The organism is Limnohabitans sp. JirII-31 (assembly GCF_002778315.1).
Lineage (GTDB): Bacteria > Pseudomonadota > Gammaproteobacteria > Burkholderiales > Burkholderiaceae_C > Limnohabitans.
Window position 1 is genome coordinate 447293 of sequence record NZ_NESA01000001.1, and the last position, 57671, is coordinate 504963.

Genomic DNA, 57671 nt, shown 5'->3' on the forward strand with positions numbered 1-57671 from the left:
CATGCCGTGCGGCAGTCTCTCGAAGATGGGGGTGCCCAGCTCTTCTTCAAAGTCGAGCAAGCGCCGGTTCACGCTGGAGGCCACCACATGCAAACGTTCGGCCGCTTGCCGGATCGAGCCAGCACGGGCAATCTCGTCGATGTAGTTCAAAAAGCGCAAGTGGTTCATGGCAGGTGTGGGCTTGGGTTGTTGTGTCATGCAATAACAAGGCCATGTGCGTTGCTTTTTAAGCACCGGGTAAGACGTTAAAAAACATTTATAGGCAACGTCTTCTGGCACGTCACGTGCGTACACACAGGGCATGAAACGCACCAACGCCTCCACAACCCAGGCCTCGCCGCCCAGTGCCAGCACCTCCTATGGACCCTCCGCCTTGCATCGGTGGGATGTCAACGCCGAGCGCGTCAGCTTTGTTCGTCCACAGCTGCGCGCTAAAAGCGTGCGCTTAGACGCACAGCCACAGTGCATTGAGATCGATGTGGTGCGAACCGTGTTGATCGTGGTGGACATGCAAAACGACTTTTGCCATCCCAAAGGTTGGTTTGGTCAAAGGGGCTTGAGCCTGAAAGCGCTGCATCGCCCGGTGGCCCCGCTCAACGCGCTGCTGGGGCCGTGGCGCGAAGCAGGCGGCAAGGTGTTGTGGCTGAACTGGGGCGTACGCCCCGACCGCCTGAACCTCGGCCCCACCATGCAGTTCAAAGCCAAGCGCACACCAGACGGTGTGGGCTATGCCGAACATTCACCCGAAGACCATGGGCCTTCGTTGGTGCCCGGCACCTGGGGGGCCGCAGTGATTGATGCCTTGCCCGTGTTGCCCGAAGACATGGTGGTGTTCAAACACCGCTTGTCGGGGTTTTGGGATTCCGAACTCGACAGCGTGCTGCGCTTGCAAGGGGCCACCACCTTGCTGTTTGCTGGCGTCAACACCGACCGCTGTGTGTTCTCGACCTTGCAAGACGCCAATTTTTTGGGCTACGACTGCGTGTTGCTCGAAGACGTGTGCAGCACCGTCTCGCCCAGCTATGTGAGCCGCGCCATTCTTTACGTGGTCCAACAGCTGCATGGCTTTGTCTCCAATACCACCACCTTGCTGGAAGGGTTGGCCAAGCTCAAGCCTTCTTCTGCCTCGGCCAAATCTAAACGCCGTAAATCTGTCTGACTTTTAACCTGAAGGAGTTGTTGATGACTTTGACTTTCAAACCCAAATTGGCCACCGTGCTGTCGGGCCTGCTGGCTGTGATGGCCCTGAGCGTGACGCCTGCGGCCTTGGCGCAAACCAAAATTAAGATGGTGCTCAACTGGAAGTACCAAGGCCCACAAGCCTGGTTTTTTTTGGCGCAAGACAAAGGCTATTTCAAAGCCGAAGGTTTGGATGTGGAGATCGACCAAGGCGAGGGCTCGTCTGCGCCAGTGGCCAAGATCGCTGCCGGTGCCTACAACGCAGGCTTTGGCGACATGAATGCTTTGATCGACTTTGCTGCCAAGCGTCCCGCCGAAGCCCCAGTGGCCGTTTACATGATTTACAACACGCCGCCTTTCACCATCGCGGTCAAAAAAGACAGCCCCATCAAAACGCCGAAAGACTTTGAGGGCAAGAACATTGGTGGTCCTGCCAACGACGGCGCTTTGAAGTTGTTCCCCGCCTTGGCCAAAGCCGCTAAGTTTGATGCGAGCAAAGTCACCATTTCCAACATGGCGCCCAACCTGCGCGAACAAATGCTGGTGCGTGGTCAGGTAGACGGTATTTTTGGCTACATCAACACCATTTGGTTCAGTGCCAAGTTGGTCGGCTTAGACCCCGACAAAGACCTGCGCTTCATCAACTACGGCAACCACGGCATTGACCTGTACTCCAACGCGATTCTGTTCTCTCGCGGTTTTGTGCGCGACAACCCCAAGGCCGTGCAAGGCTTTGTCAAAGCGCTCAACCGCGCCATCAAAGAGGTGGTGGCCAACCCTGAAGCGGGCATGGATGCGCTGATGGCCCGTGAGCCTTTGCTCAAGCGTGATCTAGAGAAAGAACGTTTGATGGCCACCATCAAAGAAGAGATGAACCACCCCGAGATCGCACGCATCGGCTTGGGTGACATCGACACCGAGCGCATGAAGCGTTCGATTGGCGTGGTGGTCGAGGCCAACCAACTGCCCCGCACGCCCACGGTGGAAGAGGTGTTTGACCGCCGCTACCTGCCAGCACGTGCTGACTTGATCAGCAAATTCTGAAAGCACGCGATGGATTTGCAACTCAAGAACAAGGTGACCGTGATCACCGGGCCCGCCAAGGGCATGGGCCGTGCCATCAGTTTGGCGTTTGCCAAAGAGGGCGCACAGCTGGTCTTGGCGGGGCGAGACCTCGCCGCCATCGAGCCCGTGGCACAAGAGGCCCGTGCGCTCGGTGTGGCCGTGCACGTGGAGCCCTGCGACATGACCGACTCCGCGCAAACCGAAGCCTTGGCCCAACAGACCTTGGCTGCGTTGGGTCGCATCGACATCTTGGTCAACGTGGCCGGTGGCTCAGGGCCCATTGGCAAGACCGGTTGGGAAACCAGCACCGATGAGTTCAACCAAATTGTGGCGCTCAACATGACCGGCTGCTTCAACACCATGCACGCGGTGTTGCCCAGCATGGTGGCGCAGCGCTACGGCAAAGTGGTCAATGTGGGCGGCACCTTTGGCATGCGAGGGCGCGCTGGTCGCATGGCCTATTCGGCCTCGAAGTGGGGCTTGCGTGGCATCACCAAAAGCTTTGCGCTGGAAGCTGGGCCGCACAACATCAACGTCAACTGCGTGGCGCCCGGCATGGTGGATGGCCCGCGTTTTCGCGACAAGGTGTGCGCCAACATGGCCGACAAACTGGGCATCAGCCTGGAAGAGGCCATGACGCGCCATGCCGCTGACTACGCCATGAAGCGTGTGTCGACCGACGAAGACATTGCGCATGCGTGTCTGTTTTTAGCCAGTGACTTGGCCCGTCAGATCACCGGCGTGGACTTGCCGGTCGATGGCGGCTGGGCCATGTTGTGAGGAGATGCCATGAGCTTGAGACCCGACGTTGACCTGGTGATCCGTGGTGCCAAAGTGGTGTCACCTGACCACATCTTCGAAGCCTCGGTGGCGATTGCCGGTGAGCACATCGTGGCTGTGGGCCACGACGACACCATGCCGCCTGCACGCCAAGAGCTGTCGGCCAAGGGCTTGTACCTGCTGCCCGGTGCCATCGACAGCCATGTGCACTTTCGCGACCCCGGCTACCCCAACAAAGAAACCTGGAAGAGCGGTTCTGCGGCGGCTGCCTGCGGCGGCGTGACCACCGTGTTTGAGATGCCCAACACCAAACCGGCCACCGGCACGGTAGAAGCGCTCAACCTCAAGCTCAAAGCCGCCGAGTCGTCGTATGTGGACTTTGGCATCCACGGCTTGCTGGGTGACGACACCCTGGACCGTTTGGACGAATTGCTCGAAGCCGGTGTCACCAGCTTCAAGGCCTTTGTGGGCAACACCTTTGGCAATTTGCCTGCACCCACCGATGGCGCATTGCTGGAGGGGTTTGAAAAACTCGCACCCTTGGGCATTCGCACGGTGGTGCATGCCGAGAACTCGTCCATCATGGCGCGCCGACAAGACCACTTGGTCAAGGCCGGGCGCATTGACGCGCTGGCCCATTTGGCCGCACGCCCGGCGGTGTGTGAAATCGAAGCCATTGGCCGCGTGTTGACGCTGGCCGAATGGACCGGCGCACGCCTGCACATTGCGCACCACAGTGCTGCTGATTCGCTGTATTTGTTGCGCGACGCCAAACGTCGCGGGGTGGATGTGACGGTGGAAACCTGCCCGCAATATTTGTTGCTCAACACCCAAGACATGCTGCGCTTGGGCGGCATCTTGCGGCTCAATCCCCCCATTCGCGAGCAGCGCCACAACCAGCCGCTGTGGGACGCCTTGATGGAAGGCGTGATCGACATGATTGCCACCGACCACGCACCCCACACGCCCGAAGAAAAAACCCGGCCCAACATTTGGGACTGCGACTGCGGTTTTCCGGGTGTGGAAACCCAAATGCCTTTGATGCTGACCGAGGTCAACCGCCAGCGTGCCAGCTTGATGGACTATGTGCGCTGGAGCTCGGTCAACCCCGCCAAGGCTTGGGGCTTGTACGGCACCAAGGGCGTCATTGCAGCGGGTGCGCATGCCGACATCGCTGTGGTCGACATGGACCGCACGGGCGTGCTCTCGCAAGGCAAGTTGCAAAGCATCAGCAAAATTTCGCCATGGAACGGACGTGCGGTGCAGGGCTATCCCTTGCACACCCTGGTGCGTGGCCGCTTTGTGATGCGCGATGGTCACTTGGTGAGCGAGGCGGCGGGTTGGGGCAAATCGGTCAAGAGCGTGCAACGCATGCCCAAGCCGCAGCCTAAAAACACCGAGCATTACACCCAAGCCATCCTCACCACGCCCGAGGGCTTGCCCACCAATGCTTTGCCAACGGGGACCTGAGATGTCGCTGATTCAACTCTCCGATGTGAGCTTGCAATACGGTGCCGGCACCGTGGCGCTGGACCACACCGACTTGCACATTCAGCCTTCCGAGTTCGTGGCTCTGGTGGGGCCCAGCGGTTGCGGCAAATCCACGATTTTGAAATTGGTCGCGGGTTTGTTGGCCCCGAGTTCTGGCGGTGTGATCGTGGGCGGGCGCGAGGTGGGTGTGCTGGGGCGCAGTGGCCAAGCGGCCAGCGGGGTGCGCATTGGCATGGCGTTTCAAAACCCCACCATGCTGCCTTGGCTGACGATTCGCGAGAACGTGTTGATCCCCTTGAAGATCGTGCAGCCGTTTCGCCAAGACTATGCCAAGAAGAAACACACCGAGTTCGCTGAGCGCGCCGATGCACTGCTGGCGCAAGTGGGCTTGAAAGGCTTTGGCGACAAGCGGCCTTGGCAGTTATCGGGGGGCATGTTGCAGCGCGCCTCGCTGTGCCGTGCGCTCATCCATGAGCCACAACTGCTCTTGCTGGACGAGCCCTTTGGTGCCCTTGATCAGTTCACCCGCGAAGAGCTGTGGTCGATCATGCAAAACCTGTGGATGACCCACCAGCCCACCGTGTTGTTGGTGACCCACGACCTGCGTGAGGCCGCCTATTTGGCCACCCGCATTTGTGTGATGACCTCGCGCCCGGGCCGCATTTTGCAAGACAGCCCGGTGCCCTTTGAGCGCCCAAGAACACTAGAAAAAAGCTACTCACCCGAGTTCGCCAGCCTGGTGCAACAACTGCGCATGTGCATTGCCCAAGCCCGCACCGAAGACGACCCATCCGCCCACCCCGCGACTTCGGCCAAGGCCTCTACCCCTGAAAGCGTGTCATGAGCCAGTTGTCTAAAAACATCCAACACAACGTGCTGTCAGCGTTTGTGCTGATTGGTTTTTTTGTGCTTTGGGAAATGGCCTGTGTGGCCTTGGGTGTTTCCGATTTGGTCTTGCCCAAACCCAGTCAAATTGCGGTGGTGCTATGGCAAAAAATGCCGCTGTTGTGGCCGCATACCGTGCAGACCCTGTACACCACCGTGGTCGGCTTTGCCATCGGCGTGTTGGTGGGCGTGCTGTTGGGCGCGGTGATTGGCTCGTCCAAGCTGGCGTATGACGTGGCCTATCCGCTGTTGGTGGGGTTTTCCAGCATCCCGAAGGTGGCGGTGGTGCCGATTTTTGTGGTCTGGTTTGGCTCGGGCACGGTGCCCGCCATCTTGACCTCGGCGGTGATCTGCATCTTTCCTGTGGTGGTGAACGTGGCCACGGGTCTGGCCACCACCGAGCCCGAGCTGGAAGACGTGTTTCGGGTGCTCGGTGCGTCCAAGCTCGACATCTTGTGGAACGTGGGTTTGCCACGCGCGCTGCCGTATTTGTTTGCCTCACTCAAGATCGCCATCACCTTGGCGTTTGTCGGCACCGTCTTGTCTGAGACCGTGGCGGCCAACAAAGGCATTGGCAACGTGATGATCATTGCCAGTGGCAACTTTGATGTGCCGATGGTGTTTGCGGGCTTGTTCATCCTGGCGGTGTTGGGCATCGCCTTGTACGCCGTGTCGGCATTTTTTGAACTGCGCATGACCGGTTGGACCCAGCGCAAAAATGATTTTTCTTTGAGTTGAAAGCGTCTATGCCGCACCAAGCCTTGCGCAGTATTGCCGTGTTTTGTGGTTCCAATTTTGGGTTTTCTGATGCCTACCGCGAAGCCGCGGTGAGTCTGGGCCAAGAGATCGCCCAACGTGGCTTGATCTTGGTTTACGGCGGCACCAACAAAGGCTTGATGGGGGTATTGGCCGACACCGTGCTGGAATGTGGGGGCTCGGTCTCGGGTGTGATCAACCGGCGTTTGTTTGAACGTGGCCATTTGCACCCGCACCTGACTCACCACGACGTGGTGGACAACATGCGCGAGCGCAAAGCGCGCATGGCCAGTTTGGCCGACGCCTTCGTGGCTTTGCCCGGCGGTTTGGGCACTTTGGAAGAGTTGTTTGAAGCGGCGACCTTGACCCAATTGGGCGATCACCACAAAGCTTGTGGCGCACTGAATGTCCGTGGTTTTTTTGACCCAATGATGGCCATGCTCAACCTGGCGGTGCAAGAAGGTTTCATGAAGGCCGAGCACCGCGATATGTTGGTGTTAGACGCTCAGCCAGGTGAGTTGCTGGATCGACTGACCACTTGGAAAGCACCCAACGTGACCAAATGGATTGACCAACCGCAGGCCTGAACAGGTCTTGCGATCACACACACCAAGGCCTTATCCATGATTGAAAAAATTCGCATCACTGCCGCTGGCTTTACTTTTGTGGCGCACACCCATCCCGATGCGCCGCAGACCGTGGCGGCTTTTAAAAAATTGCTGCCCTACAAACAGCAACTCATCCATGTGCGTTGGAGTGGTGAGGGCGTGTGGGTGCCGCTGGGCGACTGGTCGCCCGGTCTCGCTTATGAGAACCACACCAGCCACCCCTCAGTGGGCGACATCTTGTTTTATCCCGGGGGCTACAGCGAGACCGAAATCATCTTGGCTTATGGGGGATGCAGCTTTTCCAGCAAGATGGGGCAACTGGCGGGCAACCACTTTTTGACAGTGGTGGAAGGGCGCGAGCACTTGGCGGCCATGGGCAAAAAAATTCTCTGGCAGGGTGCACAAGACGTGTTGTTTGAAGTCATAGATTGAGTCACTGAGCCATGCTGTTGATGGAATGAACGTGGCGACTTGTGAGCAACGGATGGATTCTTCCGGATGAATGACTAGTCTAATAAACTGGTCTACAATCTTGTTTCATCCGAACCCACTGAATATCAGCCATTCACTATGCCCATTCAATCTGTTGGCTCTTACGAAGCAAAAACCCACCTCCCTCGATTGCTCCGCGAGGTGCAAGCTGGCAAGGTGTTTGAGATTTCTGTTCGCGGTCAGGTGGTCGCTCGTCTCGCGCCCGCCACCTTTGACGGTCAATCTCAAGCTGCCGTGGCCAAGATGCGTGAGTTCATGCAGGCGCAACAGGCCAGTGGTGCGGGTGCCGGACTGGACTTGCGAGAGCTGATTGATGAGGGCCGCGCATGAGTTTGGTGTTAGACAACTCCGTGGCCATGCTATGGCTGTTGCCCCAATCAAATCCGGCTGGCCTTGGCCTGGCAGAGCAAGTCTTGGTGATGTTGCAAAGAGGTGGTGCCAGTGTTCCGTCTCTGTGGCCGCTAGAAGCCGCAAACGTGATCGCGAAGAGCCAGCGACTTGGAAAAATTACCCAAGCGCAAGCATCGGCTTTCGTTTCTTTATTGGATGAATTGAGCATCAGCATCGACGGGAGCACAGCGCAAAGTGCGCTGCACGCGACGCTTGATTTGGCGCGGCAGTTTCGTCTGACAGCTTATGACGCTGCTTATCTGGAGTTGGCTTTGCGCAAAAACCTGCCTTTGGCCACGTTGGATGAGCAACTGCAATCAGCAGCCCGTCAAGCAGGGGTCACATTGATTGCTTGACCCTCAAAGCTTCACGCCCGCCCCTTTGACCGCCGGTGCCAAGGTTTCCACCTGATCCCGCACATAGACGGTGAAGCTGGCGGTTGAGCTTGGGGTGAGGGTGATGCCCAGGTCGAGCATGCGTTTTTTGATGTCTGCTTGCGTCATGATTTCGTTGCAGGCGTCGTGGATGCGTGCCACCACATCGGTGGGCATTTTGGCGGGGCCAGACACGCCAAAGAAGTTGTCCAGCACGAGCTTGCGGTAGTTGCCCAGCTCGGTGATGCTGGGCACATCGGGCACCAGTGGCGAGCGCTTGGCCGAGGTCACGGCCAGAGGCACCAACTGCCCGGTTTTGAAGTACGGCACGTAAGCGGTCAACACATCCATGCCCACGGGGATGACGCCCGAAATCAAGTCAGTGGTCATGGGTGCACCACCACGGTAAGGCACGTGCACCATGTTGAGGCCCAACTCTTTCTTCATCAACTCGCCGTAGATGTGGCCAATGGATGCGGGGCCGCCAGAACCAAAATCGAGTCGGCCTTCTTTGCGAGCGAAAGCTTGCAAGTCATTCATGCTGCGAATGCCCGATGCCGGGTTGGCCATCACCACGCAAGGCGCCGCACCAATCGAGGCGATGTGGGTGAAAGCTTCCACCGGGTCATAGGGTTGTTTTTCCAACGCGAATGGCCCAATGGAAATGGGTGTGGAGTTGGAGAGCATCAGCACATAGCCATCAGCGGGAGACTGCGCCACATAGCTGCCACCCACGCTGCCTCCGGCGCCAGGGCGGTTGTCCACCACCACGGGCTGACCTAACTTGATGCTCAGTTGTTCAGCCATCACGCGCGCCACGATGTCGCTGGCACCTCCCGGTGGAAAGGTCACCACCAACTTGATGGGTTTGTCGGGCCAGGCCGCATGTGCCGGCAGGGCCAAAACGGCCACGCTGGCAGTCAGTGCATGCAAGGCGTTGCGGCGTGTGATGCCAGCAGATGAACGGTGCGTGGACATAGGAACCTTTCAACGTGCACAGCACGTGGTTTTTGACAAGACACAACGGGGACTTCAACAGGGGTTTACATAGCAAAGAGTGTGCCGTAAAGCACCAACTTCTGGGTTAATCTTGATCATGCAAAGGAAACGTCACGATGAAGATCAGAATTTTGGGCGCAGGGCCTGCCGGTTTGTATTTCGCTGCCCTGATGAAGCAACTCGACCCGACGCACGACATTGAAATTTTTGAACGCAACCCGCGTGACGCCACCTGGGGTTTTGGCGTGGTGTTCTCAGACCGCGCACTGGATTTTTTACGCGCCGACGACGATGCGCTGTACCAATACCTCACGCCGCACCTGGAGAACTGGCCTGACATCACGGTGGTGCACAACGACACCACCATTCCGATTGCAGGCAACGGCTTTGCTTCGATTGGTCGCCTGGAGTTGTTGACATTGTTGTTTGACTACGTGGAGAAGCTGGGTGTCACCATCCATTTCGACACCGACATCACCAGCCTGGCGCAACTCGGCGAGGCCGATTTGGTGGTGGGGGCCAACGGCGCATTCTCTTGGTTGCGCACGGAAAACGAAGACAAGTTTGAAACCACCACCGATTGGCGGCCCAATAAATTCATTTGGTACGGCACGACCCAGCCCTTCAACAGCCTGACCCTGACGTTTCGCGAAACCGAGCACGGCGTGTTCTGTGCGCACCATTACCGCTACCGTCCTGACATGAGCACCTTCTTGGTGGAAGTCACGCACGACACCTGGGAGCGTGCGGGCTTTGCCGACATGAGCCCTGAAGACACCATCAAGCTGTGTGAGCAGGTGTTTGCCAAAGACTTGAAGCAGCACCCCATCATCAGCAACCACTCGCATTGGCGTAACTTTCCGGCTATCTGGAATGAACACTGGAGTTTTGACAACGTGGTCTTGATCGGCGACGCGCTGCGCACGGCGCATTTCTCGATTGGCTCGGGCACCCGTTTGGCGATGGAAGACGCGGTGTCTTTGTACAAAGCCTTCAAAGAGCTGGGCACCGATGTGCCCGCCGCCTTGGCGCGTTTTCAGGAAACACGTTTGCCCCCGATGAAAAAGATTTGGGACGCCGCCAACGTGAGCATCCGCTGGTACGAAGAGATGGACCAGTTGGTGCCTGCGCTCACCCCGGTGGAGTTTGCCTACAGTTACATGACGCGCACCGGCCGCGTCAGCCACGCCGAGATGATGCGGCGCGACCCTGCATTGGCCAGGGCCTACGAAGCCTTGCATCCCGAGGTGGCCTCATAAAGCACACAGCCACATCACACACAGACAGCACACAACAAAGAGGCAACGCATGGATGGATTCATTGGATGGCCGCAGGAACTTTCCCAGCGCTACAAACAACAAGGTGTGTGGGAAGGGCTGACCATTTCAGAAATGGTTGAGCGAAGCGCCCGCCAGCGGCCAGACCAAGTGGCCGTGACCCAGGCGGGACAAACGCTCACCTATGCCCAGTTGATAGACTGCTCCAAGCGTTTGGCGGTGGGCTTGCACCGTGCCGGCTTGCAAGCACAAGACCGTGTGGTCATGCAGTTGCCCAACTCGATGGAGTTCGTGGTGACCTACTTGGCCTTGAATTGGATCGGTGCCATTCCTGTGATGGCCTTGCGCGCCCACCGACATGCCGAGGTGCGCCACTTCATCCGCGCCTCCGGTGCCGTGGCCTACATCGTGCCTGCCGTGGTGGGGAACTTTGACTTTCGAACCATGGCGCAAGACGTAGCGCCAGAGTTTGGTGGCTTGAAGCATGTGTGGGTAGCAGGCGAGCCCTTGCCTGGGCAAGCTGCCTTGATGTCGCACTTGGCGCAAGACCTGTCGGCTGCCGAGGTGGACCAGGTGTTGCAAGGTGTGCGGCCCGATCCAGACCAAGTGGCCACCATGTTGTTGTCGGGTGGCACGACGTCGATGTCCAAACTGATTCCGCGCACCCACAACGACTATGTGCTCAACGCCAAGTTGTGCGGCGCGGCCACAGCCTTCAACCCAGACACACGTTTCATGGCCATCTTGCCTTTGGCGCACAACTACAACCTGGCGTCGCCGGGCATCCTGGCCACGTTTTATTACGGCGGCACGGTGGTGTTGTCGGAGGGCACCAGCAGTGAAGAAATTTTCCAACTCATCCAAGACTGGCGCGTCACCGTGGTGGCGGCGGTGGTGCCCTTGATCACCAATTGGTTGAATTCGGACCTGCACCAACAGTACGACCTGTCTTCTTTGCGCGTGGTGCAAAACGGCGGTGCGCGTTTGCCCACTGAGTTGCGCATTCGCTTGCGCGAGCGTTTGCACTGCATCCCACAAGAAATTTATGGCACCGCCGAGGGGCTGATCAACATGACGCGCTTGGACGACAGCGAGGACATGTTGCTCAACAGCTCGGGTGCGCCGGTGTCGGTGCTGGACGAGATCCGGGTGGTCGATGACGACGGCCACGACGTGGCCGATGGGGTGCCCGGCGAGCTGGTCACGCGCGGCCCCTACACCATTCGCGGCTACTACAGGGCCCCTGAGAAAAATGCCGAAGCCTTCATGGAGGGTGGCTGGTACCGCATGGGTGACATCGTGCGTCGCGAGGGGCGCTATGTGTTCACCGAAGGGCGACGCAAAGACCTCATCAACCGAGGCGGCGAGAAGATCAGCTGCGACGAAGTGGAGAACCTCATTCTGACCCACCCCAAAGTCAAATCAGTCGCCTTGGTGGCCATGCCCGACCCCGTGTTCGGCGAAAAAGCCTGCGCCTGTGTCGTGACCAAGACTGGGCAAAACCTGAGCTTTGAAGAACTGATCGCGCATTTGAAGACGCTGCAAATCGCCTCGTTCAAACTGCCCGAGCGCTTGGTGGTGATGGAGGCTTTTCCGGTCAGCCCGGTCGGGAAAATTCTCAAACGTGAGCTGCGCGATCAGGTGGCGGCGCTCTGAAAAAAAAGCCACGGTGTTGACGCCGTGGCTTGTTTGTCAGCGTGATGTGCTCACGCCATGCTGTGCGTCAACTCGCCAATCTCTTCAATCCACAGCTTCACCACGTCCCCCGGTTTGAGAAACAGCTGACGGCCCATGCCCACGCCTGCGGGGGTACCGGTGAGGATCAGATCGCCGGGGTAGAGCGTCACGCGTTCGGACAGTGCCGCAATTTGCTCTGCCGTGTCAAAGATGAGTTTGCTGGTGTTGGAGTCTTGCATCAGCACGTCGTTGACCCACAGCTTGAGGCTCAGGTTGTGTGGGTTTTTGATTTGCTCGCTGGGCACGATCCACGGTCCCACGGGGCAGGCGCCGTCAAAACATTTCTGCCCAATCCAATCGATGTGAAAGGGCGCAGATTGGGGAATCTTGGCCCGCTTCATCATGTCGCGCGCCGACAAGTCGTCGGCAATCGTGTAGCCGGCCACATACGAGAGGGCTTTTTCCACCGACACATTTTTGGCCACTTTGCCGATCACGGCGACCAGTTCAATTTCCCAGTCCATGGCTTTGGAGTAGGGCGGAATTTTGACCTTGGCACCCGGCCCCACGATCGAGGCCCGTGTGCTCTTCATGAAGTGCCAGGGTTTTTCGCCCAGCTCTTTCATGTTGGGGCCAGGGGGCTGGTTCATCACCCGTGCCATCTCTTGCATGTGGTCGGTGTAGTTGGCGCCTGCGCAATACATGTCGCCAGGGTAGAGCACGGGCGAGAGCAGCTTGGTTTTTTTCAGTGGTGTGCCTTGGATGCGGCTTTTTCCCGTACTGATCTTGCGTTCGAACTCTGCCAAGGCTTTCTTGGCTTGCGCCCAATGGGCCAACACACCCATGACGGTGGCGTAGGCCGCCGTGGCGGTGACTTTTTGAACGTCGTAGACGGTGTCGCCCACCAGCACGCCAGCGCGGGCTTGTTTGTTGATTTGGTAGCTGAGGAGTTTGTAGGTAGACATAAATCGCGATGAAAAGAAAAGTGGGTCAGTCGTGTGAGTCGGCGCTGTCGGTGGCGATCACGTCGTCACCAAACTTGTCGCCGCCATGGAAGAAGTGGTTGATGGTGCGTTCTTCGTGTTGAATTTCCCACCAGTTGCAGTCCAGGTCTTGCATGTAAAAGCCGTAGGCTCCGTGGCGTTCGCGCACACTTTGAATTTTGCGAATGCCATAGGTTTCTTGAGACGCCACCGCCGCAGCGTGGGCCGCATCCACCTCTTCACGTGTGGCCACGTTCAGGCCCCAGTGTGTGAGCACGTGTTGGTTGGGCACGTTCTCGCCAATGCACACGCACACGATGTACATGCCCGAGTTCAGGCGCACCATCATGGCGGGCTTGGCGTGGCGCACCACCTCAACGCCTAAAAACTCTTCGTAGAACTTGCGGGTGTTGGCCAAGTTGCGGCACAGCAAGGTGCCATGCGACAGCAGCAAAGGGTGAACGACGGCCATGGCGTCAGGGGGCCATCAGCTTGGTGCCGGGCGCAGCGTATTCACGCGGCCACACCACTTGCCATTTGCCGTTTTGCACTTGCTTGACCCGGTACAAGTCGGTGCCCTTCATGAAGTTGTTGGTGCCGTCCCAACGCACTTTGCCAATCACGGTGTCGACTTGGTTTTTCTTGAGCCAAGCAGCCAATGTTTTGTCGTCCAGGCTCTTGGTGGCATTGACGGCGGCGTCCAGCGCTTGCCAAGTGGCGTAGGCCACGGCGGCAATCAGCTCGACCGAGCTGTCGGGCAGGTTGGCTTTGGCGGCACGTTCGTTGAACTGTTTGACAAACTCAGCCGCCACCGGGTTGCTGGTGAAGGGGGCGTGTTCTTCAAACACGGTCAGGGCCAACACACCTTTGCCATCCGGCGACTTGAGCATGGGGCCTGAGGCCGGGAAAGCAATGAAGAACTGGGGCGGCACGTAGTCGATCTTCTTCATGGCGTCGAGCAGCAAGTTGCCGTCCAGGCCCACACCGCCGACCCACACCATGTCGGGCTTGGCTTCTTTCACACGGGCCGCAATCGCACCAAAGTCGCGGTTGCCAAACTCCCACTCCAGGTAGGTGGCTTCGGTCATGCCGCGTTTTTTCAGCACCTCGCGTGCTCCTTGCGTCACGAAGTGCACCGAGGGAAATTTGCTGGTCAACATGGCCACAGTCTTGGGTGGCTTGTTGCCCGAGCCCACGGCGTCGAATACCAAGTTGGGCCAAACGCTTTCAATCTCATACGACTGGCCTCCCACCGAAAACAACATGTCGTACTTGGCCAAAGCAGGCAAACCAAAGGTGTTGTGCAACAAGAGCTTGTTGTAGCGCTGGGCCACGCCCATGGCCGACAAGATGGAGCCGGTGGCGTAAGGGCCCACGATCAGGTCGACTTTTTCCGTGGTGATGAGTTGTTCGTACAGGGTGCGCGTGACATCGGGTTTGGACTGGTCGTCTTTGAGCACCCATTCCACCGGGCGACCGAGCCAGCCACCGCGTTTGTTGAGTTGCTCGATGTAGATGTCACCGGCGATTTTTTGCATCACTGCGGTGGCGCTCAACGGACCGGTCAAGGCCAGTGTGCTGCCCACGCGAATGGGCGCGGTGTTGGGGGCTTGCGCGTGTGCGCCAGCGGCTATCAATGTCGCAGCTCCGAGCAAAAAAGCCCTGAGCCATTGTTGAATGCGAATTGCCATGTGCTTGTCTCCTAAAAAGGTGAGGGGGCTGCTGCGCTTATGTTTTGAGTTCTTGCAGGTTGGCGGCGTCGCCTTCTTCGTCCATGGTGAAGCGGTCGCCAAAGTCAAAGAAGTCGTCGTGTTGAAAGCCGTTGGCGTAGTGCTGAATCTCCCACCAGTTGTGGTCGAGGTCTTCCAGATAGAAGGAGTACACGCCATGCATTTCTTGCTGTGGCAGCACTTGGCGAATGCCGTATTTCTCTTTGTGCTCGATGGCCTTGGCATGGGCTTGGTCCACTTCTTCCCGGGTGAGCACATCCACGCCCCAGTGGTTGAGCAAGCTGCAAGGATGAATCTGGTCGCCGACTTCCACGCAGACGATGTGAAAGCGCATGCCGCCGCGAATCACCATGGCAGGCTTGCCGTGGCGCACACATTCCAGCCCCAAAAACTCTTCGTAAAAACGACGTGATGCTTTGAGGCTGTAACACTCCAGCGTGCCGTGGCTCATGCAATAGGGCTTGATCACAGAGTTGTGCTGGGGCATGCCAACAGTACAGTTTTCGGGCAGCATGGGAGGTCTCCTTGTGGTGAATTAAGACGCCGCTTTGGCGCCATCGGCTTGGCTTAAAAATGAGTCGGCAAAGAAGGCGTCTTCGGACAAGTGCGCCAACGCCACAAAGTCACGCCTGGCAGACTCCACCATGATGGGTGCACCGCAGGCATAGACCTGGTGTTGACTCAAGTCGGCAAAGTCTTGCAGCACCGCTTGGTGCACCAAACCCGTTCGGCCTTGCCACTGGTCATCGGGTGTGGCATCACTCAACACCGGAATGAATTCGATGTGGGCGTGCTCTTGGGCCCACGCTTGCGCTTGTTCCAGCGCATACAAATCGGCCTTGCGGCGTCCGCCCCAATACAGGTGAATGGGCCGAGTCAGGCCAAGGCCGAGGCTGTAGAGCAGCAGCGATTGAATGGGCGCAAAGCCCGTGCCCGAGGCCAACAAAATCATCGGGGCCGCGCTGTCTTCGCGCAGGTAAAACGAGCCCAAGGGCATTTCAATCTTCCAGATCTCGCGCGGCTTGAGGGGGCCAAACACATGGTCGGTGAAGACCCCGCCTGGCATGTGTCGCAGATGCAGTTCCAACTGACGCACGCCTTCGGCTTTGGGTGGGTTGGCGATGGAGTAACTGCGACGCAGACCGTCTGGGCGCAGCACGTCGATGAATTGGCCGGCGCGAAACTGCATGGGTTCGTTGGCCGGCAGTCCCAAGGTGATGATGCGCACATCGTCGGCCACTTGCTTGACGTCGAGCACCCGCGCGGGTAGTTGTTGGGGTTTGAGGTGACGGTCGGGGTCAATTTCTTCGACCTCCACCACCACATCACTCAAGGGTTTGGCGCAGCACAGCAAGGCGAAGCCCTGTTCGCGTTCGGCGTCAGAGAGGTATTTGACGTGGGCGCCGCCAAAGTCCACCTGGCCTGAGGTGACCTTGCCTTTGCAGGTGCGGCACATGCCTGAGCGACAACTGAAGGGCATGCGCAAGCCGGCGGCTAGGCCTGCTTTGAGAATTTCTTGTTCTGAATCGCAATCAAACCGACTACCGCTAGGCTGCAAGGTGACAGAGAAAACCATGGAGGAACAACCACTTTTCAAGAGATCAATAACGCTTGTAAGTGTTGTTCACAAAGTGGGCGAGTCGAGCCTAGGACATACCCGTGACCTTCAAGTCGCAGGCGCGACTACGACGACTCTTGCAACACTTGCCTCAAAAAGCGTGTGGGCAAGGTGGGCCCCAGACCTTGGTAGCCCGGCATCACCAAGTTGTTTTGGTTGACCAGCGCGTGTGCACGCAAATTGGCGTACAGCGCGTCGTAGAGGGGAAAGCTGGCTTGCAAAATCGCCTCATCGGTTGTGTGCACCAGCATCATGCCTTCTGAGATGGCCAGCAGCCCGGCGGCAATTTGTCCCCAACGGTCATCGGGCGTCACTTGGGCGTGGTGCAGCACCTGTGCCACGCCCGAATGGATGACGCGTGCGATGTTGTGCAACGAGGGGTCATCAAGCCCGTACTTGCGCAGGATCTTCTCGAAGGTCGTGCCTTGTTCGTCATGCGAGCTCAACGCCACTCCCGGCAGCCCAAAGGGAATGGCGTCGCTGGGTCGCGTGTCTTCTTGCCCCCACGGCACAAACACGAAGTGCGCTTGGGGGTCGACAAAGCGTTGAATCAACCAGGGCGACGCCACGCGGTCGAGGTGGACGAAATCACGGGTGACCCATTTCATAACTGTCCTTGATGCTGAAACTCTAGGACCGCCATTCTGGCGGCACTTGTGGGCTTGCGCGTGGATGCCCGCCTAGGACATACCCGAGAGGTGCACGTCCACCTCGCCATGCGCTGGGTGCGTCAACACGCGGCTCAACCCAGGCAAGCCATCAAGCCTTCTTCGATGGCAGGCCACGAGGGCCGTTGGCGCATGTCGTGTTGAAGGCAACTGTCGACCAGCTGTTGCAGCGCTGTGGCCCGCTGGGGTTGTGCCGCCAGTGCGTCACAACGCGCCACCAACTCTTGCAGCAAACACCCGAACGCACGCACCTCGATGCGCATCAAGGCGTGTGCGCGGTCTGTGTCCTGCGGGTCAAACAGCGAGGCCGCGCCAAAGTCGCCCAGCAAGACCTCACCTTGGCCGTTGTGCAACAGGTTGTGGGCGTACAAGTCGCCATGCAAGATGCCACGCGCGTGCAAGTGTTGGGCGGCACGTGTGACCCCGAGCGCCAGTTGCAACATGGCAGCCACCGAGAAACGTGTGTCACGCGCATACACATCGCGGGTGCAGGAGTCCAAGCTGGGTGGCCCCGCCAGGGTGATGAACGACGGGTCGATCAGCGGCATCACCAAGCCTTGGGTGTGCTCGGGGTGACCTTCAATTTGGCCCATGGCCGCAATCAGGTGCGGGTGCGCGCCGGCATGCAAACAGGCCGCCATTTCGCAGGCGGGCAAACCGTCGCTGGTGAGGGGGCCTTTGAAGAGTTTGACCGCCACCGCTTGCGTGTGTGTGTCTGTGTGCCAACCGGCTTGGTGGATCACCCCCGAGGCGCCTTCACCCAAAACGTGGCTCAGTTGCAACGATGCCCAAGGCACGCTGCGCAAGCTGTGTGTTGGCTGAGCCGCAGCTTCGTGTGCAGCGCTCAAGGGGTTGCCGCCATAGGCCAGCCAGCTCAAAGCGGGCAGCGCCAGCAGCCACGCCGGCAAGGACGTGAGTTGGTTGGCCGACATGCGCAACAACTCCAGTCGGGTGCAGGCTTGCAGTGCAGGCAGGGCACGCAAGCGGTTGCCTGCCAGCATGAGCTTTTGCAGCTGTGTGCATTGGCCCAAAGCGTCGGGCAGTGTCTCGATCTGGTTGTCGGTCAAGATCAACCAGCGCAGCAGTGGGGGCAGCGACTCAGCGGGCACGTGTTGGATTTGGTTGGCCTTGAAGCCCACCATGGTCAACGCCGTGCAACGGCCCAGCACGCGGGGCAACTCGGTGAAGCGGTTGTCCGAGCAAAAAATCACCCGCAGCCGGTGCAAGCGTGGCAAGTCGTCTGGCAAGCGGCTGAGCTGATTACCCGACAAGTCCAGAATTTCCAGCGAGTCGGCCAGTGCGTAAATCTCTTGGGGGAACTCGCGCAGATCGGCGCGCAATTGCAAGCGCGTGATGCCCGCCAATTCCCCTGCGCGAAGCTGCGCCAGCGTGTGCATGGTCAGAGTGGCAAGGTGGTGATGGCCAAGCCAATCAAGGCACTCACGCCAATGACTTGCATCACGCTGCGCTTGTACTTGAACAAGGCCAGGGCAGCGCCCACGGCCAGCACTGCAGAGCGCCAGTCAAAGTGTGCGTTCAGTGCCTCTTGCCAAGAGTGACCCAGGCCTTCAGGCCACAGCAGGTGGTAGCCAAAGAAGAGCGCGAGATTCAAGATGACGCCTACCACCGCCGCCGTGATGGCGGTGAGCGGGGCGGTGAACTTCAAGTCGTTGTGGGTGCTCTCCACCAAAGGGCCACCCGCCAAAATAAAGATGAACGACGGCAAAAAGGTGAACCACGTCACCAAACACGCCGCCAGTGCACCGGCCATGAACAAGCTCTCAGGCCCCAACAGCGCTTTGGCGTAGCCGCCCACAAAGGCTACAAACGCCACCACCATGATCAGTGGGCCCGGTGTGGTTTCACCCAAGGCCAACCCATCCATCATTTGTGTGGGCGTGACCCAGCCATAGTCACCCACCGCGCCTTGGTAGACATAAGGCAGCACGGCATAGGCACCGCCAAACGTCAGCAGTGCAGCCTTGGTGAAAAACCAGCCCATCTGCGTGAAGCCATGGCTCCAGCCGAACACCGCACACAGCACGCCCATGGGCAGTGCCCACAACAGCGCACCGGCCAGCAGCACCTGAGCCAGTCCCTGCCAGCTAAAGCGTGCGTGGTCTGGCGTGGGCGTGTGGTCGTCGATCAGCGCGGGACCATACGAGGCTTTGGCTGCGCCGTGTCCACCGCCCACCTGAAAGTGCGCTGGCGACACACGGCCCCCGATGTAGCCCAGGCAGGCCGCCACGCCCACGATGAGCGGGAAGGGCACATCCAGGGCAAAGATGGCCACAAAAGAGGCGGCTGCAATGGCCCACAACCACGCGTTTTTCAAGGCCCGCGAGCCGATGCGGTGTGCCGCTTGCACCACGATGGCGGTGACGGCGGGCTTGATGCCGTAAAACAACCCAGCCACCAGCGGCAAGTCGCCATACGCCATGTAAATCCAAGACAGTGCGACCAACAGCACCAGCGACGGCAACACAAACAATGCACCGGCCACCACACCGCCCCAACGCTTGTGCATCAGCCAGCCGATGTAGGTCACCAGCTGTTGCGCCTCGGGTCCGGGCAACACCATGCAGTAGTTCAGGGCGTGCAAGAAACGGCGCTCCGAGATCCAGCGGCGCTGCTCCACCAGCTCTTGGTGCATGATGGAAATTTGCCCCGCAGGTCCGCCAAAGCTGATCAGACCCAGCTTGAGCCAAAACCAGAACGCTTGCGCCAGACTCACGGGCGCGGGTGCAGTGTCAGGGGTGGGCGTCGTGTGTGTCATGAGTGGCTTGTGATGTGACGAGTGAGGGGTGAGGGGTGAGGGGTGATGTTAGGCCTGTGCGGCACCCCGGTGCTTGAACCGGTTGGCGTCGAGCGCTTGCGCCAGCTGCGCTTCCAGCGGCAAGGGCTCTCCATGCCAGCGTGCAGCCAACAACTCGCCGCACAACAAGGCCAGGGTCAGCCCACGCGAGCCCATGGCGGCATTGACCCACAGGCCTTCGCTGGCATGCGCCACGGGGCCCACCACGGGCAGTCGGTCGGGCACGCTGCAACGCACGCCCGCCCAGCCACGCACACCGTTGGCAAACACCGGGCCCAAGGCTTGGGCGGTGTCGGGCAGCAGGGCCTGTAGGCGTGCCAAGTTGTCGGCATGGTCGGCGGGCAAGACCACGGGCTGGTCGTTCACCCGGTCAAAGCTGGAGCCCGCAAACCAAGCAGGGCCCAGCTCGGTGGGCACGCTGTGCACAAAGCTGCCATTGCCGTTGACGGGTGTGGCTGGCCAAATGTCTGCCAGCGTGGGGGCTGGGTGTTGCGGTTGCGGTTGCGGTTGTGTTTGGTTTGTGCTTGGCGCGTGCGCTGGCGAGGGTACCTCTGCCATCAACCCCCAAGAAATTTGCCCACGCAAGGGTCGAATGGGTGGTGTGTTGGCGTGGTGTGTGGCACCCGCTGTGGCACTCACCAACAGCGGCGTGCTGCCCGGCCCACAGGCCACCACCACACGCGCCGACTGCGCCAGCACTTGGCCCTGTTGCAGCACCTGCCAGGCCGTACCTTGGGCGGTGTCCACCGCGCGCAGGGCATCGGCGTTGGCCTGACCCTGCCAGCGGATGTTGGGGTGTTGCAGCAGCGCATGCACCAAGCGGGCTGGGCGCAACCAAGCGCCCTTGGCGTGCCACAGCGCATTGGGTGGCGCTGGGGGCGATGCTGCACAGGTCCAGGCCTGTCCTGCATCCGCCAGTGCCAGTGACCAGCTCTGGGGTGCACCACCTTTGCGGGTTTTGCCGGGCAAGCGGCGTTCTTGCACACCAGTGGGGGCCCAGTCCACACCTGCTTGCAGCAGGGTGCACATGGCGTGCTGCATGGTGCGCACGCCTGCACGAGACAGGCGTGAAATCAGGCTGTCGTCAGGCGAGGTGTGCGGTGCCACCAAGCCCACCGGTAAGCCCGAAGCGCCTGCGGCAGGGGCCTCACCCGCGTCGAGCACCGTCACCTGCCAGCCACGCTCAGCCAGTGTGCGCGCTGTGCCCGCTCCGGCCATGCCAGAGCCCAGCACGGTGACCGTGCGCTCGCCCACGGGCGGCAGCGCCGTGCTGGGGGTGCAGGGGCCGGTGGGGTGACGCGCCAGCAGGTCGGCGTAGTCGGCGGGGGAGCCCACACACAGGGTCAGCAGCACCTGCCCACCAACCTGCCCATCACTCAGACGCAAGCGGTGCATACCGGGCAACAAACCCCAGCATTGCGCAACCAGTTGATCGATCAGCGCCGCATGGACGGGCTGGGCGCTGGCGACGTTTTGCAGATCTTGGGGCGTTGGGGCGGTGGCCGCGATGGCCAGCACATGCAGCAGCGTGGGGCGTTCAGGATCACCCAACCACTGTGCCCAGGCGTTCAAAAACGCAGGCAGGTCGAGCGTGGTTTGTGCGATGCACCAGATGCTGTGCCCGTGCCAGGCGTGTGCTGGCGGCTTGGGCATGGGCATCACCTCAGATCAGGCGCTAGGAGGCGGAACGTAGCCTTGCACGGCATCTGCGCCGTCGCCAAAAAAGTGTTTTTCCATTTGGCGCTTGAGGTATTCGCGAGCGCGCTGGTCGGCCAAGTTGAGGCGGTTTTCATTGACCAACATGGTTTGCTGTGTCATCCACTCGGCCCACGCTTTTTTGCTGACGCTCTCCCACAATTTTTTGCCCAACTCACCGGGGTAAGGAGGGAAGTCGAGGCCTTCAGCTTCGGTGCCAAGTTTGATGCAGTGAACGGTGCGTGCCATAAGGAAAATTCTTCTGTGAGGTGAGCGTTGAAATCAGAGCGAGACTTTAGCAGGGGATCAGATCACCCTGAAGCCGTGGGTGCCATCGCGCGCGAGCTGGTCGACCAGACCAAACTCCCAGTCGAGGTAGCCCTGCATGGCTTCCACAGGGTTGTCGGTGCCCTCATACGGGCGGCGGTAGCGGTCCACCCGTTCGGCCCCGAGTTGGCGATCGCCACTTTGCAAGCTATGACCCGCAGCCGCCCAGGCCGCATTGCCGCCTGCCAGCCACACCACGTCCACGCCGGGCTTGACCAAGGCTTTCACCTCCGCCAGGGCGTAGCGTGACACATGGCCGTCTTGGCAGGTCAGCACATAGCGGTTGCCTTTGTGGGCTTTGACCAAACCATCGGCCAGCTGGCTGCGCAGCAACCACCAGGCGCCTGGCACATGGCCTTTGACAAACTGGGCGCTAGAGCTGAAGTCCAGTACCACGGTGTGACTGTTGCGGTCACCGACCCAGGTTTTGAGCTGCGCCACTTGCGCCGTGGGTACCGCGCCCAAGGGTTCGGGCAATGGCGCAGGGGGGGTGCTGGTGTCGTGCAGGTCGGCAGCGCTCAGACCGTCGAGCACAGACACCTGCCAGCCCATTTGGGCCAGCCAAGAGGCCGACATGTTGGCGCGCACGCCGTCGTTGTCGCACAGCACCAAGCGGGCTCCGCGTACCGGGGCTTGGTGGTCGGTCTCTTGCACCAGTTGGCCGCCTGGGGCACTGCGTGCGCCGGGCAGATGGCCTGCGGCATATTCTTCGGGCGTGCGCACATCCAACACATAGGTCGTGCGCGTGGCGTCGGCCAGCCATTCGCCCAACTCGGGCAGGCGCACGCGCTTGACGCCAGCGCGGTAGGCCACCGCCAGGGCCGAGGCGGCGGCTTGGCGTTGGGTGGCTTCGTCCACTTCTGGAAAACGCTGATCGGCGTCATGCGCCAGTTCTTGGCCAGCCAAGGTCCAGCCTATGGTGCCGTTGCGCAATGCGCTCACCGGGTTGGGAATGCCCGAGTTGATGAGTGACTGGGTGCCAATGATGCTGCGGGTACGCCCCGCACAGTTGACGATGATGCGGGTGGTGGCATTGGGGGCCATGGCACGGGCACGCAGCACCAGCTCGGCTCCGGGCACGCTGACACCGCTGGGAATGCTCATGGTGTGGTACTCGTCATAGCGGCGGGCGTCGAGCACCACCACATTGGCTTTGGCGTCGATCAGGGCTTTGACCTCTTGCGCCGACAGCGAGGGTGTGTGGCGCTTGGACTCCACCAATTCGCCAAACGACTTGCTGGGCACATTCACATCACGGAACAACTCGCCACCCCCGTCGTGCCAGCCTTTCAAGCCACCTGCCAGCAGGCTGACTTGGGTGTAGCCCATGCGGCGCAAGGTGCGCGCAGCGGGCAGGGCCATGCCTTCGCCGTTGTCGTACACCACCACGGTGGTGTCTAGGCGCGGAATGCGCCGCCAGGCATCGACTTCGATGCGTCCGATCGGCAGGTTGGCGGCGAACAGGGGGTGAGCTTGGGCGAATGGGTCTTCTTCGCGCACATCGACGATGGCAATTTCTTGACGCTGCAACAGCGCTTGGCGCACCTCCAAAAAGGTGGTGGTTGGAAATTCGCTGGGCACTTCCCGCAAGGCGTTGCTGTAGCCCGAGATGAATTCTTTGGCCGTGCCGTCCTCCGCGAACACGCTGCGACGGATCTTGCCAATGTTGCCGCCGTAGACGTGGATGCTGATGGAGGGCTGGTCGCCCAGCGCGTTCCACACCCGGTGCACATCGCCAATGCGCGGGGACACGGCTTCGACGTGGCCCGCTTCGATGCGTTGTTGTGCGCCGCTGGCCAGCCAGCGGCCTTGCCCGTCCTGCGCAAAAGCTTGTGTCAACTCGGCTCCGCGCAACACGCCCACCAGGCCCCACACCGTGTGGTTGTGGATCGGGGTGGATTGGCCCGGCCCCCACACAAAGCTGACCACCGAGAAGCGGTCGTTGGGATCGGCGTAGAGTAAGTATTGTTGGTAACGCTCGGCGTTGGGCTGTGCAAATTCGTCGGGCAGCCAGTCGTCTTGGGCCAGCAGTTGCGTCAGCAACACCTGACCGCGCTCCAAAATCAGGGCCTCGTTGTCGGTGCGGCGCAGCAAATCGTCCAAGTGGGTGATGAAGTGCAGCAAACGGGGCGTGTGTTCAAGCGCGGGGAGGCGGAGGGTCATGACAAATCTCTGGTCTTTACTTCTGTGCGTGCGTCATCCAATTGTTTCACAGCGACAATGAGGCATTGCTTTGGAGGAAGTGTTGTGAAGTTAGAACTTTTGGATCGAACAAGCCGCGTCTGGGGTTTGATTTGTCTGGCTTGTCTCGGCTTGTTGTCGTTCGGGTTGTACTTGCAACATGTGGTGGGCCTGGAGCCTTGCCCAATGTGCATTGTGCAGCGCTATGTGATGGTCTTGATCGCCTTGGTGGCGGGTGTGGGGGCCCGGTTGTCAGGGCGTCAAACCTGTTTGTTCGTGGGTGGTTTGCTCACGGTGTTGGGTGTGTCGGGCGCATACGTGGCAGCTCGTCAGAGCTGGTTGCAGTGGTACCCACCCGAGGTGGTGTCGTGTGGCCGCGACTTTTACGGAATGATTGAAACCTTCCCGCTCAAACGTGCCATTCCCATGATCTTCAAAGGCGGTGGCGACTGCTCGGTGGTTGACTGGACGTTTTTGGGCGGCTCCATCGCCAATTGGTCCTTCGTGTGTTTTGTGGGCATTGCGCTGTTGGCACTGGTCACCACCGTGCGCTTGTGGCGCAGCACCGACCCGTTGAAAGCGGCCAACGACGCAGCGTTTGACGCTTGAGCGCATTCACGATGCGTGCAGGGCGTGGTCTATTTTGAGTCGCAGTTCCATCAGCAGCGGCGCCATTTCAGTAGCAATCTCTGCCGCATTCCCTTCGCGTGTGACGCTCACGTTCAACACGTAAATTTGTTCCCCTACTTCGAGAGGCGTTGCCAGGGCAACGACCTCCGGCTGCCAGCTCGCCACGCAGTACCCCTGTTGGGTCACTTGCATTTGCGCATGCGAGATCTCATCTCGCAACAGCGGCCATTGCTGTGCGCGTGTTTTCTTAAAGTGCGCAAACAGTTTGTTTTTTTGTGATGGCGGGGCAATGGCCAAGTAAGCCCTTCCCAGAGAGGTCAGCTCGATCGGAACGCGCTGGCCTGACACCACCGTTCGCAATGAGGGGCGTCGGTTGTAGCGTATGGATTCCAAATAGACCATCTCATCACGGTCGGGGGCAGCCAAGCCCACGTTGATTTTGTGTTTCTCGGCCGTGCTTCGCATCAAGGGAGCCGCTATGGCGAGCACATGTGAACCCGTTCGCATGGCATGGGCCAGACTCATGACAAGCGGTGCTAGCCTGTACACGCGCGTCCCGGGTTCAATATGAAGCAAACCACAGGCAACCAAGGTTTGTGTCAAGCGACTCACGGTTGACTTGGACAGCCCGGTTCTCTCGGCGATGTCACCATTGCCCAGCAGCGCAGACCCTGGCCGGAAGGCGCGAAGGATATCGATGCCTCTCTCCAGCGACCTGTTCGAAGGGGAGACACCGGGTTTGCTGGTGATGGGGGGTGGAACCTGAAGTGAATGACGCATTCACAAACTCCTGAAAGTCATGCTTGAAATTTTAGGCGCTCAATTTCCATTCTGTGGAATTCGATGGTGATCGCAACTTGAGCATTTGATTAAGCTCTGTGCATCAAAAAAATTCGGAGACTCCTGCATGAAAAGTTTCTTTGCTTCAGGTATCAAACAGTGTTGTGTCTGGGTCGCAGCTGCCGGTCTTTGCATCTCTACCGCCTTGGCAGCCTATCCTGACAAGCCCGTCAAATTGGTGGTGCCTTTTTCTCCGGGTGGCGGGACGGACAGCATTGCCCGCGCGTTGGCGGTTGGCATGTCTCAGGCCTTGGGGCAATCGGTCATCGTTGAAAACAGGCCTGGGGCTGGGACCATCATTGGCACAGATGCAGTGGCGAAAAGTGCCCCGGATGGCTACATGCTGGTGGTGGCCACGTTTGCGCATGCCGTCAACCCCAGCCTGATGACCAAACTGCCGTTTGACACCGAGAAGTCATTTGCTCCTGTGGTGATGGTTGCACGAGGCCCCAATGTGCTGGTTGTTCGTGCGGACAGCCCTTTGAAAAGCGTGTCCGATTTGCTGGAAACAGCCAAAGCTGAACCCGCCAAACTGTCTTATGCATCCCAAGGCAATGGCACCTCTGCCCACTTGGCCGGCGAGATGTTTGAGAACATTGCGCAAGTCAAACTCACCCACATTCCTTATCGGGGCGCGGGCCCTGCGATGACAGATTTGCTGGGTGGGCAAGTGAGCATGATGTTTGCCACCGCTGCGGCTGTGTCACCGCACATCGCCAGCGGCAAGCTGCGCGCATTGGCCGTGACATCCGCAGAACGGTCTGCTGCCATGAAGTCCATTCCTGCCATTGCTGAGACGGTTCGTGGGTATGCCTTGGAGAGCTGGTACGGACTGTTTGCGCCTGCTGGTACGCCGTCGGATGTGATTGCCAAATTGAATGCTGCCGCCAAGCAAGCGGCGCAATCTTTGGAGTTTCGACAAAGGCTTGAATCGGAGGGCTTGGCGGTTTCGACCGGTACGCCGCAAGAGCTGGAGGCGTATGTCAAACGCGAAGAAGCACGCTGGCGAAAGATCGTCAAAGAAAACAACATCAAACCAGATTGAATCAAAGGAAAAAGTCGTGGATTACACCCTCATCGAACTTCAAATTGACCACGCTGTGGCAACGTTGACACTGAATCGTCCAGATAAACGCAATGCTTTCAGCGATCAGATGCGAAGCGAATTCATTGATGCATTGGAGAGCATCACGGCTGACAAAGCCATCAAGGCCCTGGTGCTGACCGGTGCAGGCAAAGGTTTTTGTGCGGGGGGCGACATCAGTGGCATGCAAAAGCGCATGAACGCGCCTGCGGGTGAAGTGGGCTTTAACGGATGGCACCGTCAGCAACGCGTGCATTACACGCAGTCGTTGTTGCACACATGTCCCAAACCCGTGATTGCCGCAGTGAATGGCGCTGCTTCAGGCTTGGGGGCTGATACCGCTTTGGCGTGTGACTTCATCATCGCCAGTGAGTGGGCGAGCTTTGTATGGTCTTACATCCATCGCGGCATCATCCCGGATGGTGGGGGCATGTATTTCTTGCCCCGTCGGGTGGGTTTGTCCAAGGCCAAGCAGCTCATCTTCAGTGGTCGAAAAGTCGATGTGGATGAGGCCTTGGCTCTGGGCATCGTCGATCGAAAAACATCGGCCGATGCATTGCTGGCCGAGGCGCAAGCCTGGGCGCTTGAGTTGAGCCAAGCTTCGTCAACAGCCTTGGCACTCACCAAAACGATTTTGAACCAGTCGTTTGAGATGAGTTCTCACGATGTGTTTGCCCAGGGCAGTCAGGCACAAGGCATTTGCTACACCAGCGCAGAGCACCGTGCGTCGGTGGAAGCGTTCTTGGCAAAAACTGCGGGCTAGGATCAAAGATGGATGCGATTTCACGACTGATCAAGCCTCGCAGTGTGGCCGTCATTGGGGCGTCGGCTGACCCCACCAAAACTGCGGGTCGGCCCGTGGCCTATTTGAAAAAACTGGGCTTTTCTGGCGATATTTTTCCGGTCAACCCAAAGGTTGAGGCGATTGACGGCCTCAAGTGCTTCCCAAGCATTGCCTCTTTGCCCACCGTGCCAGATGTCGCCATTGTGTTGTTGGGTGCCGAGCGCGCGCAGGGCGCGGTTCGAGATTTGGCCCAGCTCGGCTGTCAGGCTGCCATTGTTTTGGCGAGTGGTTACACAGAAACAGGGCCAGAGGGGGCCGTTCGCCAAAAGCAGCTGATGAATGCTGCTGGCGCGATGCGCATCTTGGGCCCCAACACCATCGGCCTCGTGAATTTGACCGACAACATCATGTTGAGTGCGACGGGTGCATTGGAGATGGACCATTTCCCCGTGGGTTCCATCGGTGTGGTGTCCCAAAGTGGCGGCATCATGGGCTCCTTGCTCTCGCGTGCATCAGCCCGCGGCATCGGCTTGTCCAAATTGATTTCAACCAGCAATGAGGTGGACCTTGAGCTGGCAGACTTCATCGACTATTTGGCTGACGACCCTGCCACCCAGGTCATTGCGCTGTACATCGAAACGGTCAGACATCCTGAGAAATTTCGCGCCGCTTGTTTGAAGGCGGCACGGCTGGGCAAGCCTGTGGTGGCCTTCAAAATTGGCCGCTCTGAAGCCGGTGCGCGGGCTGCCGTGTCGCACACGGGCGCCTTGGCCGGTGCCGACCGCATGTACGACGCGCTCTTCAAACAAGTGGGCGTGATTCGTGCACAAACCTTTGCCGATTTGTTGGACATTCCTGCGGCACTTGCAACGGGAAGAACCTTGTGCGGACAGCGCGTCGCGATCTTGACGTCCACAGGTGGGGCTGGCACCTTGGTCTCCGATGATTTGGGGCTGGCAGGTTTTGAAACGCCTGCCCCCGATGAAGCCACTGCGAGTGCGTTGCGCGCTTTGAACACGGGCACGGAGGCGGTGTTGGATCGCAACCCAATTGACGTGACCTTGGCCGGGCTGCGGCCCGATTTGTTACGTGGTGCCATCCGCACGCTGTTGGCCAGTCCAAGCTACGACGCTTTGGTGATCGTGGTCGGTTCCTCGGGCTTGGCACAGCCAGAGTTGATGGCTGGCGCCATTCAAGATTGTTTGCCAAGTTCCAACAAACCTGTGTTTGCCTATGTGAGCCCGCATGCGCCAGACGTGGGCAAATTGCTCACTGAAAGAGGTGTGCCCGCGTATGCCGCTGCGGAGAGCATCAGTTCTGCGTTTGCTGCCATGCGCCACACATCCAACTTCAAGCCCAGTGCTTCTCTTGCTGTGCTGCCGCGTGTGACCCCGTTAGAAGATTTACCCGTTGGTTCATTGAACGAAGTTCAAGCCAAACAACTGTTTGCACGGTTTGGTGTACCCAGTGTGGCGGAGCGAACAGTACATTCATTGCCGCAAGCGCAAGAGGCTGCCGTGGCCTTGGGCGACCGTGTTGTTTTGAAAATTCTTTCCTCCGAGATCATGCACAAGAGCGATGTGGGTGGCGTTGCTGTGGGTGTGACCTCACAGACCATGGGCGACAGTATGGCGGCCATGACAACGCAGGTCCATGCCAGAACAGGAAAAATCCCCGATGGATTTTTGGTTCAAGAGATGGTCGCCGGTGGCACAGAGTTGATTCTTGGCATGCACCGCGATGCGTTGGGAACAGCCATCTTGTTGGGCATGGGGGGCGTGACCGCTGAGCTGTTCAAGGACACCAGCATTCGGCTGCTTCCCGCTCAATGTGGCTTGTCGCGTGAAGACGCTTTATCGATGGCCAAAGAGCTCAAGACCTGGCCTTTGTTGGATGGCTTCCGAGGACGCCCCAAAGCTGACGTCGACGCGCTGGTCGATGCCATGGTTGCTTTCTCACAGATGGTTGCGCAATTGGGCGATCAATTGGCGGAGGCCGAGATCAATCCGGTGTTTGTGCTGCCTCAGGGGCAAGGCGTCAAAGCCGCGGATGGTGTGGTGGTGCTCAAAGCTGTTTGACCAGCACCAAGCTCTTGCGGTCCCAGTTGTATTTGCGCTTGCGGGCCTCGGGCAACCAGTCGGCGTCGACTTGCACAAAGCCGCGCTTCAAGAACCAGTGCTTGGTGCGGGTGGTCAGCACAAAAATGCTCTTCAAGCCCATGTTGCGCGCCAGTTGCTCAACGCGCTTGAGCACCTTCTCGCCATCGCCTTGGCCCTGCGATTGGGGTGACACGGTGAGGGCTGCCATCTCGGCGGTTTTGGCTTCGGGGTAGGGGTAGAGCGCGGCGCAGGCAAAGATCACGCCGTCGTGCTCGATGACTGTGTACTGGTTCACATCACGTTCAATCTCGGTGCGATCGCGCTTGACCAGGGTGCCGTCTTTCTCGAACGGTTCAATCAGTTGCAAGATGCCACCCACGTCTTCGTGCGTGGCTTCGCGCAGCTCTTCGAGTTTTTCGTCTACCACCATGGTGCCAATGCCGTCGTGCATGTACACCTCCAACAGCAACGCGCCATCCACCGCAAACGGCAAGATGTGGCTGCGCTCCACGCCCGACTTGCAAGCTTTCACACAGTGCTGCAAATAAAACGCAATGTCAGACGGGTTGGACGTGGCTGGCAGCGACGCCAACAGTTTTTCTGCGACGTCCAGCGGCAACTCGGTGTCGATGGGGTTGTCTTCGGCCTCGGGCTCGAGTGGGCGCACGCGCAGCCCTGGGGTTTCGGTCACAAACAACAGTTTGTCGGCCTGCAAGGCGGAGGCCACTGAAGTGGCCACTTCTTCCATGGTCAAGTTGAAAGCTTCGCCGGTGGGCGAAAAGCCAAACGGGGAGATCAACACCATCGAGCCCGCTGCCAGGGTCTGGGTGATGCCCGCCACATCCACCTTGCGCACCAAGCCCGAGTGCTGGAAGTCCACCCCATCCAAGATGCCCACCGGGCGCGCGGTGATGAAGTTGCCCGAAATCACGCGCACCGTGGCGCCTGCCATCGGGGTGTTGGGTAAGCCCTGGCTGAACGCTGCTTCAATTTCGTAACGCAGTTGACCGGCGGCTTCTTGCGCGCAGTCGAGCGACACCTCGTCGGTGATGCGCATGCCGTGTGAATACTGGGGCACATGGCCCTTGGCCGCCAACTGTTCGTTCACCTGCGGGCGAAAGCCGTGTACCAGCACCACGCGCACGCCCATGCTTTGAATGAGTGCCAAGTCTTGCGCCAAGTTGGGCAATTTGCCTGCGGCAATGGCTTCGCCTGCGATACCCACCACAAAGGTTTTGCCTCGGTGCATGTGGATGTAGGGCGCGACAGAGCGAAACCAGGGCACGAAGGTGAAGTTGAAGACAGCGGACATGTAATGTGGCGTGGGGCTTGGCTGGGATAATTGCGGATTGTCTATCAAGATTGCGCCTGCTTGTGTCCACGTCAGCTCCCCTCCAGATTGAATTCCCCGAATCGTTGCCTGTCTCGGCACGACGTGACGACATCATGGCGGCCATGCAGGCGCACCAAGTCATCATCGTGTGCGGTGAGACGGGCTCGGGTAAAACCACCCAGTTGCCCAAAATGGCGTTGGCCTTGGGCCGAGGTTTGGGGCTTGGGCTCAAACCCGGTCAGCGCAAACCCATCATTGGCCACACGCAGCCGCGACGCATTGCGGCCAGCTCGGTGGCCAAGCGCATTGCCGAAGAACTCAAAACTCCCTTGGGCGAGGTGGTGGGTTACAAGGTGCGCTTTCAGGACCGATTGAGCAAAGACGCCTCGGTCAAGTTGATGACCGACGGTATTTTGTTGGCCGAGACGCAAACCGACCCCTTGCTCAAGGCCTACGACACGATCATCATCGACGAAGCCCACGAGCGCAGCCTGAACATCGACTTTTTGCTGGGCTACCTGCGCGAGATCTTGCCGCGTCGGCCAGACCTCAAAATCATCGTCACCTCGGCCACCATCGACGCCGACCGCTTCGCGCAGCACTTTGCGTCGATGAGACCGGCGCAGGGCCGTCCCAAGGCGGGCTCAGCCCCCTCGGGGGGCAGCGAGCCACACGAAGTGGGGGAGCGTGGGGGCATGGTGTTATGGCCTGCACCCGTGCTGATGGTGTCGGGCCGCACCTTCCCGGTAGAAATGCGCTACCGCCCGTTTGAAGAAAAACGCGACTACGACCTCAACAACGCCATTTCCGATGCGGTGGATGAGCTTTGGAGCGGGCCGACTCGGCTGGCGCTGGGCCGCCCCAAGCCAGACGACGCCCCCACGGGGGGCAGCGACGACGCGCAGCGCGTTGCGTGGGGGCCTGATGTTCAGGGGGATATCTTGGTGTTCTTGCCTGGCGAGCGCGAAATTCGTGAAGCCGCTGATCACCTGCGCGTACACCTGAGCCACTCGCCCGTGTTGCGCAATGCCGAGGTGTTGCCGCTGTTTGCCCGTCTGTCGCAAGCCGAGCAAGACCGTGTGTTTGACAACCACAGTGGGCGGCGCATTGTGCTGGCCACCAACGTGGCCGAAACCTCGCTCACCGTGCCTGGCATCCGCTATGTGATTGACGCAGGCATGGCGCGTGTCAAGCGCTACAGCTGGCGCAGCAAGGTCGAACAGCTCATGGTCGAGCCCATCAGCCAAGCGGCGGCCAACCAGCGTGCGGGCCGCTGTGGCCGTGTGGCCAACGGCATTTGCATCCGCTTGTACGACGAGCAAGACTTCAATGGCCGCACGAAATTCACCGACCCCGAAATTTTGCGCTCCTCGCTGGCGGGCGTGATTTTGCGCATGAAGTCGCTGCACCTGGGCGATGTGGAGCAATTTCCCTTCCTCGAAGCGCCGCGTCCCAAAGCCATTGCCGACGGCTACCAGTTGCTCAACGAACTTGGCGCGGTGGACGACATGAACGAGTTGACGCCCACCGGGCGCGAGCTGGCCAAGCTGCCCCTGGACCCGCGTGTGGGGCGCATGATTTTGGAAGCCCGCGAGCGCAACGCCTTGGACGAAGTGCTCATCATTGCCTCGGCCCTGAGCGTGCAAGACGTGCGCGACCGCCCGATGGAAGCCCAAGCCGCCGCTGATCAAGCCCATGCCAAATTCGACGACGACCGCAGCGAATTCAGCGGCTACCTCAACCTGTGGAAGTGGCTCGAAAACTCACGAGGCGGCAAACCCCATGTGCCCGCCAGCGTCAAGCACGCCCTGGCAGCCAAACAAGCCCACAGCAAACCCACTGTGAGCGCGACGGGGCACGCCGAACACAAGCTGAGCAACCGCCAATACGAAGCGCTGCTGCGGCAAAACTTCATCAACGTGCGTCGCGTGCGCGAGTGGCGCGACACCCACACTCAGCTGCTGACGGTGGTGACCGAACACAAGTGGCGTTTGAACACCTTGCCCGCGAGTTACGAGCAACTGCATCTGTCGATGCTGGCGGGCTTGTTGGGCAACGTGGGCTGCAAGCTCGACGACGACGAGGCCTATCTGGGCGCCCGTGGCATTAAGTTTTACCGCCACCCTGGCGCGCACCTGCGCAAAAAGCCCGGACGCTGGCTGGTAGCGGCTGAGTTGGTGGAAACCACGCGCCTGTTTGGCCGTGGCTTGGCAGGCATCGAGCCGCAATGGTTAGAGCAAGTCGGCGGCCATGTGTTGCGAAAACAATTGCTCGATCCGCATTGGGAAAAGAAGGCTGGTGAAGTCAAAGCCCTGGAGCGCGCCACTTTGTATGGCTTGGTGGTCTACAACGGACGACGGGTGAGCTACAGCAAAGTGGACATGGCGGGTGCACGTGAAATTTTCATCCGCGAAGCGCTGGTGGAGGGCGAGCTAGACACCAAGCTGCCGTTCTTGGCCGCCAACCAAAAGCTGATTGCCCAAGTGGAAGAGCTGGAACACAAGTCGCGCCGCCAAGACGTGTTGGTGGACGATGCCTTGATCTACGCCTTCTACGACCAGCAATTGCCCGCCGAGGTGTGCGGCTTGGTCACGCTGGAACACTGGTACCGCGAAGAGGTCAAGCGCCAACCCAAACTGCTGTACCTGAGCCGCGAGGAGCTGATGCGCCACCAAGCGGCGGGCATCACCACGCAGGCGTTTCCCAAAACACTGCGCATGGGCGGTGTGGATTGCCACGCCGACTACCTGCACGAACCGGGCGACGCCAAAGACGGCTTGACCGTGACCGTGCCGCTGTTTGTGTTGAACCAAGTCAGCGATGAACGCGCCGAGTGGTTGGTGCCTGGCATGCTCAACCAAAAAGTGCATGCGCTCTTGAAAACCCTGCACCAAAAACCGCGCTCGCGCTTGGTGCCACTGCCCGACAGCGCGGCCCGTCTGACGGCGGCCTTGTGTGCGCCTGAGGTGTTTGGCGCGGGCTCGTTGACCGATGCCGTGCTCAAGCTGGTGCGGGCTGAGACCCAGTTGGATGTCAAACGGGCCGACTTCAAACTCGACATGCTGCCACCCCACCTGTTCATGAACTTTCGGGTGGTGGACGAACATGGCCGACAGTTGGGGCATGGCCGCAACCTGGGGGCTTTGAAAGCCGAACTGGGCAGCCAAGCGCGTGGCGCGTTTCAGGCCTTGGCCGCGTTGAAAGGTGTGGGGCCTTTGGGGGCTGGCTCTGGTGTTGGCGTAGCGGCCGCGTCAGCCGACGGCGAGCGCAAATTGGGATCAAATCCCGATGTCGCGCAGCGAAATTCGGGCGACGGAAATCGGGCTCTGACCCCAATTGCGCCAATTGCGTCCAAACCAAGGCAGCAACAGACGAGCCCTGCAAAAGCCGATCAACGCTACACCAGCTGGACCTTTGGCGAGTTGCCCGAGCTGATGGAAATCGCCCGAGGTCAGCAAACCCTGATTGGTTTCCCCGCCTTGGTGGACATGGGCGACGCCGTGTGCATCGAGGTCTTTGACGAGCCCGAGGTGGCCGCCACCAAGCACCGCGCAGGTTTGCGCCGTTTGTTTGGTTTGCAAATCAAAGACGCGCTCAAGTACCTGGAGAAAAACCTGCCTGACCTGCAAAAGATGTCGGTGGTTTTCATGATGGTGGGCAAGTCGCCCGATGGCTCGGGCGGGGGCACCAGCGACGAACTCAAACAACAAATTTTGGACGTGGCGCTCGACCGCGCCTTTTTGCTCGACCCGCTGCCCACGAGCGAGGCCGACTTCAAACGCCGCCTCGACGAGGGCCGTGGCCGCCTGACACTGATTGCCAACGAAGTGGCGCGCTTGGGCAACACCGTGTTGACCGAGTTTGCAGCGGCGAGCCGCAAAGTCAAAGACACCAAAATTCAACACGACGCGGTGGCCGACGCCGCGCAGCAACTGCAACGCTTGGTGGGCAAACGCTTTGTGACCGACACGCCTTACAACCAGTTGCAGCACTTTGCCCGCTATCTCAAAGCCGTGGTGCTGCGACTCGACAAACTGCGTGCCGACCCCGCGCGCGATGCTGCCAAACTGGCCGAACTCAAACCGCTGGAGCAAAAGTATTGGCGCTTGGTGGCAGAGCGCAAAGGCGTGAGCGATGCACGCATGCAAGAGTTCCGCTGGCTATTGGAAGAACTGCGCGTGAGCTTCTTCGCGCAAGAGCTGCGCACGCCACAGCCGGTGAGTGTGAAGCGGCTGGACAAGGCTTGGCAGCAGCTGAGTTATTGAAGGATGGTTGAGTCTGGTTGGGGTCGTTTGATCTTGGCTAGGTAACTCGTTGCTTTTGACGTTCTTCAATGAATTCCGCGCGAATTTCATCAAGATGCTTTCTACTTGCATCGAAGTCAGCGAAAGAATATGGCTGTTCGCTCGCAATTTCGGACTTGCAAAGTTTGATTTCCAGTTCAGTGGCTTCGTAGAACCCAAGCCAGCACTCCCTAGCCGTTGCCATCACTGCAAGCTTGATCACATCTTCAGTTTCCTTTTTTCGTTGTGTTTCAAGTTCGGCAACTATCAGAGAACAATTTTTGAGGCGCATTGCACACTCCTCAATGATCAGTAGGAGACTGCCCTCGGACACAAGAAGTGGATCAATAGCAAGTAATCTTGCGCGGACTTCGTGAAGTTCTGCCGCCTGGAAGTTCCAAGTTTGGTGTGGTTTGCCAATCCGTCTTGCGACATCTTCACATGCCCTAGCGGCCGAATAAAAAAGCACTCTTAGTGAACGGGCGCGTCGCAACTGAGTTGTGAGATCGTCTTTCTCTTTTCGCTTCAACTCCAAATTGTGCTGACGCTGAACAACAGAAAGCGCAGCGACAATTGCTGCAATAGAGCCAATAGCTTGAATCCAGGCCGGAGCACTCGATTCAAGAAAATTTGCTACCCAAGACCATCCTGCTAATGCAGTTAAAACGAGCAATAGAAAGATCGAACCCACAACAATTCCGCCAAACGAAGTGGCCCATACATCTGTCAAAGGGTCTGCGTTCGGGGAGGGTTTATGCATTAGTTAAATCCTGGCGTGTTGTGAGGGGCGCAGACACTTTCGCTGAATCAACGGGAGTGCTGCGGTCAGTCAAACTGAATACAAATATTGCTGAAACCCGACAAACGCCTTCCTCACCTGCACCGCATCCCCCAAGTCCGCCATCGCGTCATTGAGCGCATTGTTGTAGCGCAGCTTGAGCAATGGTGTGAGTTTTTCGGCGTCTAGTTCGTCTACGCCTTGGGTCACGTATTGGTCGAGCACAAAGCTTAAGAAGGCTTGTTGCTTTTGGTCATACGTCAGTGCGTTGTGGGCTTTGGCGCGTTCTGCGCGGGTGGCGCGTGTTTCGGTGGGTAGCGCAAAGGCCACGTAGGCCAACACGTCAAACAGATCGCTTTTTTCGGCTTCGATGATGCGTTGCATTTCACGCAAGGGTTCGCGGCCAAAGCCTTGATCGGCCAAACCATTGAGCAGGCCTTTGCGTGTGGCGGGGTCGGCCCACAAGGTGCGCAGCTCGTCTTCGTTTTTGAAGAACTCGGGCAGTGCGCCAAATAGGCTTTCTAAAAACTGTGCGGGCGACAGCGGCTTGCCATCCGGCCCCCAGTAGCTGGTGGACGACATGTGCTGAATGGTGCGTTGCTTGCCATCGGCCAGTTGGATCACCAGTTTTTCTGGGCGCTGCGTGGTGCCGCCTTTGGGCTCGTTCAATTCGCCGGGGGTGCTTGGTGCTTTGGACTTGTAGCTGTCAGGCACGGGCGGGTCATCTGGCTCTACAGGTTCGCCATCCCACTCTGGGTCGCTGAACAGGTGGTGCGCTTTGACGAAGTCGTAAATGGTGAAGTAGTCCTTGTCGTCATACAGGCGCGTGCCACGTCCAATGATTTGTTTGAACTCAATCATCGAGTTCACAGGGCGCATCAGCACGATGTTGCGCACGTTGCGCGCGTCCACACCGGTAGAGAGTTTTTGTGAGGTGGTCAGAATGGTGGGCAGCGTTTTCTCGTTGTCTTGAAATTGGCTGAGGTGCTGCTCGCCCAGCTTGCCATCGTCAGAGGTGACGCGCACGCAGTAGTCGGGCGAGGTGCTGGTTTTCATTTGGTTGATCAGGTCGCGCACCATCAGCGCGTGCGCTTGGGTGGCACAAAACACAATGGTTTTTTCGCGCTGGTTGATGCTGCCCATCAACAGCTTGATGCGGTAGGCCTCGCGGTCTTTGATTTCGATGATGCGGTTGAAGTCTTTTTCTTCAAACCGTTTGCCTTGCTCCACCTCGCCCAGCAGCACCATGTCGTCGGCGGTGTACACGTATTCGTCCAGCGTGGTGGCAATTTGCTTCACGCGAAAGGGCGTCAAGAAGCCATCGTTGATGCCCTCTTTGAGCGAGTAGGTGAACACCGGGTCGCCAAAGTAGGCGTAGGTGTCGGCGTTGAGCGTGCGCTTGGGTGTGGCTGTGAGCCCCAGCTGAACAGCGGGTTTGAAGTACTCAAGAATGGCGCGCCACGAGCCTTCGTCGTTGGCACCGCCACGGTGGCATTCGTCGATGATGATGAAGTCGAAGAAGTCGGCGGGGTAGTCGCCAAAGTAGGGCGATGGTTTTCCGTCTTTGGGAGGCCCGCTCATGAAGGTTTGAAAGATGGTGAAAAACACGCTGCCGTTTTTGGGCACGCGGCCTTTCTTCTTGATCTCGTCGGGCTCAATGCGCACCAGCGCATCGTCGGGGAAAGGCGAGAACGCGTTGTACGCTTGGTTGGCCAAGATGTTGCGATCCGCCAAAAATAAAATGCGCGGGCGGCGGCTGGGCTCTGTGCCATCACGCCAGTCCTTCAAGTTCCAGCGGCTGTGAAACAGCTTCCACGCCAGCTGAAATGCGATGAAGGTCTTGCCTGTGCCCGTAGCCAGTGTGAGCAGCACACGGTCGTTGCCTTGGGCCACCGATTCAAGCACGCGGGTAATGGCGGTTTCTTGGTAGTAGCGGCCCGTCCAAGTGCCGCCTTTGTCTTCTAGCGGCACGGCTGCAAAGCGTTTGCGCCACGCGGCGGCTTGTTGCAAGCTCTCGCCAAAGGCCATGTCCCACAGTTCGTCGGGTGTGGGGTAGCGGGCCACTTCACCCTCGGCCCCCGTGTGCATGTTGATGCCGTAAATGCCTTGGCCGTTGGTGGCGTAGGTGTGGCGAATCGCCAGCTTGGCCGCGTAGCTTTTGGCTTGGCCTACGCCTTCGGTCAGTGGCTTGGCCTACGCCTTCGGTCAGTGGCTTGGCCTACGCCTTCCGTCAGTGGCTTGGCCCAAGCCTTGGCCTCGATCACGGCCAGCTTGGTGTTGCGGTAGACCAGCACATAGTCAGCAACGTCGGCCCGCGCCCGCTTGCCTGCGCCTTGCAGGCGACCTGCGGTGATGTTGTGTTCACGCAAAACCCTACTGCCTTCCACCTGGCCCCAGCCTGCGGCGGCTAAGGCTGGATCGATGTGCTCTGCGCGGGTTTCGGCTTCGTTCATTTGCTTGGTAATTTTGATAACCAAAGCAGTGTAGCTAATTTGAATTCAGTCGCAGTCGGTGACATGTTGTCACCGACTGCGCATCAAAAGACTTTTTGGGATGCTCACCTGAGCCGATTTTTAGTATTTTGTTGACGTCAACAAAATGGTCCTCGACAGCTTCAGTTGGTTACAGCGCGTAATCGACTCAAAGTCATGTCGCAAACGGGCTGCCCTTTTGCAGCCGAAGGCGATGGTTTTGGTGGGGGAATCAAAACCCAATTAAGAAAACTTGGGTGTTTGAAAGTTGTCTAAGTTATTGATTTTTGCGGAAAATAAATTTTTCAGGAGTCAATGGGAGGGGAGTTGATCAAAACTCGATCAAGAAATTTGTGCCTCAAAAAAGCCAGTGGGATGAGACGCAAATTGGTTTATGACTCGCGGGTGAGTCACAAACACTCAAACAAAGTCCGAGCGCCACACATGCGCTGCCCGCTGGGCCATGCGTTCTTGGCGCAGGGCCAGGGCGGCAGGTGACCAATCGGTCTGATCGGTTTGCCCCAATGCTATGGCGGTGGCATAACTGCTTCGCCCGTACTCGGTTCGCTTCTCTTCAAAACTGCCGTTTTGGCATTGGCGGTTGATGGTCGGCTCCAGCAGCATCAGGTTGCCCAAGCGGTAGATGAAGTCTTTCTGGCGATCTGGGTTGAAGAGTTCGTCCCATTGCGCAGAGGGGTTCTCGGGCAGGATGTGCTCAATGGTGCCGGTGTCGCTTTCCCAATCGTGATGCTTGCCAGATGCGTCGCTTTCCAGTGCGCACAACAGGTATTTCGCCACTTTCTTGCGGCGTCCGGTGGTGTCCATTTCTTTATGAGAAAAGTCACGGACAAATTTTTCATCGTCCACGTAGACGCTGCGCAGCTGCACAAACACTTCTGCAGGCGTACGGATAGCGCCATCCAGTAAGGCCTTGGCGGACCGGTGATAGGCAGGCTCCAGCTCGTTGGTGTTCAAGCTGCCAATGACGGTGTAGCGCACCGACAGCACGCACAGCAGTTTGAGTACGCGGGTGAAATCGTCAGCGTTCATTTGCTCCCATGCGGCAAACACCAAAGGCATGTGCTGGCGCACGCCAAATAACTGCAAGTCGCGTACATAGGGCTTGGCAGCTGGGCGGTCCAGCCAAAACTCGTGCGCGGTGTCGTCCATGGCAGCGAACAGGTCTGCGCGTTGCTCCAGTGCGTCCATCAAGGCAAACACATCAGTCGATGTTTTGACCTCTTCGCGCACCTTCTTGAACAGGCGCTGTTTGCGAATCTGCGGGAACCGGCACAGCAGGTGGTAACGTAAAAAGTCCGGAAAGCGCTCGTGCTTGACCTTGCCGATCATCTGACGCCAGCGGCGCTGCAGGGCATCTAAATCGGTGCGCACAGGCACGCGAGAGAATAAGAAGTTCTTGAGCAAATCGGTGGAGGACAGCTCTAGGCCACGTGCATTGAGCGTTTCAAATACGGTGTAGGCGCTGATGTCGTCTTCCACCGTGATCAGAATGAACAGCAGTTGCCGTGCCACCGTGTCAGACAGCAGGCGCGCCAACGCTTCGCCTTCCAGGCCAGAATCCAGAAGTCGTTTTTGAAACCACCCAAAGCATTGCCACAACAAGCGATTGGACTTGGGCAGGCCGCGGGGGTTGCCTGGAGTGCGCACCTGGACCAGGTAGTCTTGATAAAAACCGTCGTCGGTCTCGTTCAGGAAAAGCTTGCTGCTTTGCAACAGAGAGGCGGGGTCTTTCTCGCCAATGAACCTTTTGCGCAGCTCAGATGCACGTTCGGCATTGGCCTCTTTTGTGGCCGCATCACCGGGCAGCTGGCGCAGGCGATCAATGACTGCCAAGGCTAACACGCTCAGTGTTGCAACCCGTTGTTGGCCATCAATGATTTGAAATTCGCGGTCAGAGACAGCCTCGACCACCAAAGCACCCATGTAGTGAAAGCTGCCGGGTGTACTCAGCAACTCCTGAATGTCGTTCCACAGGTCTTCCCACTGTTCTTCTTCCCAAGCGTAGTCGCGTTGAAATGACGGGACGCGGTACTTTTTGCCGTTACCGATCAAGTCCAGAAAGGTAACGTCTTGTGTCTTTAACAAATTGCTTTTGGCCATGTGGAATCTTGGGCGGGGTGTGAAGTACTTATTTTGCCTTGGGTGTCAGTCAGCGCAAATTTTGCACCTACTGCGACAGCTGCCCACTGAAGGCGTGGTGCAGCAGGGATTTTTTGAGGTCGTCTAGGGCGGTGAGTTTTTGGCCTTGTATCTCTGTCAGTCGGTTGGTTTGCTCTTCTGCATCTTGCAGCGCTTTGGCGATGGCTGCTTGTTGCGAAGGGTGGGGGACTGGTATCTGGATTTGGCGCAGGTCGCGGATGTTGATTTGCATGAGCGCGGTTCCGTACGTTTTGGCTCGGATTTGCGCTTGCACGGGGGCTGATCGCATGAGGAAGTAACCCAACTCTTGCGAGACGCTTTGGGGATTGAAACGGATGGGCACGATGCCGCGAGTCACGTTGGCCCCAGCCAAAGCTGATGATGCACACGACAGGGTGCCGGTTGTGCCACGTACGCACAACAGCACCTCTCCGCCTTTGAGTTTGGTGCGCTCGTAGCCTTTGGCCAAAGTGGGGTCGATGCGTTTCAAACCGCCCAACTCAATGAGCGGACGATCCAGGTTGACCGGGCGCACGATGGGCAGACCTGATTCAAATTCGTCGCCAGGCTGCACGATGCCGTACGAAAGACTGCAGTCGGCCTCCACGATTTCCTCCAGGCTTTGTATGGTGCAGTTGGCCGATGGGGCAGACAGTATTTGCGCACTGAGTTCGTTCGCGAGCTCGCGGGCGTTTTGGAGGTTCTTTTCGGCGTTGGCTTTGGCGGTGGCGATGTCGGCAAAGGCTTCGTCGAGGAGGGTGACGATGCGGCGTTGTTCTGGACGTGGCGGGTAACGTAGGCGTTGTGCTCGCACTTCGGCATCGGTCACGGCGGGGTAGCTCGCACCTTTTTGAAGTGCCTCCATGCTGCTCATGAATTCGTCGGTGAACAGCGAATAAAAAAGGTACTGTTCATCTATTTCGGCAGATGGGCGCATGACGAAATAGCCGGTGCTACAAATCTGTCCATCAAGCTCTACGGGTACTCGTGCGATTCGTTTGAGAGTTGGGCGAATCGTTGCAAATATCACATCGCCAGTTTTCACTAGCCGCCGTGCCCGACTAGGGGCATCTCTGCCTTTGAGGCGCTGAGTTTCTTCGACTTCATAGGATTCGTTTGAAACAGACGAAACATCGATGTAGTCGAATTCCTTATCTGGTGTGATTGCCGGATTGAATGTCTCCGTTTTGAGGAGAACTTCACCAAGAGATTTAGCTACCCACCCCGCCTTCACGCCACTCCCTCCCCACGCACATACAAGACCTTGCCCACACGTTCAATGTGTTCGCGCAGCTCGGCGTTGCTCAGTTGGTCGAACACTGACAGGTCAACGGTGTAGGGCAGCAGCAGTTCGTCTATTTCGTCGAGGATGTCGCCCAGCTCGCGGTGGTCAATTTGCGCATCCGCCGCAGCGTGCAAGGTCAGGTCGATGTCGGAGCCTGGGCGGTAGTTGCCTTTGGCACGCGAGCCATAGACGACGGCGCGCTCGACATGGGGGTGTTGCGCCAGGGTGTCACGGATTTTTTGTAGTGTGCTCGGGCTCAGGCCGAATGCGGTGTCAGCGCTCATGCTTGCGGGTCTGGTGCGTTGCGCAGTGCGACCATCGTGGCCGACAGCGCCACAAAGGCGGGGTAAAAGCGTTGCAGGATGTCTTGTGCAATGCGTTCGGCCACATCCAGGTTGTAGGTGTGCGATGTCTGGTTACGGTCTTTGATCATGTCCATCCACACGTCACCATCCGCAACGAGCGCATTTTTGAAAGCCAAGCGGGTGGTATCGCGTGAGCCGATGATGCCTGTGAAGCCTTTGCTTTCCAGGTAGTCCTTGAGCACGTTCCAGCCCAGTTCGTGGGTGAATTCAAAGCCTTGAATCAGGCCTTGTTTTTCAAGCTTGGTCAGGGGGCGTTGTTGTCCCAGCTCCACCGCTTCGGTCAAGGTTTGTAGGGCGTTGGTGTAGTTGTGAAAGCGTTGCTTCCAGCGGATGTCTTCAGTCATGGGGTGCTCCTGCCAGCAGTTGACCAATATTAGCCAGAACTCGCGCCGCCTCGGCATCCAGCGCAGCTATCTCATCCAAGATATCCGCCGGGCTGCGGTGCACCACTGCTTCGCCGCTGTTTGGGTTTTTCACCGACAAATCAAACGTGTCTGTGTTCACGCTGTCGGTGGCCACGCGCCAGCTTTTGGGCGAGTCGGCAAATGTCTTTTGCAGTTGCACAAACTCCACCAAGTCCGCGTCGTTGAGCGGGTTGGTTTTGCCCATGTTGCGGCCTGGGTCGAGTTGGTAAAACCAGGTCTTGCGGGTGGGTTCGCCTTTGGTGAAAAACAGCACCACGGTTTTGACGCCTGCGCCCTGAAAGGTGCCGCCGGGGCAGTCGAGCACGGTGTGCAGGTTGCAGTCGGTCAGCAGTTGTTTGCGCAAGGCCACGCTGGCGTTGTCGGTGTTGCTGAGGAATGTGTTTTTGATGACCACCGCCGCACGGCCTCCGGCACGCAGGCTTTTGATGAAGTGCTGCATGAACAGAAAAGCGGTTTCCCCGGTTTTGATGGGGAAGTTTTGCTGCACCTCTTTGCGCTCTTTGCCGCCAAAGGGCGGGTTGGCCAGAATCACATCAAAGCGGTCGCGCTCTTGAATGTCGTTGATGTTTTCGCCCAGCGTGTTGGTGTGCACGATGTTGGGCGCCTCGATGCCGTGCAGGATCATGTTCATGATGCCAATCACGTAGGCGAGGCTCTTTTTCTCTTTGCCGTAGAAGGTGCGCTTTTGCAGTATGTCCAGGTCGTCGGCCTTGGTGGCTTTGGGGCTGAGGTAGGCGAAGGCTTCGCACAAAAAGCCCGCTGAGCCACAGGCCGCGTCGTAAATGCGTTCGCCAATTTGGGGGTGCACCACCTCGATCATCGCGCGAATGAGCGGGCGCGGTGTGTAGTACTCGCCGCCGTTGCGCCCGGCGTTGCCCATGTTTTTGATCTTGGCTTCGTACAGGTGCGACAGCTCGTGCTTTTGGGCTTGGCTGCCAAAGCGCAGCTCGTCAATGCGGTCAATCACATCGCGCAGGTTGTAGCCGCTTTGAATTTTGTTGGTGATCTCGCTGAACACTTCGCCAATTTTGTATTCGATGGTCTGCGGCCCACTGGCGCGTCGCTTGAAGCCTGCGAGGTACGGAAACAGTTGGGTGTTGACGAAGGTTTTGAGATCGTCGCCAGTGAGTGCGCTGTTGTGGTCAAGCTTGCCGTCTGTGCCTTTGGGTGCGGCCCAGGCCGACCAGCGGAAAGCCTCGCCCAAGATGAACTGGTAGTCACGCCCTTGCAGCACCGCCTCGGTGGCTTTGTCGGCTTCAAGTGCGTCGAGGTACTTTAAAAACAGCAGCCAGGAGGATTGCTCGGTGTAGTCCAACTCGCTGGTGCAGCCCGCGTCTTTGTGCAGGATGTCATCGATATTTTTAAAGGTTTGTTCAAACATAGTTTTGCATTCTATTTGCCGGTATTCATAGAAAACGGCGCCTTAGGCGCCGTTGATGATGCATAAAAATAGGTGGTGGGCAGCTTAGTTCAAAAGCGTGGCACCCGATGAGCCGTCGAAGGTAAAAGGCTAGACCAAGCTCAACCCCACCTCAATGTTGCCGCGTGTGGCGTTGGAGTAGGGGCATACCTGGTGTGCGGTGTCGATCAGGTCTTGTGCCACGGCACGCTCTAGCCCCGGCAATTTGATGGCCAAGCGCACGGCAATGCCAAACCCGGCAGGGATGGGGCCAATGTCCACGCTGGCATCGATGCTGGCATCGGCTGGCACGGTCACCTTTTTCATGCTGGCCACGTGTTTCAAGGCGCCCATGAAGCAGGCGGAATAACCCGCTGCAAACAACTGTTCCGGGTTGGTGGCGTTGCCCGAACCCCCCATCACTTTGGGCGGTGACAGTTTGACGTCCAACAGGCCGTCGTCGGTGACCGAACGGCCTTCGCGTCCGCCGGTGGTGTGGGCATGGGCGGTGTAGACAACTTTGTCGAGTTTGGTGGTCATGGTGTTTTCCTTTCAGGGTGAAGTCCATGGTTTGCCTGTGAGGCCTGATGTGCCCAGTCAGCATGGCGAAATACCTCGCTCTGGTCAAGGCATTTCCCGTGCAGTTGTGAGGTGAAATGCGTGAAGGTCCGTTGGTATTTGGTGGATTTAACTCATAAATTCTTTGTCTTAGACTAGGTCAATTCCTGACCACAGTGAAAGCCAAAACGATGAGTGAATTTGCCACCGACATTTACACCGAGCCCAAAGACATCGACGTTCACACACTGCGCAACTTAGGGCCCTTAAGGGCTATGGCCGGGGTGTGGGAAGGTCATCGTGGTCTGGACGTCAAGCCCAAAGCCGAGGGGCCCAAAAAGCAGGCCTATGTTGAACACATTGCGTTGCAACCGATCGATCCGCAGACCAACGGGCCGCAGCTGTTGTATGGCTTGCGCTATCACACCTTCATCACCAAGCCCGATCAGGTCAAGACCTACCATGACCAAGTGGGTTACTGGCTGTGGGAGCCTGCCACCGAGACCATCATTCACACGCTGACGATTCCGCGTGGGCAGGTGGTGATGGCCTCTGGCAAAGCCAAACCAGATGCCAAAGAGTTCGAGGTGGTGGCCACGCACGTGGACCCGCACTTTGGCATTCGTTCGTCGCCTTTCTTGGACCATGCATTCAAGACCGTGTCGTTCACCATCAAAGTCAAGATCAACGACGACGGCACCTGGGGCTATGAAGAAGACACCGTGCTCATGATTCGTGGCAAGTCCGAACCGTTTCACCACACCGACCGGAATTTGCTGAACAAACTGGCGGAGCCCACGCCCAACCCACTGGCTGCTTGAAGATTTTTAAAGGATTCATGGATCGACCCGAATCTAGAACACGAAAGAGATTTTTGTGAGAGCCAGATTCATTCAAACGTTTTCCCCATTTCGCAGCCTCAGGGCACGCTTTGCCGTGGCGATGGGTATTTTTGGCATCACATTGGGCATGGTGATGACGGGGCTGATCGAGTGGCGTTTGGAGGAAGGTCTGAGCGCTTCTGCCCGCGACAGCTTGCAGTCGACCGCTGGTGAGATTGCCCACACGCTGTCAGACAGCCTGGAAACCCGCCAGCACGAGGTGGCCTTGATTGGCTCTTTGGTGGGGGCCAGCCAAATCAAAGACTTCATCGCCTTGCAAGAAGTGCTGGATAGTCTCAAGCAACGCCAGCCGACCTACGCTTGGATTGGACTGAGCAGCCCTGATGGGGTGGTGTTTGCCGCGACCGATGGGTTGCTCAAAGGGGTGAATGTGTCTGAACGTCCCTGGTTCATCCAGGGTGCGCAAGGTCCATTTTTGGGGGACCCACACGACGCCAAGCTGTTGGCCAAGTACCTGAAGCCCGGTGCAGATGGCTCGCTCTCGCGGTTTTTGGATGTGGCCATCCCTGTCAGGAACAACAGCGGCCGCACGATTGGCGTGCTGGGTGCGCATCTGTATTGGGATTGGGTGCATGAGGTGGTGTTGTCTTCGCTGGCACACCGGGTGCAAAAAACACCCGTGGAGGTGTTGATTGCCAACCAGCGCGGTGACTGGTTGCTGAGCCCCCACACCGAGACGTCCAAAAACCTGACTGAATGGCGTCAGACCGTCGATGACGATCGGTTCTTGTCGGTGGTGCAGACCACCTCGACGCCAACGTCGCCCAGTGATTTGAAATGGACGGTGGTGGTGCGCGAGAAAACGACGGATGCGCTCTCGCCGATTGACGAAAACCGCCGCTTGATGCTGTTGCTGACCGCCTTGTTGGGCACGGCCTTTGGCGTGGGCACATGGCAGATTGCTGGGCGTGTGGTGCGGCCCATTGTTGATTTGGCCGATGCCGCCAAAAACCATGCCTCGTTTTCCGGGCACGGCACAGACCTGGCCGAGGCCAAGTTGCACGACGAAACGATGCTGGTCGGCCAAGCCTTGGAACGGTTGGCACGGTTTGACCCTCTGACCGGGTTGGTGAACCGACGGGTCTTGAAAGAGCGCTTGGCAGGGGCCATGCGTGCGAAAGCGAGCAGCCAGGGCAGCAGTGCGGTGTTGTTGGTCAATATGGACAACTTCAGCGTTCTCAACAACACCCAAGGGCATGAGGTTGGCGATCAGTTGTTGCAAGCCGTGGCGCAACGGTTGTTGCCGCTGGTGCGAGCCAACGACACATTGGCACGCGTGGGTGGAGATGAATTTGTGTTTGTGATGACAGGGCTCGACCCCAGTCCTGTGGTCGCCATGCATGAAGCGTCTGCTTTTGCGAGCACAGTCAGCCAGAGTTTCAAAGCACCGTTCGAGCTGGCACACGGGCCATGCCAGTGCGACGCGTCAATCGGCATGACAATGTTGCAGGCCAACGCCGATGGCAAGGTCGACGATGTGCTCAAGCAAGTCGAGTTGGCTGTTTTGGAGGCCAAGCAGTCTGGCAAAAATCAAACCGTGGTGTATGACCAGCAAATGCAAGAGCGCTTGCTGGCCCAGGTGGCGTTTGAACAAGCGCTTCGTGATGCCGTGCCCGACCAGTTGCAGGTGTATTACCAGGCGCAAGTGGATGCGCAGGCTCAAGTCACAGGGGCCGAATTGCTGGTGCGCTGGCAGCATCCGACGCACGGCATGGTGTCGCCCGCCAAGTTCATCCCCGTGGCAGAACAAAACGGTCTGATTGTGACGATTGGGTACTGGATGCTGTCGTCTGCGTGCCGCCAAATCAAGTCCTGGCAGACAGACCCTATCAAGTGCCAGTGGGTGCTGTCGGTCAACGTCAGTGCCAAGGAGCTTGGGCAGCCAGATTATGTGGAGACGGTGAAAGAAATTCTTGCTGGCACGGGTGCCAATCCACAGCGCCTGAAGTTGGAGTTGACGGAGAGCACGCTGGCCTCTGACATGCAGGGGGTGGTGGCCAAGATGCATCAGTTGAAAGCCCTGGGCGTGCGCTTTGCGCTGGATGACTTTGGGACTGGGTTTTCGTCGCTGAGTTACCTTCAGCAAATGCCCATCGACCAACTCAAGATTGACCAGTCGTTTGTGCGCGATCTGGGCGTCAAGGGTAGCGATACCTCTATCGTGCGCACCGTGATTGCGCTGGGCCAAAGCCTGGGCCTGTCGGTGATTGCCGAAGGCGTGGAGACTGCCGCGCAACGAGACCTATTGGCCCAATTGGGCTGCCACCATTACCAAGGTTATTTTTATGGCAAGCCCGCGCCACTGGAGACGTTTGTTCAAGGTCTGGCGTGAGCCCGCGCGTTGGCCCATGAAAATGCAAACCGCAAGGCCATGACCGCGCCCAAGCTCACAACGCCCAACAAGGTGGCCTTGCCCAATGGCATGAGCGGCAGGGGTGCAAAGCCCAAGGCCGAGGACAAGCCAGGGGTGTAGATGCCCACCAGCAACAGCACCACAGCACCCGCCATCACCCCCAATGCCACCCGGTTGTCCACCCGCAAGCTTTGTAAAAACCGTGAGGCTTGTGCGCGGTTGGCCAAAATGAGCATGGCGTTGGATACCACCAGGGTGACCAGCACCATGGCGCGCACCTGAGGGGTTGGCAGGTCTTGTGCAGCCCAATAACTCAAACCAATGGCCACGGCCACACACAGGCCTTGACCCAACGATTCCAAAATTGCGCGAGTGCCAAAGAAGGGGGCCAGCGTGTCACGGGGTGGTCGGCGCATGACATCGTGTTCAGCGGGTTCATTTTCAAACGCGAGGGAGCACGAGGGGTCAATGATGAGTTCGAGCAACGCGATGTGCAAAGGAAGCAGCAACGGCGGCAGCGCAAACAGCATGGGCACCAAGGCCAAGCAAGCGATGGGAATATGAATGGCAAAGATATAAGCCATGGACTTTTGCAAGTTGCCAAAAATGCGTCTTCCTAAGCGAATGCCTTTGACGATGGAGGCAAAGTTGTCGTCCACCAATACCAAAGCAGCGGCTTCACGCGCCACGTCGGTGCCACGTGCGCCCATGGCAATGCCCACGTGGGCGGCGCGCAGGGCAGGGGCGTCGTTCACACCGTCGCCCGTCATGGCCACGATGTCGCCGTTGCGTTTGAGGGCTTGCACGATGCGCAGCTTTTGGTGCGGCGAGATGCGCGCGCACACGCTCACCGTTTGCATGGCTTGGCACAGCGCTTCGTCGGAGAGTGCGTCGATGGCGTCGCCCGTCAAGGTGTCGCCGCTGCGCAGCCCAGCTTGCTGCGCAATCATGCGCGCCGTGGTGGGGTAGTCGCCGGTGATCATGATCACGCGAATGCTGGCCGAGTGGCAATCGGCCACGGCCTGAGGAATTTCTGGACGCAACGGGTCGCTCAGCCCAATCAGGCCCAGCCATTCAAAATCAAAGTCGTGCTCCGAGTCTGGCCAGTCGTTGCCCTCAAAACGCCCTTGGGCCACCGCTAGCACACGCAAGCCTTGTGAGGCCATGGCATCGATGGCCTGCGCCCACTGGGCTTGCAGTTCAGCGGGCATGTGGCACATGCTCATCACGGCTTCGGGCGCACCTTTGGCCGACACGGTGTGTAGCTTGTTGCCTTGGGCTTTCCACACGTGCGACATGGCGCGCAAGGCGGGGCTGAGTGCATAGGTTTGCACCAAGGTCCAGTCACGGTGCAGGTGCTCGGTGGTGGCGAGGAAGCGCTGGCCAAGTTGATGAAAGGCCGTCTCCATCGGGTCAAACGGTTCCGGTGCACTGGCCAAAATGGCGTGCTCTAGCAAGCCGTGAAAGGCTTCGGGCAATGTGGGGTCTGAGGCTGCTGACAAGTCCACCAAATTCAGCACCAAGGGCTGTGCGGCAGGCCCCACCGCCAAGGCCGACACCTGCATGCGGTTCTCGGTCAAGGTGCCGGTTTTGTCGGTGCACAACACCGTGATGGCACCCAGGGTTTCGATGGCGTTGATGCGCCGTGTCAACACGCCTTCTTGCGCCAGACGGCGCGCGCCCAAGGCCGGAAACACGGCCAGCACCACCGGGTACTCTTCCGGCAGGATGGCCATGGCCAAGGCAATGCCCGACAACAGCGCAGGCAGCCAAGCGCCGTTGCGCAAGCCCAGTGTGAGCACCATCGACACACACAGCGCGAAGGTGATGAAGGCCAGCACTTTGACCAGCCGCGCGGTTTGTTGTTGCAGCGGCGTTTTCTGGTCTTCGATTTGGTTCAGCGATGCGCCAATTTGCCCCACTTGCCCACGCATGCCGGTGGCTGTGACGCGCACCAGGCCTTGTCCGCGCACCACAAACGTTCCGGCAAACACCGTGGGTTGGTCGTCACCACTGGGACCGGCTGGCGTTGCGTCTGCATGAAAGGGCGCAGCGACTTTGTTCACCGGCACCGACTCACCGGTGAGCATGGATTCGTCCACCTGCATCTGATCCGATTGCACCAGCCAGCCGTCGGCGGCAATGCGGTTGCCCTCGCTGACTTGCAGCAGGTCGCCCACTACCACCTCACGCGAGGCAATTTTGCAGATCTGTCCATCGCGGATGACGTGTGCAAAGGGTTGGCTGAGTTGGCGCAAGGCCTCGATGGCCGCTTCGGATTTGCCTTCTTGGTAGAAGGTCAAGCCAATCACGGCGTTGACAAACACGAACAGGGTGATGCCCTCGCTCAAATCTCCCAGCAGCATGTACAAGCTGGCCGCCAGTACCAGCAAGGCAAACATAGGCTCGCGCAGCATGGCGATCAGGCGTTGCCAGGTGGAGCGTCGCTGTGCGGCTTGCAGTTCGTTGGGGCCATCGCGCAGCAAACGCGCTTGCGCTTGCTGGCGGGTGAGGCCTGAGAGTTCGGGTGTGGTCTGGTTCATGCGGGCGTGCTGGCGTTAGGCGTTCAGCACCTGCTTCAAGGCGGCAATGCCGACGGGCGGTTCGGTCAAAAACGGAATCACAAACAAACGTTTGGACAATCCACCGGCCATGCGTGCCATTTGCCGTTGTTCACCCAAGAGCCTGGCTTGCAGCAAGGGGTCGTGGGTATGCGCAGCTAACACCGAGCGGTTCATCACCCAGGCAAAGGGTTCAATGTGGGCGCGCCGCAAGTCTTCTTGCAGTGCCGCCGCTTGCGACACGGGGGTGACTTCAGGCAGGGTCACCAGCACGATGCGTGTGTAGGCCGGGTCTTGCAAGCGCATGAGGGGCGTGACCACATTGACCGAGCTGCCACTTTTTTTCTCAAATGCGCTGAGCATCTGGCGGTGGTAAGCCCCTGCGGCATCCATCAACAGCAACGAGTGGCCTGTGGGTGCGGTGTCGAGCACCACAAAGCCGCTGCGTGCTTGCGCCACGATGTGAGAGAAAGCGTGAAACACAGCCACTTCTTCGGTGCAGGGTGAGCGCAGGTCTTCGAGCAGCAAGGCGCGTTCGTTGTCGTCCAGGCTTGGCCCTCTGGCGGCCATGATTTTGTCGATGTATTTTTGGGTTTCGACCTTGGGGTCGATGCGGCTGATTTCGAGGCCCGGCACTTGATCGACCAAGGTGGCGGCCAGGTGTGCGGCGGGGTCGGTGGTGCTCAGGTGCACGGTCTTACCTTTGTGCAACAAGCCCAAGGCCAACAGGGCGGCCACGGTGGTTTTGCCCACACCGCCTTTGCCCATGACCATGATCAGGCCGTGATCTTGTGCGGCCAGCTCGTCCACCAATGCAGCGATGTGGGGCAGCTCCGGCGTGTCATCGTGGCACGGCGTGGTGGGCAGCGCGCTGGGTGTGTCACGGAGCAAGCCACGCAAGGCGGGCAGGCCCACGCTGTCGAAGGCACGCAAGGGCACGTCATCGCGTGGCAAACCCCGCAGCACATCGGGCATGTGGGCCAAGGCGTACTGGCCTTGTGCTTCCAACGCATGTGCCACGGCATCGTCGGGTACGCTGGCATGGAACACCCCGTTGACGATGAGGCGTTGCTGCGAGAGCCCGAGGCTGCGCAACTCTTCGCTGGTGCGGGCGGCTTCTGCCAGGGCACTGGTTTCTGCGCGGGCGACCAAGATCACCGAAGTGAGTGCCGGGTTGCTCAGCGCGGCCAAGGCTTGGTTGAAGCGAGCCTCTTGCATCTTCAGGCCCGAGTGCGGGCCTAAGCAGGAAGCGCCTTTGTCGTTGCCCGCCAAAAAACCGCTCCAGGCTTTGGGCAGGCTGAGCAGGCGCAGGGTGTGGCCGCTGGGAGCCGTGTCAAACACCACATGGTCGTAGGCGTGAGCACCCTCGGCCAACAGGCTGGAGAACTCGTCGAAGGACGCAATTTCGGTGGTGCAAGCGCCAGAGAGTTGCTCCACCACGGTGGCGCGTTCTGCGTCCGTGGCGTTGGCCCCCATTTGTTGCACCACCCGATGTCGGTAGGCTTGTGCAGCCTCGTCGGGGTCGATGTTGACCAGCCACAGGCCTGCAACACCGGGCACTTGAACCGGATGGTTGCTGAGGGCCACGCCCAGCATTTCATCGAGGTTGGAAGCAGCGTCGGTGCTGACCAGCAACACGCGCTGGCCTGCGTCGGCCAGGTGAATGGCGGTGGCGGTGGACAGCGATGTTTTGCCCACGCCACCTTTGCCAGTGAAAAACAAAAAACGTGTGGGGTGCGAAAGCCAGCGCAGTGTGTGTGCAGTCATAGCCAATCAGTCTATTCCTCATTGGCACCACAGCGGTGATCAACCGCAAGCGCACATGACCTGGCACAAACTGCGTGTGAAAAATAGACGGGCCTAAGTCCCTCGCGCTCGTCGCATCAGCTCAGTCGGTGGCGGCATCCAGCGCCACTCGACTGGGCGCGCGCTGGCTGTGCAGCAAGCCCAAACCCGCCATTACCAGCAGGGCAATGCCGCCCCAGGCCAGCAGGTTGGGCGCTTCGTCCCACAACAGATAGCCCAGCACCAAGGCCACCAACAGACCGCTGTAGCGGAAGGGGCCAATCACGCTCATGTCGCCCGCGCGCATGCTCAGGGTGAGCAAGTGGTAGGCAATGGCCAGGCAAAAGGCGGCACCGCCGAGTTGCAGCAGTTGCTCCAGCGAGATGGGTTGCCAAGGCGCGGTCAAGGTCCACAAGCCTGAGAGCAGGGTGACCATGGCCGAGGTGGAGATGGTGATGAGCAGCGAGGGCACGTGCGCAGGCACCAAGCGCGTCAGCAGGTCGCGCCCCGCATGAAACAGCGTGCCCACCACGCACAGCAAGGCGTAGGCGTTCAAGCCATGTGCATCGGGCTGCACCACCAGCAGCACGCCGGTGAAGCCCAACACAATGAAGGCCCAACGCATGACGCCCACACGCTCGCGCAAAAAGACCACCGCCAGCAGCGTGAGAAACAAGGGGGCCGCCAGGTTGATGGCGGTGGCGTTGCCCAAGGGTAAGTGGAACAAGGCGGTCAGGTAGGTGAAGGTGGCCGCGCTGTCGAGCAGGGCGCGAATGGGCACCGAGCGCGTGCGCATGCTGCGCCATTGGGCCCAGCTGCCGGTGAGTGTGACCATGAGCAGCAGCAACAGGGTGGTGAAGGCACCGCGCACAAAGATGAGTTGCGGCGTGGGCAGGTGGCTGCTGACCAGTTTGACCAAGGCGTCGTTGGTGACGAAGAACAACATGGCCGCCATCATGGTGACGATGCCGCGGCGGTTGTGTGGGTTCATGGTTGTCCTCAACTGCGCAGAGGACTGGGGGTGACCAGCAACTGCAAGGCTTCCCACAAGGCAGAAGGTTGTTTTTTGCTTTGTTTCAGGTTGGCAGGCACCACGTAGCGGTGGCCTGCGGGCAGCAGGTGCAGTTGCAGCCCGAGCATTTCGAGTTTTTCTTCGGTGGCCACATCGTCAAAGTTCGAGTGCATCTTGCGGCCATCAATCAGCGTGACTGCGCCTTGACCGACCACTTCAACGGCTTGCCCGCGCTCGATGATGAGGGCGGTGTTTTCGTCGATGCCCACGCCCAACATGTCGGGGCGTTGGGCCAGGGCCGAGAGCAAGCGCCCCAGGCGTTGGCGCTGTGAAAAGTGTTGGTCCACGATGGCGCTCGAGAGCAACCCAAGGCCAATGTCCATGGACACAATGTCTTTTTCAGGCACGGGGGTGGCGGTGCCTTGAGCCAGCATTTGGCGCGACATCACGGCAGCACCGGCGCTGGTGCCCGCAATGCAGCTGCCATTGAGGTGGAACGCGCGGTGGATCGCACGTGCCGCAGGCGACTCCCAAAGACAAGCCATCAATCGGTTTTGATCGCCACCGGTCATGAAGATGCCGTCAGCCTCCAGCAATTGCTGTTCGATGTCAGGCAGAAATGCGTCATCTCGGCTGGCAATGGCAACTTGTGCTGTCTGTGTGGCACCCAGCGCTTCAAATGCAGCTTGGTAGCTTTGCCAGGTGGCATCGGGCACACCACTGGCGGCGGTGATGAATTTCAGGCGTGCATTCACTCCGCCACTGAGCGCCATGAATCTCTTCAGGATGACACTGTCTTGTTTGCGGTCTTCGGCGCCGCCAATGATCATCAAGCGCCCAGTCCGCTTGGGGGCGATGGTCTGTGCGGTCAGTGGCAGCGCAGCCGAGCCCAGCAGCAGCGCCAATACATCACGTCTGGGCAGCGGCGTCATGCGATCACAGCCGAGCAAGGCGTGACAAGGCCAGCTTCAAGGTCTCGTCCTTTTTGGCAAAGCAAAAGCGGACCACGCGCTGGTCAAAGCCATCGGCGTAGAAGGCCGAGAGGGGAATGGCCGCCACACCGATCTCGCTGGTGAGCCATTGGCAAAAGTCGGCTTCGCTGAGGTTTTTCTCGGGCACACCCAACTGGTCAATGCGCACGCACTGAAAGTAGCTGCCTTCGCTGGGCAGCAACTCGAATTTGGTGGTGGCCAAGCCGGTGCGAAACAGGTCGCGCTTGGCGGCATAAAACGCTGGCAACTCCAGATAGGGCTTGGGGTTGGCCATGTAGGCGGCCAAGCCATGTTGCACCGGGGTGTTGACGGTGAACACATTGAACTGGTGCACCTTGCGGAATTCGGCGCTCAAGCTGGCGGGGGCGGCCACGTAGCCGACTTTCCAGCCGGTGACGTGGAATGTTTTGCCAAAGCTCGACACGATGAAGGCGCGCTCGGCCAAGCCTGGAAAGCTTGATGCGCTCAGGTGTTGGCGCGGTGCGTACACCATGTGCTCGTAGACCTCGTCGCTGATGAGCAAGATCTGGGTGGGCTTTAAGAGTTCTTCGAGTTGGCGCATTTCCTCTTGCGTCCACACGGTGGCGCTGGGGTTATGCGGGCTGTTGACGATGATGGCGCGCGTCTTGGGGCTGATGGCGGTGGCGATCTTGTCAAAGTCGGGGCGGAAGGTGCCGGGTGTCAGTGGCACGCGCACGGCCACACCACCGGCCAATTCGATGTTGGGGATGTAGCTGTCGTAGCAAGGCTCCAGCACGATCACTTCGTCTCCCGCGCGCACCACGGCCAGGATGGCGCTCAAGATGGCTTGGGTGGCGCCTGCGGTGACGGTGATCTCGCTCACCGGGTCATAGCGGTAGTGGTAGAGCGATTTAATTTTTTGGGCAATCGCTTCGCGCAACACGGACACACCGGTCATGGGTGGGTACTGGTTGAGGCCTTGGGTCATGGCGTCGGTGACACAGTCCACCAGCTGGGGGTCACAGGCAAAGTCTGGAAAACCTTGGCCGAGGTTGACCGCATTTTTTTCTGCGGCCAGAGCCGACATGACGGTGAAGATGGTGGTGCCGACTTTGGGAAATTTGGTGTCAAGAACAGGTGTGGTCATAGGTCAGAGTTCACAGGTCGTAGTCGTTGGCGTGGCCTTCAAGGGCTTTGAGAATCAGGTTGCGGTCCAGGCGGTCGCTGAGCAAGGTGGCGAAGTCGTAGACAAAGTTGCGCAAGTAAGCACTGCGCTTGAAGGCAATGCGTGCGGTGTTTTTGCCAAACAGCTGGGCACCGGGGCGCACCACCAAGTCGTCGTCGGTGCTGTCGCGCACCGCCATTTCTGCCACGATGCCCACACCCATCCCTAAGCGCACATAGGTTTTGATCACGTCTGAATCAATCGCTTCAAGGGCGATGCGCGGGGTGAGGTGCTTGGCAGCAAAAGCTTTGTCAATGCGGGTGCGGCCCGTGAACGAGGGGTGGTAGGTGATGATGGGCTCGGCGGCCAAGTCTTCCAGGGTGATGCGGCTTTTGGCGGCGAGTGGGTGCGCCTTGGGGATGACCAGCACGTGTTCCCACTCGTAGCAGGGCAGGGTCACGAGATCCGGGTAGTCCGACAGCGATTCGGTGGCAATGCCAATCTCGGCCACTTCGTCCAGCACCATTTGTGCCACTTGCGCGGGCGCACCCTGGTGCAAACTGATGTTGACTTTGGGGTAGGCCGCGCGCAACTTGGCCACGGGCACCGGCAACACATAACGCGCTTGGGTGTGGGTGGTGGCGATGGAGAGGGTGCCACTGTCTTCGGCGCTGAACTGTTCGCCAATGCGTTTGAGGTTGCCCACTTCGCGCAAGATCACCTCGATGCTGCGCAGCACGTGTTGCCCAGGCTCGGTGACGCGTTTGAGGCGTTTGCCGTGGCGGGTGAAGATTTCAACGCCCAACTCTTCTTCGAGCTCAATGATGGCTTTGGAAACGCCCGGCTGTGAAGTGTGCAGCGCCTTGGCCACCTCGGTCAGGTTGAGGTTGCGGCGAACAGCCTCTTGGACAAAACGAAATTGGTGAAGATTCATGACGTGGGCGTTGAATTTGCCGCGTCATTATGCCTTGGGCATCTAACCGGCCCGTTCTTTATTCGGGAGTCTGGGTGTGACCCAGCGCGATATCAGCCAACAAATCGAGTAAGGCGGCTTGTTCGCCCACGGCGGGCTGGCAGTCAATCTGCATTTCGGGATGGGCTTGTCGCAGTGCTTGCATGAGCACAGGCAAGTCTTCGCGGGCGTGTTTGCCAACGCCCAAAAACAAGGGCAGCACGCTCAGGCTGGTCGCGCCTTGGGCCACCACCTCGGCTGCGGCCTGGGCCAAGCTGGGCTCGGTGAGTTCCAGGTAAGCGCAGCGCACAGCGATGTGGGGTGCGCGTTGCGCAATGCGCGCTGCCACGGCCTGGATGGGCTGGTGCCACAAGGGGTCGCGTGAGCCGTGGGCAAAAAGAAGAATGGCGTGCATGGTGTGTAGGGGTGTTTATTGGCGCACCACCAGCCAACCGAAGGCGGCGAGTGAGGCGACGGAGTACAGCATGCCGGGTGCCGCCGCAGCGAACCACGGGGCCCAGCTGTTGAGGTTGCCGATGTAGCTGAAGACGTTGTTGAGCAAGAAAAAGCTGATGCCAGCCAGCACGCCGCCAAAGACATGGCTGGCGATGTTGCCGCTGCGGAAATGCAAGTAGGCAAAGGGCAGGGCGAGCACCACCATGACCAGGCAGCTCAAGGGGTAGAACACTTTTTTCCAGAACTCGATTTCAAAGCGCTGGGTGGCTTGGCCGTTGGCGCTGAGGTGGCGGATGTACTGGAACAGGTCGATGGTGCCCATGCGGTCGGGCTTGAGCAGGGCCACCGACACCATTTCGGAGGTGATGCCCGTGGGCCACGTTTGTTCTTGTGTGCTGCTGCGAACCAAGTTGGAGGCCGTGCCTTGGCGCGTCAGGCTGTCGCGTTCGACGTGTTGCAAGACCCAGGCGTCATCGTTGGTCAAGATGCCCAATTTGGCGCGGATCAAGCCAGTCCATTGGCCGTCTTTGTCGAATTCAAAAATGCGGATGCCGCTGGGGTTGCCGTCTGGTGTGAGAGTTTGCACATTCACGGCAAAGCTGCGATCTGCTTGGCGCTCGCGCAACCAAGCCCCGGTTTGGCCGACGCTGATTTGCCCCATGTAGCGGGACTTGAGCAATTGGCCGTAGCGGTCGCACAAGGGCGATACATAGTCACCCACCACAAAGGTCAACACCACAAAAGCCAGCCCCAGGCCCATGAGGTTGCGCAGCGCCAAGCTTGGGCCTAGGCCGCTGGTGCGCAGGATGGTGAACTCGGAGCTTTGTGCTAACCGGGCCATGACAAAGATGGTGCCAATCAACACCGAGATGGGCAACAACTCGTACAAGTGGCTGGGCACCAACAGCAGCACATAGATGAACGCATGTTTGAGTTGGTAGCCTCCGTTGTTGCTGCCCACCCCTTGGAGTTCATCCACAAAGTCGAAGAAGAAGAACAAGGCCAAGAAGCTGAGCGTGACAAATGCCACCGCCACCAGCACCTCGC

Annotated in this window: 49 protein-coding genes and 2 pseudogenes (2 of these 51 running past the window's edge); 19 read left to right on the forward strand and 32 right to left on the reverse strand. The window is 59.0% G+C overall.

Translation table 11 applies throughout. From position 1 onward, the window contains the following. Positions 1-198, reverse strand: partial view of a LysR family transcriptional regulator gene (locus B9Z41_RS02210; RefSeq protein WP_199172912.1) — the start only. Its footprint begins 744 nt before the window's first position; the window shows 198 of its 942 coding nt (coding positions 1-198); its start codon is at positions 196-198; the stop codon falls past the left edge of the window. A gap of 103 nt (positions 199-301) precedes the next feature. Between B9Z41_RS02210 and B9Z41_RS02215 the strand changes: the two genes are divergently transcribed. From B9Z41_RS02215 to B9Z41_RS02260, 10 genes are all read left to right on the forward strand, one after another. Beyond that, positions 302-1159, forward strand: coding sequence for a cysteine hydrolase family protein (locus B9Z41_RS02215; RefSeq protein WP_100144533.1), 858 nt, complete (start codon positions 302-304; stop codon positions 1157-1159). Between the two features lie 23 nt (positions 1160-1182). Further along, positions 1183-2223 (forward strand): ABC transporter substrate-binding protein, encoded by a 1041-nt coding sequence (locus B9Z41_RS02220; RefSeq protein ID WP_100144535.1) that lies wholly within the window; start codon positions 1183-1185, stop codon positions 2221-2223. A 9-nt stretch (positions 2224-2232) separates the two neighbouring features. Beyond that, positions 2233-3024 carry an SDR family NAD(P)-dependent oxidoreductase gene (locus B9Z41_RS02225; RefSeq protein WP_100144537.1) on the forward strand — a complete coding sequence of 264 codons (792 nt, stop codon included), beginning with the start codon at positions 2233-2235 and terminating at the stop codon, positions 3022-3024. Positions 3025-3033: 9 nt separating this feature from the next. Next, positions 3034-4494 carry an allantoinase AllB gene (allB, locus tag B9Z41_RS02230; RefSeq protein WP_100144539.1) on the forward strand — a complete coding sequence of 487 codons (1461 nt, stop codon included), beginning with the start codon at positions 3034-3036 and terminating at the stop codon, positions 4492-4494. A gap of 1 nt (position 4495) precedes the next feature. Next, positions 4496-5359, forward strand: coding sequence for an ABC transporter ATP-binding protein (locus B9Z41_RS02235; RefSeq protein WP_199172913.1), 864 nt, complete (start codon positions 4496-4498; stop codon positions 5357-5359). Beyond that, positions 5356-6138 carry an ABC transporter permease gene (locus B9Z41_RS02240; RefSeq protein WP_100144543.1) on the forward strand — a complete coding sequence of 261 codons (783 nt, stop codon included), beginning with the start codon at positions 5356-5358 and terminating at the stop codon, positions 6136-6138. Before B9Z41_RS02235 ends, B9Z41_RS02240 begins: the two co-directional genes overlap by 4 nt. Positions 6139-6146: 8 nt before the next feature. Next, entirely contained in the window at positions 6147-6743 is a 597-nt protein-coding gene (locus B9Z41_RS02245; protein WP_100144545.1) for a TIGR00730 family Rossman fold protein, read from the forward strand. Between the two features lie 36 nt (positions 6744-6779). Then, entirely contained in the window at positions 6780-7196 is a 417-nt protein-coding gene (locus B9Z41_RS02250; RefSeq protein ID WP_369823273.1) for a DUF3830 family protein, read from the forward strand. A gap of 138 nt (positions 7197-7334) precedes the next feature. Further along, entirely contained in the window at positions 7335-7586 is a 252-nt protein-coding gene (locus B9Z41_RS02255; RefSeq protein ID WP_100144547.1) for a type II toxin-antitoxin system Phd/YefM family antitoxin, read from the forward strand. Then, positions 7583-8002, forward strand: a complete 420-nt coding sequence (locus tag B9Z41_RS02260; protein WP_100144549.1) for a type II toxin-antitoxin system VapC family toxin — start codon at positions 7583-7585, stop codon at positions 8000-8002. The genes B9Z41_RS02255 and B9Z41_RS02260 overlap by 4 nt, the downstream gene beginning before the upstream one ends. A gap of 3 nt (positions 8003-8005) precedes the next feature. Here B9Z41_RS02260 and B9Z41_RS02265 read toward each other — a convergent pair whose 3' ends face one another. Continuing rightward, positions 8006-8998, reverse strand: a complete 993-nt coding sequence (locus tag B9Z41_RS02265; protein ID WP_100144551.1) for a tripartite tricarboxylate transporter substrate binding protein — start codon at positions 8996-8998, stop codon at positions 8006-8008. 137 nt (positions 8999-9135) lie between these two features. On the opposite strand from B9Z41_RS02265, the gene B9Z41_RS02270 reads away from it, so the two are divergent. Together B9Z41_RS02270 and B9Z41_RS02275 are read left to right on the forward strand one after the other, a co-directional pair. Continuing rightward, positions 9136-10278, forward strand: coding sequence for an FAD-dependent monooxygenase (locus tag B9Z41_RS02270; protein ID WP_100144553.1), 1143 nt, complete (start codon positions 9136-9138; stop codon positions 10276-10278). A gap of 49 nt (positions 10279-10327) precedes the next feature. Continuing rightward, positions 10328-11953 carry a (2,3-dihydroxybenzoyl)adenylate synthase gene (locus tag B9Z41_RS02275; RefSeq protein WP_100144555.1) on the forward strand — a complete coding sequence of 542 codons (1626 nt, stop codon included), beginning with the start codon at positions 10328-10330 and terminating at the stop codon, positions 11951-11953. Positions 11954-12003: 50 nt separating this feature from the next. Here the strand turns inward: B9Z41_RS02275 and B9Z41_RS02280 are convergent, their stop codons facing one another. The 12 genes and pseudogenes from B9Z41_RS02280 to B9Z41_RS17110 all read right to left on the reverse strand — a co-directional run. Then, positions 12004-12939, reverse strand: coding sequence for a fumarylacetoacetate hydrolase family protein (locus B9Z41_RS02280; protein ID WP_100144557.1), 936 nt, complete (start codon positions 12937-12939; stop codon positions 12004-12006). Positions 12940-12964: 25 nt separating this feature from the next. Continuing rightward, positions 12965-13429, reverse strand: coding sequence for a VOC family protein (locus B9Z41_RS02285; RefSeq protein ID WP_100144559.1), 465 nt, complete (start codon positions 13427-13429; stop codon positions 12965-12967). A gap of 4 nt (positions 13430-13433) precedes the next feature. Beyond that, positions 13434-14648, reverse strand: a complete 1215-nt coding sequence (locus tag B9Z41_RS02290) for an amino acid ABC transporter substrate-binding protein (protein WP_100144561.1) — start codon at positions 14646-14648, stop codon at positions 13434-13436. A gap of 37 nt (positions 14649-14685) precedes the next feature. Then, a complete protein-coding gene (locus tag B9Z41_RS02295; protein ID WP_233202468.1) occupies positions 14686-15201 on the reverse strand; it encodes a VOC family protein in 516 nt (171 codons plus the stop codon). Between the two features lie 21 nt (positions 15202-15222). After that, entirely contained in the window at positions 15223-16263 is a 1041-nt protein-coding gene (locus tag B9Z41_RS02300; protein WP_100144563.1) for a CDP-6-deoxy-delta-3,4-glucoseen reductase, read from the reverse strand. Positions 16264-16370: 107 nt separating this feature from the next. Next, positions 16371-16913 carry a chromate resistance protein ChrB domain-containing protein gene (locus tag B9Z41_RS02305; RefSeq protein WP_100144565.1) on the reverse strand — a complete coding sequence of 181 codons (543 nt, stop codon included), beginning with the start codon at positions 16911-16913 and terminating at the stop codon, positions 16371-16373. Between the two features lie 134 nt (positions 16914-17047). After that, positions 17048-18370 carry a leucine-rich repeat-containing protein kinase family protein gene (locus tag B9Z41_RS02310; protein WP_100144567.1) on the reverse strand — a complete coding sequence of 441 codons (1323 nt, stop codon included), beginning with the start codon at positions 18368-18370 and terminating at the stop codon, positions 17048-17050. A gap of 2 nt (positions 18371-18372) precedes the next feature. Continuing rightward, positions 18373-19749 (reverse strand): chromate efflux transporter, encoded by a 1377-nt coding sequence (gene chrA / locus B9Z41_RS02315; protein ID WP_100144569.1) that lies wholly within the window; start codon positions 19747-19749, stop codon positions 18373-18375. A 48-nt stretch (positions 19750-19797) separates the two neighbouring features. Continuing rightward, a complete protein-coding gene (mnmC, locus tag B9Z41_RS02320; protein WP_158236121.1) occupies positions 19798-21441 on the reverse strand; it encodes an FAD-dependent 5-carboxymethylaminomethyl-2-thiouridine(34) oxidoreductase MnmC in 1644 nt (547 codons plus the stop codon). Between the two features lie 15 nt (positions 21442-21456). Continuing rightward, positions 21457-21732: an oxidative damage protection protein gene (locus tag B9Z41_RS02325; RefSeq protein WP_100144572.1), complete on the reverse strand. Its 276-nt coding sequence runs from the start codon at positions 21730-21732 to the stop codon at positions 21457-21459. 57 nt (positions 21733-21789) lie between these two features. Then, positions 21790-23391, reverse strand: coding sequence for a rhodanese-like domain-containing protein (locus tag B9Z41_RS02330; protein ID WP_199172927.1), 1602 nt, complete (start codon positions 23389-23391; stop codon positions 21790-21792). A gap of 81 nt (positions 23392-23472) precedes the next feature. Beyond that, positions 23473-23973, reverse strand: a pseudogene (locus B9Z41_RS17110) (cysteine dioxygenase); the annotation flags it as partial. Between the two features lie 84 nt (positions 23974-24057). Here B9Z41_RS17110 and B9Z41_RS02335 point away from each other — a divergent pair. Beyond that, positions 24058-24600: a disulfide bond formation protein B gene (locus tag B9Z41_RS02335; RefSeq protein ID WP_233202470.1), complete on the forward strand. Its 543-nt coding sequence runs from the start codon at positions 24058-24060 to the stop codon at positions 24598-24600. A gap of 6 nt (positions 24601-24606) precedes the next feature. Here the strand turns inward: B9Z41_RS02335 and B9Z41_RS02340 are convergent, their stop codons facing one another. Continuing rightward, the gene (locus B9Z41_RS02340) at positions 24607-25401 is read right to left on the reverse strand and encodes an IclR family transcriptional regulator (RefSeq protein WP_100144578.1); all 795 of its coding nucleotides are present in this window, start codon (positions 25399-25401) and stop codon (positions 24607-24609) included. Positions 25402-25528: 127 nt separating this feature from the next. Here B9Z41_RS02340 and B9Z41_RS02345 point away from each other — a divergent pair, with 127 nt between their 5' ends. Genes B9Z41_RS02345 through B9Z41_RS02355 form a run of 3 tightly spaced genes read left to right on the forward strand, consistent with a single transcriptional unit; the run spans position 25529 to position 29407 of the window. Continuing rightward, entirely contained in the window at positions 25529-26506 is a 978-nt protein-coding gene (locus B9Z41_RS02345) for a tripartite tricarboxylate transporter substrate binding protein (protein ID WP_100144580.1), read from the forward strand. A gap of 16 nt (positions 26507-26522) precedes the next feature. Next, a complete protein-coding gene (locus B9Z41_RS02350) occupies positions 26523-27308 on the forward strand; it encodes an enoyl-CoA hydratase/isomerase family protein (RefSeq protein WP_100144582.1) in 786 nt (261 codons plus the stop codon). A gap of 8 nt (positions 27309-27316) precedes the next feature. Next, positions 27317-29407, forward strand: a complete 2091-nt coding sequence (locus tag B9Z41_RS02355; protein ID WP_100144584.1) for an acetate--CoA ligase family protein — start codon at positions 27317-27319, stop codon at positions 29405-29407. Here B9Z41_RS02355 and argA read toward each other — a convergent pair. Beyond that, positions 29394-30740: an amino-acid N-acetyltransferase gene (gene argA / locus B9Z41_RS02360; RefSeq protein WP_100144586.1), complete on the reverse strand. Its 1347-nt coding sequence runs from the start codon at positions 30738-30740 to the stop codon at positions 29394-29396. The two genes, B9Z41_RS02355 and argA, sit on opposite strands and share 14 nt — an antisense overlap. Positions 30741-30874: 134 nt before the next feature. On the opposite strand from argA, the gene hrpA reads away from it, so the two are divergent. Beyond that, positions 30875-35026, forward strand: coding sequence for an ATP-dependent RNA helicase HrpA (gene hrpA, locus B9Z41_RS02365; protein WP_233202491.1), 4152 nt, complete (start codon positions 30875-30877; stop codon positions 35024-35026). A 37-nt stretch (positions 35027-35063) separates the two neighbouring features. Here the strand turns inward: hrpA and B9Z41_RS02370 are convergent, their stop codons facing one another. The 8 genes and pseudogenes from B9Z41_RS02370 to B9Z41_RS02405 form a co-directional block, all read right to left on the reverse strand. Then, entirely contained in the window at positions 35064-35804 is a 741-nt protein-coding gene (locus B9Z41_RS02370; RefSeq protein WP_143474134.1) for a hypothetical protein, read from the reverse strand. Between the two features lie 69 nt (positions 35805-35873). Beyond that, positions 35874-38275: pseudogene (hsdR, locus tag B9Z41_RS02375) on the reverse strand (EcoAI/FtnUII family type I restriction enzme subunit R). A 438-nt stretch (positions 38276-38713) separates the two neighbouring features. Then, the gene (locus B9Z41_RS02380) at positions 38714-40414 is read right to left on the reverse strand and encodes a DUF262 domain-containing protein (protein WP_100144590.1); all 1701 of its coding nucleotides are present in this window, start codon (positions 40412-40414) and stop codon (positions 38714-38716) included. Positions 40415-40481: 67 nt separating this feature from the next. Beyond that, positions 40482-41687 (reverse strand): restriction endonuclease subunit S, encoded by a 1206-nt coding sequence (locus tag B9Z41_RS02385; protein WP_100144592.1) that lies wholly within the window; start codon positions 41685-41687, stop codon positions 40482-40484. Continuing rightward, a complete protein-coding gene (locus B9Z41_RS02390) occupies positions 41684-42022 on the reverse strand; it encodes a nucleotidyltransferase domain-containing protein (protein ID WP_100144594.1) in 339 nt (112 codons plus the stop codon). The genes B9Z41_RS02385 and B9Z41_RS02390 overlap by 4 nt, the downstream gene beginning before the upstream one ends. After that, the gene (locus B9Z41_RS02395) at positions 42019-42447 is read right to left on the reverse strand and encodes a nucleotidyltransferase substrate binding protein (protein ID WP_100144596.1); all 429 of its coding nucleotides are present in this window, start codon (positions 42445-42447) and stop codon (positions 42019-42021) included. Before B9Z41_RS02395 ends, B9Z41_RS02390 begins: the two co-directional genes overlap by 4 nt. Continuing rightward, positions 42440-43909, reverse strand: coding sequence for an N-6 DNA methylase (locus tag B9Z41_RS02400; protein ID WP_100144598.1), 1470 nt, complete (start codon positions 43907-43909; stop codon positions 42440-42442). Before B9Z41_RS02400 ends, B9Z41_RS02395 begins: the two co-directional genes overlap by 8 nt. Before the next feature lie 129 nt (positions 43910-44038). Then, positions 44039-44467, reverse strand: coding sequence for an organic hydroperoxide resistance protein (locus B9Z41_RS02405; protein WP_100144600.1), 429 nt, complete (start codon positions 44465-44467; stop codon positions 44039-44041). Positions 44468-44676: 209 nt separating this feature from the next. Between B9Z41_RS02405 and B9Z41_RS02410 the strand changes: the two genes are divergently transcribed. After that, entirely contained in the window at positions 44677-45306 is a 630-nt protein-coding gene (locus B9Z41_RS02410) for an FABP family protein (protein ID WP_100145109.1), read from the forward strand. Between the two features lie 55 nt (positions 45307-45361). Then, positions 45362-47719, forward strand: coding sequence for a bifunctional diguanylate cyclase/phosphodiesterase (locus tag B9Z41_RS02415; RefSeq protein WP_143474135.1), 2358 nt, complete (start codon positions 45362-45364; stop codon positions 47717-47719). On the opposite strand, the gene B9Z41_RS02420 is transcribed toward B9Z41_RS02415, so the two are convergent. From B9Z41_RS02420 to lptG, 8 genes are all read right to left on the reverse strand, one after another. After that, complete coding sequence (locus B9Z41_RS02420) at positions 47704-50283, reverse strand: cation-translocating P-type ATPase (protein ID WP_100144604.1); 2580 nt, start codon at positions 50281-50283, stop codon at positions 47704-47706. The genes B9Z41_RS02415 and B9Z41_RS02420 overlap by 16 nt on opposite strands. A 15-nt stretch (positions 50284-50298) precedes the next feature. Next, positions 50299-52068 (reverse strand): arsenical pump-driving ATPase, encoded by a 1770-nt coding sequence (arsA, locus tag B9Z41_RS02425; protein ID WP_100144606.1) that lies wholly within the window; start codon positions 52066-52068, stop codon positions 50299-50301. 121 nt (positions 52069-52189) lie between these two features. Continuing rightward, positions 52190-53077 (reverse strand): DMT family transporter, encoded by an 888-nt coding sequence (locus B9Z41_RS02430; protein ID WP_100144608.1) that lies wholly within the window; start codon positions 53075-53077, stop codon positions 52190-52192. A gap of 8 nt (positions 53078-53085) precedes the next feature. Further along, on the reverse strand, positions 53086-54030 hold the full coding sequence (locus tag B9Z41_RS02435) for a cyanophycinase (RefSeq protein ID WP_100144610.1): 945 nt from the start codon (positions 54028-54030) through the stop codon (positions 53086-53088). Positions 54031-54034: 4 nt separating this feature from the next. Next, positions 54035-55198, reverse strand: coding sequence for a pyridoxal phosphate-dependent aminotransferase (locus B9Z41_RS02440; RefSeq protein WP_100144612.1), 1164 nt, complete (start codon positions 55196-55198; stop codon positions 54035-54037). A gap of 10 nt (positions 55199-55208) precedes the next feature. Then, a complete protein-coding gene (locus B9Z41_RS02445) occupies positions 55209-56150 on the reverse strand; it encodes a CysB family HTH-type transcriptional regulator (protein ID WP_100144614.1) in 942 nt (313 codons plus the stop codon). Between the two features lie 58 nt (positions 56151-56208). Next, positions 56209-56583: a sirohydrochlorin chelatase gene (locus tag B9Z41_RS02450; protein ID WP_100144616.1), complete on the reverse strand. Its 375-nt coding sequence runs from the start codon at positions 56581-56583 to the stop codon at positions 56209-56211. Between the two features lie 15 nt (positions 56584-56598). Then, positions 56599-57671, reverse strand: the 3' portion of a protein-coding gene (gene lptG, locus B9Z41_RS02455) for an LPS export ABC transporter permease LptG (RefSeq protein ID WP_100144618.1). The gene runs 28 nt beyond the window's last position; 1073 of the gene's 1101 nt are visible here — the last part of the coding sequence; its start codon lies off the right edge, out of view; it ends in the stop codon at positions 56599-56601.

Bases quoted from the DNA above. Each gene is read 5' to 3' on its own strand.
- B9Z41_RS02215 (WP_100144533.1), top strand. From the start codon at position 302: ATGAAACGCACCAACGCCTCCACAACCCAGGCCTCGCCGCCCAGTGCC.
- B9Z41_RS02220 (WP_100144535.1), top strand. From the start codon at position 1,183: ATGACTTTGACTTTCAAACCCAAATTGGCCACCGTGCTGTCGGGCCTG.
- B9Z41_RS02225 (WP_100144537.1), top strand. From the start codon at position 2,233: ATGGATTTGCAACTCAAGAACAAGGTGACCGTGATCACCGGGCCCGCC.
- allB (WP_100144539.1), top strand. From the start codon at position 3,034: ATGAGCTTGAGACCCGACGTTGACCTGGTGATCCGTGGTGCCAAAGTG.
- B9Z41_RS02235 (WP_199172913.1), top strand. From the start codon at position 4,496: ATGTCGCTGATTCAACTCTCCGATGTGAGCTTGCAATACGGTGCCGGC.
- B9Z41_RS02240 (WP_100144543.1), top strand. From the start codon at position 5,356: ATGAGCCAGTTGTCTAAAAACATCCAACACAACGTGCTGTCAGCGTTT.
- B9Z41_RS02245 (WP_100144545.1), top strand. From the start codon at position 6,147: ATGCCGCACCAAGCCTTGCGCAGTATTGCCGTGTTTTGTGGTTCCAAT.
- B9Z41_RS02250 (WP_369823273.1), top strand. From the start codon at position 6,780: ATGATTGAAAAAATTCGCATCACTGCCGCTGGCTTTACTTTTGTGGCG.
- B9Z41_RS02255 (WP_100144547.1), top strand. From the start codon at position 7,335: ATGCCCATTCAATCTGTTGGCTCTTACGAAGCAAAAACCCACCTCCCT.
- B9Z41_RS02260 (WP_100144549.1), top strand. From the start codon at position 7,583: ATGAGTTTGGTGTTAGACAACTCCGTGGCCATGCTATGGCTGTTGCCC.
- B9Z41_RS02265 (WP_100144551.1), bottom strand. From the start codon at position 8,998: ATGTCCACGCACCGTTCATCTGCTGGCATCACACGCCGCAACGCCTTG.
- B9Z41_RS02270 (WP_100144553.1), top strand. From the start codon at position 9,136: ATGAAGATCAGAATTTTGGGCGCAGGGCCTGCCGGTTTGTATTTCGCT.
- B9Z41_RS02275 (WP_100144555.1), top strand. From the start codon at position 10,328: ATGGATGGATTCATTGGATGGCCGCAGGAACTTTCCCAGCGCTACAAA.
- B9Z41_RS02280 (WP_100144557.1), bottom strand. From the start codon at position 12,939: ATGTCTACCTACAAACTCCTCAGCTACCAAATCAACAAACAAGCCCGC.
- B9Z41_RS02285 (WP_100144559.1), bottom strand. From the start codon at position 13,429: ATGGCCGTCGTTCACCCTTTGCTGCTGTCGCATGGCACCTTGCTGTGC.
- B9Z41_RS02290 (WP_100144561.1), bottom strand. From the start codon at position 14,648: ATGGCAATTCGCATTCAACAATGGCTCAGGGCTTTTTTGCTCGGAGCT.
- B9Z41_RS02295 (WP_233202468.1), bottom strand. From the start codon at position 15,201: ATGCTGCCCGAAAACTGTACTGTTGGCATGCCCCAGCACAACTCTGTG.
- B9Z41_RS02300 (WP_100144563.1), bottom strand. From the start codon at position 16,263: ATGGTTTTCTCTGTCACCTTGCAGCCTAGCGGTAGTCGGTTTGATTGC.
- B9Z41_RS02305 (WP_100144565.1), bottom strand. From the start codon at position 16,913: ATGAAATGGGTCACCCGTGATTTCGTCCACCTCGACCGCGTGGCGTCG.
- B9Z41_RS02310 (WP_100144567.1), bottom strand. From the start codon at position 18,370: ATGCACACGCTGGCGCAGCTTCGCGCAGGGGAATTGGCGGGCATCACG.
- chrA (WP_100144569.1), bottom strand. From the start codon at position 19,749: ATGACACACACGACGCCCACCCCTGACACTGCACCCGCGCCCGTGAGT.
- mnmC (WP_158236121.1), bottom strand. From the start codon at position 21,441: ATGCCCAAGCCGCCAGCACACGCCTGGCACGGGCACAGCATCTGGTGC.
- B9Z41_RS02325 (WP_100144572.1), bottom strand. From the start codon at position 21,732: ATGGCACGCACCGTTCACTGCATCAAACTTGGCACCGAAGCTGAAGGC.
- B9Z41_RS02340 (WP_100144578.1), bottom strand. From the start codon at position 25,401: ATGCGTCATTCACTTCAGGTTCCACCCCCCATCACCAGCAAACCCGGT.
- B9Z41_RS02345 (WP_100144580.1), top strand. From the start codon at position 25,529: ATGAAAAGTTTCTTTGCTTCAGGTATCAAACAGTGTTGTGTCTGGGTC.
- B9Z41_RS02355 (WP_100144584.1), top strand. From the start codon at position 27,317: ATGGATGCGATTTCACGACTGATCAAGCCTCGCAGTGTGGCCGTCATT.
- argA (WP_100144586.1), bottom strand. From the start codon at position 30,740: ATGTCCGCTGTCTTCAACTTCACCTTCGTGCCCTGGTTTCGCTCTGTC.
- hrpA (WP_233202491.1), top strand. From the start codon at position 30,875: ATGGCGGCCATGCAGGCGCACCAAGTCATCATCGTGTGCGGTGAGACG.
- B9Z41_RS02370 (WP_143474134.1), bottom strand. From the start codon at position 35,804: ATGCATAAACCCTCCCCGAACGCAGACCCTTTGACAGATGTATGGGCC.
- B9Z41_RS02380 (WP_100144590.1), bottom strand. From the start codon at position 40,414: ATGGCCAAAAGCAATTTGTTAAAGACACAAGACGTTACCTTTCTGGAC.
- B9Z41_RS02390 (WP_100144594.1), bottom strand. From the start codon at position 42,022: ATGAGCGCTGACACCGCATTCGGCCTGAGCCCGAGCACACTACAAAAA.
- B9Z41_RS02395 (WP_100144596.1), bottom strand. From the start codon at position 42,447: ATGACTGAAGACATCCGCTGGAAGCAACGCTTTCACAACTACACCAAC.
- B9Z41_RS02400 (WP_100144598.1), bottom strand. From the start codon at position 43,909: ATGTTTGAACAAACCTTTAAAAATATCGATGACATCCTGCACAAAGAC.
- B9Z41_RS02405 (WP_100144600.1), bottom strand. From the start codon at position 44,467: ATGACCACCAAACTCGACAAAGTTGTCTACACCGCCCATGCCCACACC.
- B9Z41_RS02410 (WP_100145109.1), top strand. From the start codon at position 44,677: ATGAGTGAATTTGCCACCGACATTTACACCGAGCCCAAAGACATCGAC.
- B9Z41_RS02420 (WP_100144604.1), bottom strand. From the start codon at position 50,283: ATGAACCAGACCACACCCGAACTCTCAGGCCTCACCCGCCAGCAAGCG.
- arsA (WP_100144606.1), bottom strand. From the start codon at position 52,068: ATGACTGCACACACACTGCGCTGGCTTTCGCACCCCACACGTTTTTTG.
- B9Z41_RS02430 (WP_100144608.1), bottom strand. From the start codon at position 53,077: ATGAACCCACACAACCGCCGCGGCATCGTCACCATGATGGCGGCCATG.
- B9Z41_RS02435 (WP_100144610.1), bottom strand. From the start codon at position 54,030: ATGACGCCGCTGCCCAGACGTGATGTATTGGCGCTGCTGCTGGGCTCG.
- B9Z41_RS02440 (WP_100144612.1), bottom strand. From the start codon at position 55,198: ATGACCACACCTGTTCTTGACACCAAATTTCCCAAAGTCGGCACCACC.
- B9Z41_RS02445 (WP_100144614.1), bottom strand. From the start codon at position 56,150: ATGAATCTTCACCAATTTCGTTTTGTCCAAGAGGCTGTTCGCCGCAAC.
- B9Z41_RS02450 (WP_100144616.1), bottom strand. From the start codon at position 56,583: ATGCACGCCATTCTTCTTTTTGCCCACGGCTCACGCGACCCCTTGTGG.